The sequence below is a fragment of the Tissierella sp. QWL-11 genome (genome assembly GCF_058683765.1).
In genome coordinates, this window is the sequence record NZ_CM178750.1 from 2245689 (window position 1) to 2303359 (window position 57671).

At 31.7% G+C, this 57671-nt stretch carries 56 protein-coding genes, 1 tRNA gene, 2 riboswitches and 2 other annotated features (2 of these 61 cut by a window edge); of the genes, 4 read left to right on the top strand and 53 right to left on the bottom strand.

Annotated elements, in window-relative coordinates; translation table 11 throughout:
* From rpsL to AC4PG3_RS11345, 25 genes are all read right to left on the bottom strand, one after another.
* Window positions 1-284 carry the 5' portion of a 30S ribosomal protein S12 gene (gene rpsL, locus AC4PG3_RS11225; RefSeq protein WP_492196716.1) on the bottom strand. It extends 130 nt beyond the left edge of the window, so the window shows 284 of its 414 coding nt (coding positions 1-284); its start codon is at window positions 282-284; its stop codon lies off the left edge, out of view.
* Window positions 285-310: 26 nt separating this feature from the next.
* Window positions 311-553 carry a ribosomal L7Ae/L30e/S12e/Gadd45 family protein gene (locus AC4PG3_RS11230; RefSeq protein ID WP_492196717.1) on the bottom strand — a complete coding sequence of 81 codons (243 nt, stop codon included), beginning with the start codon at window positions 551-553 and terminating at the stop codon, window positions 311-313.
* A 107-nt stretch (window positions 554-660) separates the two neighbouring features.
* Window positions 661-4191: a DNA-directed RNA polymerase subunit beta' gene (gene rpoC / locus AC4PG3_RS11235; protein WP_492196718.1), complete on the bottom strand. Its 3531-nt coding sequence runs from the start codon at window positions 4189-4191 to the stop codon at window positions 661-663.
* A gap of 62 nt (window positions 4192-4253) precedes the next feature.
* Complete coding sequence (gene rpoB, locus AC4PG3_RS11240) at window positions 4254-7928, bottom strand: DNA-directed RNA polymerase subunit beta (RefSeq protein WP_492196719.1); 3675 nt, start codon at window positions 7926-7928, stop codon at window positions 4254-4256.
* Between the two features lie 300 nt (window positions 7929-8228).
* The gene (gene rplL, locus AC4PG3_RS11245; protein WP_492196720.1) at window positions 8229-8612 is read right to left on the bottom strand and encodes a 50S ribosomal protein L7/L12; all 384 of its coding nucleotides are present in this window, start codon (window positions 8610-8612) and stop codon (window positions 8229-8231) included.
* Between the two features lie 41 nt (window positions 8613-8653).
* Complete coding sequence (rplJ, locus tag AC4PG3_RS11250; protein ID WP_492196721.1) at window positions 8654-9181, bottom strand: 50S ribosomal protein L10; 528 nt, start codon at window positions 9179-9181, stop codon at window positions 8654-8656.
* A gap of 22 nt (window positions 9182-9203) precedes the next feature.
* Window positions 9204-9333 (bottom strand) — a sequence feature (ribosomal protein L10 leader region).
* Window positions 9334-9379: 46 nt separating this feature from the next.
* Window positions 9380-10084, bottom strand: coding sequence for a 50S ribosomal protein L1 (gene rplA, locus AC4PG3_RS11255; protein WP_492196722.1), 705 nt, complete (start codon window positions 10082-10084; stop codon window positions 9380-9382).
* Window positions 10085-10135: 51 nt separating this feature from the next.
* A complete protein-coding gene (gene rplK, locus AC4PG3_RS11260) occupies window positions 10136-10561 on the bottom strand; it encodes a 50S ribosomal protein L11 (protein WP_492196723.1) in 426 nt (141 codons plus the stop codon).
* 91 nt (window positions 10562-10652) lie between these two features.
* Window positions 10653-11207 carry a transcription termination/antitermination protein NusG gene (gene nusG / locus AC4PG3_RS11265; protein WP_492196724.1) on the bottom strand — a complete coding sequence of 185 codons (555 nt, stop codon included), beginning with the start codon at window positions 11205-11207 and terminating at the stop codon, window positions 10653-10655.
* 34 nt (window positions 11208-11241) lie between these two features.
* A complete protein-coding gene (gene secE / locus AC4PG3_RS11270) occupies window positions 11242-11448 on the bottom strand; it encodes a preprotein translocase subunit SecE (protein ID WP_492196725.1) in 207 nt (68 codons plus the stop codon).
* 24 nt (window positions 11449-11472) lie between these two features.
* The gene (gene rpmG, locus AC4PG3_RS11275; protein WP_492196726.1) at window positions 11473-11622 is read right to left on the bottom strand and encodes a 50S ribosomal protein L33; all 150 of its coding nucleotides are present in this window, start codon (window positions 11620-11622) and stop codon (window positions 11473-11475) included.
* Between the two features lie 184 nt (window positions 11623-11806).
* Window positions 11807-13000, bottom strand: a complete 1194-nt coding sequence (tuf, locus tag AC4PG3_RS11280) for an elongation factor Tu (protein ID WP_492196727.1) — start codon at window positions 12998-13000, stop codon at window positions 11807-11809.
* A gap of 70 nt (window positions 13001-13070) precedes the next feature.
* Window positions 13071-13146: transfer RNA gene (locus AC4PG3_RS11285), tRNA-Thr, on the bottom strand.
* Window positions 13147-13199: 53 nt separating this feature from the next.
* Complete coding sequence (gene sigH / locus AC4PG3_RS11290; protein ID WP_492196728.1) at window positions 13200-13838, bottom strand: RNA polymerase sporulation sigma factor SigH; 639 nt, start codon at window positions 13836-13838, stop codon at window positions 13200-13202.
* 65 nt (window positions 13839-13903) lie between these two features.
* Window positions 13904-14437 (bottom strand): NYN domain-containing protein, encoded by a 534-nt coding sequence (locus AC4PG3_RS11295; protein ID WP_492196729.1) that lies wholly within the window; start codon window positions 14435-14437, stop codon window positions 13904-13906.
* Window positions 14418-15167, bottom strand: a complete 750-nt coding sequence (rlmB, locus tag AC4PG3_RS11300) for a 23S rRNA (guanosine(2251)-2'-O)-methyltransferase RlmB (protein WP_492196730.1) — start codon at window positions 15165-15167, stop codon at window positions 14418-14420. The genes AC4PG3_RS11295 and rlmB overlap by 20 nt, the downstream gene beginning before the upstream one ends.
* Before the next feature lie 14 nt (window positions 15168-15181).
* Window positions 15182-15943: an FAD-dependent thymidylate synthase gene (thyX, locus tag AC4PG3_RS11305; protein ID WP_492196731.1), complete on the bottom strand. Its 762-nt coding sequence runs from the start codon at window positions 15941-15943 to the stop codon at window positions 15182-15184.
* Window positions 15940-16377, bottom strand: coding sequence for a Mini-ribonuclease 3 (locus AC4PG3_RS11310; protein WP_492196732.1), 438 nt, complete (start codon window positions 16375-16377; stop codon window positions 15940-15942). The genes thyX and AC4PG3_RS11310 overlap by 4 nt, the downstream gene beginning before the upstream one ends.
* 2 nt (window positions 16378-16379) lie before the next feature.
* Window positions 16380-17777 (bottom strand): cysteine--tRNA ligase, encoded by a 1398-nt coding sequence (gene cysS / locus AC4PG3_RS11315; RefSeq protein WP_492196733.1) that lies wholly within the window; start codon window positions 17775-17777, stop codon window positions 16380-16382.
* A 49-nt stretch (window positions 17778-17826) separates the two neighbouring features.
* Window positions 17827-18033 (bottom strand) — a binding site (T-box leader).
* 46 nt (window positions 18034-18079) lie between these two features.
* On the bottom strand, window positions 18080-19561 hold the full coding sequence (gene gltX, locus AC4PG3_RS11320; RefSeq protein ID WP_492196734.1) for a glutamate--tRNA ligase: 1482 nt from the start codon (window positions 19559-19561) through the stop codon (window positions 18080-18082).
* A 2-nt stretch (window positions 19562-19563) separates the two neighbouring features.
* A complete protein-coding gene (locus tag AC4PG3_RS11325) occupies window positions 19564-21303 on the bottom strand; it encodes a proline--tRNA ligase (RefSeq protein ID WP_492196735.1) in 1740 nt (579 codons plus the stop codon).
* Window positions 21304-21340: 37 nt separating this feature from the next.
* Window positions 21341-21814, bottom strand: coding sequence for a 2-C-methyl-D-erythritol 2,4-cyclodiphosphate synthase (gene ispF, locus AC4PG3_RS11330; protein WP_492196736.1), 474 nt, complete (start codon window positions 21812-21814; stop codon window positions 21341-21343).
* Window positions 21815-21818: 4 nt separating this feature from the next.
* Complete coding sequence (gene ispD / locus AC4PG3_RS11335; RefSeq protein ID WP_492196737.1) at window positions 21819-22556, bottom strand: 2-C-methyl-D-erythritol 4-phosphate cytidylyltransferase; 738 nt, start codon at window positions 22554-22556, stop codon at window positions 21819-21821.
* A gap of 97 nt (window positions 22557-22653) precedes the next feature.
* Window positions 22654-23757 carry a PIN/TRAM domain-containing protein gene (locus AC4PG3_RS11340; protein WP_492196738.1) on the bottom strand — a complete coding sequence of 368 codons (1104 nt, stop codon included), beginning with the start codon at window positions 23755-23757 and terminating at the stop codon, window positions 22654-22656.
* Between the two features lie 111 nt (window positions 23758-23868).
* Entirely contained in the window at window positions 23869-24381 is a 513-nt protein-coding gene (locus tag AC4PG3_RS11345; protein ID WP_492196739.1) for a CarD family transcriptional regulator, read from the bottom strand.
* A gap of 194 nt (window positions 24382-24575) precedes the next feature.
* Here AC4PG3_RS11345 and AC4PG3_RS11350 point away from each other — a divergent pair, with 194 nt between their 5' ends.
* A complete protein-coding gene (locus tag AC4PG3_RS11350) occupies window positions 24576-24992 on the top strand; it encodes a nucleoside triphosphate pyrophosphohydrolase family protein (protein ID WP_492196740.1) in 417 nt (138 codons plus the stop codon).
* Between the two features lie 47 nt (window positions 24993-25039).
* Here the strand turns inward: AC4PG3_RS11350 and radA are convergent, their stop codons facing one another.
* From radA to AC4PG3_RS11470, 24 genes are all read right to left on the bottom strand, one after another.
* Window positions 25040-26413, bottom strand: coding sequence for a DNA repair protein RadA (gene radA, locus AC4PG3_RS11355; RefSeq protein ID WP_492196741.1), 1374 nt, complete (start codon window positions 26411-26413; stop codon window positions 25040-25042).
* 70 nt (window positions 26414-26483) lie between these two features.
* On the bottom strand, window positions 26484-28919 hold the full coding sequence (locus AC4PG3_RS11360) for an ATP-dependent Clp protease ATP-binding subunit (RefSeq protein WP_492196742.1): 2436 nt from the start codon (window positions 28917-28919) through the stop codon (window positions 26484-26486).
* A gap of 1 nt (window position 28920) precedes the next feature.
* Window positions 28921-29949, bottom strand: coding sequence for a protein arginine kinase (locus AC4PG3_RS11365; RefSeq protein ID WP_492196743.1), 1029 nt, complete (start codon window positions 29947-29949; stop codon window positions 28921-28923).
* A 4-nt stretch (window positions 29950-29953) separates the two neighbouring features.
* Entirely contained in the window at window positions 29954-30460 is a 507-nt protein-coding gene (locus tag AC4PG3_RS11370) for a UvrB/UvrC motif-containing protein (protein WP_492196744.1), read from the bottom strand.
* A 15-nt stretch (window positions 30461-30475) separates the two neighbouring features.
* Window positions 30476-30934, bottom strand: coding sequence for a CtsR family transcriptional regulator (locus tag AC4PG3_RS11375; protein WP_492196745.1), 459 nt, complete (start codon window positions 30932-30934; stop codon window positions 30476-30478).
* A gap of 73 nt (window positions 30935-31007) precedes the next feature.
* Entirely contained in the window at window positions 31008-31793 is a 786-nt protein-coding gene (locus tag AC4PG3_RS11380; RefSeq protein WP_492196746.1) for a transglutaminase-like domain-containing protein, read from the bottom strand.
* Between the two features lie 13 nt (window positions 31794-31806).
* A riboswitch (cyclic di-GMP riboswitch) is annotated at window positions 31807-31880 on the bottom strand.
* Between the two features lie 274 nt (window positions 31881-32154).
* Window positions 32155-33852, bottom strand: coding sequence for a [FeFe] hydrogenase, group A (locus tag AC4PG3_RS11385; protein WP_492196747.1), 1698 nt, complete (start codon window positions 33850-33852; stop codon window positions 32155-32157).
* Window positions 33853-33855: 3 nt separating this feature from the next.
* Window positions 33856-35724: an NADH-ubiquinone oxidoreductase-F iron-sulfur binding region domain-containing protein gene (locus AC4PG3_RS11390; RefSeq protein ID WP_492196748.1), complete on the bottom strand. Its 1869-nt coding sequence runs from the start codon at window positions 35722-35724 to the stop codon at window positions 33856-33858.
* Window positions 35714-36196 carry an NADH-quinone oxidoreductase subunit NuoE family protein gene (locus AC4PG3_RS11395; RefSeq protein WP_492196749.1) on the bottom strand — a complete coding sequence of 161 codons (483 nt, stop codon included), beginning with the start codon at window positions 36194-36196 and terminating at the stop codon, window positions 35714-35716. The genes AC4PG3_RS11390 and AC4PG3_RS11395 overlap by 11 nt, the downstream gene beginning before the upstream one ends.
* Before the next feature lie 329 nt (window positions 36197-36525).
* Entirely contained in the window at window positions 36526-37365 is an 840-nt protein-coding gene (locus tag AC4PG3_RS11400; RefSeq protein WP_492196750.1) for an LPXTG cell wall anchor domain-containing protein, read from the bottom strand.
* Window positions 37366-37427: 62 nt separating this feature from the next.
* On the bottom strand, window positions 37428-38009 hold the full coding sequence (locus AC4PG3_RS11405; RefSeq protein WP_492196751.1) for a TasA family protein: 582 nt from the start codon (window positions 38007-38009) through the stop codon (window positions 37428-37430).
* Window positions 38010-38038: 29 nt separating this feature from the next.
* Window positions 38039-38117: riboswitch (cyclic di-GMP riboswitch) on the bottom strand.
* Between the two features lie 4 nt (window positions 38118-38121).
* Entirely contained in the window at window positions 38122-38670 is a 549-nt protein-coding gene (locus tag AC4PG3_RS11410; RefSeq protein ID WP_492196752.1) for a hypothetical protein, read from the bottom strand.
* A gap of 22 nt (window positions 38671-38692) precedes the next feature.
* The gene (locus AC4PG3_RS11415; protein WP_492196753.1) at window positions 38693-39250 is read right to left on the bottom strand and encodes a signal peptidase I; all 558 of its coding nucleotides are present in this window, start codon (window positions 39248-39250) and stop codon (window positions 38693-38695) included.
* Window positions 39240-41996, bottom strand: coding sequence for a VWA domain-containing protein (locus tag AC4PG3_RS11420; RefSeq protein WP_492196754.1), 2757 nt, complete (start codon window positions 41994-41996; stop codon window positions 39240-39242). The genes AC4PG3_RS11415 and AC4PG3_RS11420 overlap by 11 nt, the downstream gene beginning before the upstream one ends.
* 181 nt (window positions 41997-42177) lie before the next feature.
* Window positions 42178-43359, bottom strand: coding sequence for an AfsR/SARP family transcriptional regulator (locus AC4PG3_RS11425; protein ID WP_492196755.1), 1182 nt, complete (start codon window positions 43357-43359; stop codon window positions 42178-42180).
* A gap of 129 nt (window positions 43360-43488) precedes the next feature.
* Window positions 43489-45549 carry an elongation factor G gene (gene fusA / locus AC4PG3_RS11430; RefSeq protein WP_492196756.1) on the bottom strand — a complete coding sequence of 687 codons (2061 nt, stop codon included), beginning with the start codon at window positions 45547-45549 and terminating at the stop codon, window positions 43489-43491.
* A gap of 143 nt (window positions 45550-45692) precedes the next feature.
* On the bottom strand, window positions 45693-46208 hold the full coding sequence (gene cobO, locus AC4PG3_RS11435; RefSeq protein ID WP_492196757.1) for a cob(I)yrinic acid a,c-diamide adenosyltransferase: 516 nt from the start codon (window positions 46206-46208) through the stop codon (window positions 45693-45695).
* A 14-nt stretch (window positions 46209-46222) separates the two neighbouring features.
* On the bottom strand, window positions 46223-47380 hold the full coding sequence (locus AC4PG3_RS11440) for an AI-2E family transporter (protein WP_492196758.1): 1158 nt from the start codon (window positions 47378-47380) through the stop codon (window positions 46223-46225).
* An 83-nt stretch (window positions 47381-47463) separates the two neighbouring features.
* Window positions 47464-49065, bottom strand: a complete 1602-nt coding sequence (locus AC4PG3_RS11445; RefSeq protein WP_492196759.1) for a DUF5643 domain-containing protein — start codon at window positions 49063-49065, stop codon at window positions 47464-47466.
* Window positions 49066-49067: 2 nt separating this feature from the next.
* Entirely contained in the window at window positions 49068-49601 is a 534-nt protein-coding gene (locus tag AC4PG3_RS11450; protein ID WP_492198229.1) for an RNA polymerase sigma factor, read from the bottom strand.
* 69 nt (window positions 49602-49670) lie between these two features.
* Window positions 49671-50222 (bottom strand): hypothetical protein, encoded by a 552-nt coding sequence (locus AC4PG3_RS11455; protein ID WP_492196760.1) that lies wholly within the window; start codon window positions 50220-50222, stop codon window positions 49671-49673.
* A gap of 10 nt (window positions 50223-50232) precedes the next feature.
* Complete coding sequence (locus tag AC4PG3_RS11460) at window positions 50233-50844, bottom strand: DNA-3-methyladenine glycosylase (protein ID WP_492196761.1); 612 nt, start codon at window positions 50842-50844, stop codon at window positions 50233-50235.
* 11 nt (window positions 50845-50855) lie between these two features.
* Entirely contained in the window at window positions 50856-51455 is a 600-nt protein-coding gene (locus AC4PG3_RS11465) for a histidine phosphatase family protein (RefSeq protein WP_492196762.1), read from the bottom strand.
* A gap of 39 nt (window positions 51456-51494) precedes the next feature.
* Window positions 51495-51860: a YbaN family protein gene (locus tag AC4PG3_RS11470; protein ID WP_492196763.1), complete on the bottom strand. Its 366-nt coding sequence runs from the start codon at window positions 51858-51860 to the stop codon at window positions 51495-51497.
* 124 nt (window positions 51861-51984) lie between these two features.
* Here AC4PG3_RS11470 and AC4PG3_RS11475 point away from each other — a divergent pair, with 124 nt between their 5' ends.
* Window positions 51985-52326 carry a 4a-hydroxytetrahydrobiopterin dehydratase gene (locus tag AC4PG3_RS11475; protein ID WP_492196764.1) on the top strand — a complete coding sequence of 114 codons (342 nt, stop codon included), beginning with the start codon at window positions 51985-51987 and terminating at the stop codon, window positions 52324-52326.
* Between the two features lie 47 nt (window positions 52327-52373).
* Here the strand turns inward: AC4PG3_RS11475 and AC4PG3_RS11480 are convergent, their stop codons facing one another.
* The 3 genes from AC4PG3_RS11480 to AC4PG3_RS11490 all read right to left on the bottom strand — a co-directional run bounded on the left by AC4PG3_RS11480 (window position 52374) and on the right by AC4PG3_RS11490 (window position 54455).
* Entirely contained in the window at window positions 52374-52922 is a 549-nt protein-coding gene (locus AC4PG3_RS11480) for a GNAT family N-acetyltransferase (RefSeq protein ID WP_492196765.1), read from the bottom strand.
* Window positions 52923-53000: 78 nt separating this feature from the next.
* Complete coding sequence (locus tag AC4PG3_RS11485) at window positions 53001-53165, bottom strand: hypothetical protein (RefSeq protein WP_492196766.1); 165 nt, start codon at window positions 53163-53165, stop codon at window positions 53001-53003.
* A gap of 51 nt (window positions 53166-53216) precedes the next feature.
* The gene (locus AC4PG3_RS11490) at window positions 53217-54455 is read right to left on the bottom strand and encodes a GTPase family protein (RefSeq protein ID WP_492196767.1); all 1239 of its coding nucleotides are present in this window, start codon (window positions 54453-54455) and stop codon (window positions 53217-53219) included.
* 191 nt (window positions 54456-54646) lie between these two features.
* Between AC4PG3_RS11490 and sfsA the strand changes: the two genes are divergently transcribed.
* Window positions 54647-55342, top strand: a complete 696-nt coding sequence (gene sfsA / locus AC4PG3_RS11495) for a DNA/RNA nuclease SfsA (RefSeq protein ID WP_492196768.1) — start codon at window positions 54647-54649, stop codon at window positions 55340-55342.
* Window positions 55343-55410: 68 nt separating this feature from the next.
* On the opposite strand, the gene AC4PG3_RS11500 is transcribed toward sfsA, so the two are convergent.
* Window positions 55411-57489, bottom strand: coding sequence for a methyl-accepting chemotaxis protein (locus AC4PG3_RS11500; RefSeq protein WP_492196769.1), 2079 nt, complete (start codon window positions 57487-57489; stop codon window positions 55411-55413).
* A 180-nt stretch (window positions 57490-57669) separates the two neighbouring features.
* On the opposite strand from AC4PG3_RS11500, the gene recQ reads away from it, so the two are divergent.
* Window positions 57670-57671, top strand: partial view of a DNA helicase RecQ gene (gene recQ, locus AC4PG3_RS11505; RefSeq protein ID WP_492196770.1) — a 2-nt sliver only. The gene runs 2137 nt beyond the window's last position; just 2 of its 2139 coding nucleotides fall inside the window; its start codon straddles the right edge of the window (only 2 of its three bases are visible, at window positions 57670-57671); its stop codon lies off the right edge, out of view.

Genomic DNA, 57671 nt, shown 5'->3' on the forward strand with positions numbered 1-57671 from the left:
ATTAGCACAACACTATGTTCTTGTAGATTGTGTCCAATTCCAGGAATATATGCTGCAACTTCCATTCCATTAGTAAGTCTTACCCTTGCAACCTTTCTCAAAGCTGAGTTTGGTTTTTTAGGAGTAACAGTTCTAACAGATACACATACGCCTCTTTTTTGTGGTGAATTAACAGTTGTCTCCTTCTTTTTTATTGTATTTAAGTTTACATTTAAAGCTGGAGTTTTAGATTTAGTTTCAACTGATTTCCTTCCTTTTCTAATTAATTGATTAATAGTTGGCATCAAGGCACCTCCTTTTATATTGGTATTTATTTTAATAATGCAGCAACTGCCGCATTAATATCAATTCCACAAGCCTTTCCCAACTCATTCATATTGTCTACATGAACAATTTGGATTTGCTTGTCTTCACACAGTTTTGATACATCTGATGTAATCCCTTCATCTGCATCTGCTGCAATAAAAACTGTATGTGTTTCAGATTTATTTATAGCTCTTTTTACTTGTTTTACACCTACGACTTTATTGTGGCTTTTCAATCTATTAGTCATAAGATCTCTCCCTTTGCTACATTTAAAAGATTATGTGAGCCTAAACCCACATAATCTTTAAATTATCTAGAGTTCATAACTAGTTTACACACCATAACATTTTATCATCAGATAATTTCACTGTCAACATCATTTTCTTCTAAAAGTTCAATATTTTCTTCTAAAACTACTTCTACATCCCTGTATCTTCTCATACCAGTACCTGCAGGAATTAATTTTCCTATAATTACATTTTCCTTTAATCCTAAAAGGTGATCTTCTTTTCCTTTTATAGCTGCTTCTGTTAAAACTCTTGTAGTCTCTTGGAAAGAAGCCGCTGATAGGAATGAGTCTGTTGCAAGAGAGGCCTTAGTTATACCAAGTAAAGTTCTCTTACCAGTTGCAGGCTCTAAACCTTCTTCTATTGCATTTTGATTTTCTTCTTCAAAATCACTTAATGTAACTAAGCTACCTGGTAACATATCAGTATCTCCTGCTTCTTCTATTTTAATTTTAGAAAGCATTTGTTTTACTATTATTTCGATATGCTTATCGCTTATGTCAACACCTTGAAGTCTATATACCCTTTGTACTTCCTTAATCAAGTAATTTTGAACTCCTTGAATTCCTAATATCTGCAATATGTCATGAGGATTCACAGATCCATCAGTTAATTCATCTCCAGCTTCAATCTGATCTCCATTTCTAACCTTCATTCTAGATCCATAGACTATATTATAACTAGCACTTTCTCCATTAGAACCTGTTACTATTACTTCTTTCTTTTTCTTGGTTTCATTTATGCTAACTGTACCTGCAATTTCAGATATAATAGCAAGTCCCTTTGGTTTTCTAGCTTCAAATAACTCTTCTACCCTAGGAAGACCTTGAGTGATATCGGCTGCTGCTGCAACTCCTCCTGTATGGAAAGTTCTCATTGTAAGCTGTGTTCCCGGCTCTCCTATTGACTGAGCAGCTATTATACCTACTGACTCTCCTATACCTACTGACTCTCCTGTAGCTAGGTTCCTACCGTAACAATGAGCACATACTCCAAACTTCGTCTTACATCCTAATACTGATCTTATTTTGACTTCTTTTATGCCAACATTTTGAATTAATTCAGCATCTATATCTGAAATCATTTCATTTTCTTTTACTATAATTTCTCCAGTTTCTGGATTCACTATATCTTCGAAGGCATATCTTCCTTCTAATCTATCTTTTAGTTCCTCTATAACTTCTCTTCCATCTTTAAAAGCTTTTACTAAAAGATATTGATCTGTATTACAATCCCATTCTCTAACTATTACATCTTGACTGACATCTACAAGTCTTCTAGTTAAATAACCCGAATCCGCTGTTCTAAGGGCTGTATCTGCAAGTCCCTTTCTTGAACCATGTGTAGAAATAAAGAATTCTAGTACATCAAGGCCTTCTCTAAAGTTACTCTTTATAGGAACCTCTATAGTTCTACCAGATGCACTGGCCATAAGACCCCTCATTCCACCTAATTGTCTTATCTGGTTTTTACTACCTCTTGCTCCAGATAAAGCCATTATATACATATTGTTTAGTGGGTCCAAGCTATCCATTAGAGCATCTGTTACTTCATCTGTAGTCCTATTCCAAATCTCTATTACTTTTTCATATCTCTCATCATCAGATATTAATCCTCTACGATAAGAGCGTTCAAATTTATCTACTTCTTTTTCAGCTGCTTCTATTAAAGCTTGCTTTTCATCTGGCACAATTACATCATGCATTGATACAGACACTGCACCTATAGTCGAATAGTGATATCCCATTTCTTTTATATCATCTAGTAATTTTGCAGTTACAGCATTCCCATATTTTCTATAACACTTATCTACTATAACTCCTAAGAATTTCTTATCTACAACACGATCTACTTCAAGAGAATAAGGATCTTTTTCTCTATCTACAAAACCTAAACTTTGAGGTATTTTTTCATTGAATATAAATCTACCCACTGTACTTTCAACTAGTTTTCCAGGATCATCTTCATTTAATTTAAGTCTGACTTTTACATTTGCATGAATTCCTACAAATCCATTGTAATGAGCTAAAATCATTTCATCAAAGTTTTTGAAAATTTTCCCTTCTCCTATTTCTCCAGCTTTTTCCATACTTAGGTAATAACTACCTAGTACCATATCTTGAGTAGGAGTTGAAATCGGCTTTCCATCTTTTGGTGCTAGTATATTGTTAGTGGAAAGCATCAAAAGTCTAGCCTCTGCTTGAGCTTCCGTTGATAGAGGAACATGGACTGCCATTTGGTCTCCATCAAAGTCTGCATTATAAGCTGTACATACTAGAGGATGTAATTTTATAGCTTTCCCTTCAACTAAAACAGGCTCAAAAGCTTGTATCCCAAGTCTATGCAAAGTAGGAGCTCTATTTAGTAATACAGGGTGATCTTTAATAACTAAGTCTAATACATCCCAAACTTGAGGCTTTGATCTTTCTACCATTCTCTTAGCAGATTTAATATTATGAGCATGATCTTCTTCAACTAACTTTTTCATGACAAAGGGTTTAAATAGTTCTAAGGCCATTTTCTTAGGTAATCCACATTGATATAATTTAAGTTCTGGACCTACTACTATTACAGATCTACCTGAATAGTCTACCCTTTTTCCAAGTAAGTTCTGTCTAAATCTACCTTGTTTACCCTTTAACATATCTGAAAGAGATTTAAGTGGTCTATTTCCAGGTCCTGTTACAGGTCTACCTCTTCTTCCATTGTCGATTAAAGCATCTACAGCTTCTTGAAGCATTCTCTTTTCATTTCTAACAATGATTTCTGGAGCTCCTAAGTCTAATAATCTCTTTAATCTATTATTTCTATTTATAACTCTTCTATATAAATCATTTAAATCAGACGTAGCGAATCTACCACCATCTAGCTGTACCATCGGTCTTAAATCAGGTGGTATTACTGGTATAGCATCTAAGATAATCCACTCTGGTCTATTACCAGAGTTTCTAAACGCCTCTACCACTTCTAGCCTTCTAGTAATCCTAATCTTCTTTTGTCCTTTGGCATCCTTTAGCTCTTTTCTTAATTCGCTAGATTCTTTTTCTAAATCTATATTAGAAAGTATAATCTTTATTGCCTCTGCACCCATCATAGCTTTAAACTTATTTGGATATTTCTCTAAGTTATCTCTGTATTCACTCTCAGTTAATAGTTGTTTTTCATATAAAGGAGTGTCTCCTCCATCAATAACTATATAAGAAGCAAAATATAATACTTTCTCTAAAGCTCTAGGGCTCATGTCTAAAATAAGTCCCATTCTACTTGGTATACCTTTGAAATACCATATATGAGAAACTGGAGCAGCTAATTCAATATGTCCCATTCTTTCTCTTCTAACTTTAGATTTTGTTACCTCAACACCACATCTATCACATACTACACCTTTATATCTTACTCTCTTATATTTACCACAATGACATTCCCAGTCCTTTGTAGGTCCAAAAATCTTTTCACAGAATAGACCTTCTTTTTCTGGTTTTAAAGTTCTATAGTTTATTGTCTCAGGTTTTTTTACCTCTCCTTTAGACCATTGCCTAATCTTTTCGGGAGAAGCTAATCCAATCTTAATTGAATCAAAAGTATTTAACTCAAACAAGGAGCAATCTCTCCTTTCCATAATAAATTAATAAAGAAATTATATTTAAATCTAAAATATATTTACTCTTCCTCATTTATATCTTCGTCTTCTAAGATAAAACCTTTTGGAAGTTCTTCTCCTACTTTTTTAACCCCTGATAAAGAGTCATCCTTATCTAGAGTGTCATCACTTGAATACTCTTCACTTATTGACTCTAAGTCTGTCAAATCATCATCTGTTGATTCTTTTATTTCTACTTCATCTTTTTCTTCACTTAGTACTTTCATATCAAGAGCTAAACTCTGTAACTCTTTTATAAGCACTTTGAAGGATTCTGGAATTCCCGGTTCTGGAATGTTTTCTCCCTTCACTATCGCTTCATAAGTTTTCACCCTACCTACAATGTCATCAGATTTTACAGTTAAGATTTCCTGTAAAGTATGAGATGCACCATATGCCTCAAGGGCCCAAACTTCCATCTCTCCAAATCTTTGCCCTCCAAACTGAGCTTTACCTCCTAGAGGTTGCTGAGTAACTAGAGAATAAGGACCTGTTGATCTGGCATGGATTTTATCATCTACAAGATGGTGAAGTTTTAGCATATACATATATCCTACTGTTACAGGACTATTGAAATACTCTCCCGATCTACCATCTCTAAGTTTGATCTTACCATTAGCTGGATATCCAGCTTCTTCTAGAGCTTTAAAGATATCTGCCTCATTGGCACCATCAAATACAGGAGTTGCAATATGCCAACCTAGTTTTTTAGCAGCTAATCCCAAGTGTACTTCTAGTACTTGACCTAAGTTCATACGAGAAGGTACTCCTAGTGGGTTTAGAACTATTTGTACTGGTGTACCATCTGGTAAGTAAGGCATATCTTCTTCTGGAAGTATCCTAGATATTACCCCTTTATTACCATGACGACCACACATCTTATCTCCTACATTTATCTTTCTCTTAGTAGCTACATATACTCTGACCATTTGATTTACTCCAGGTGAAAGTTCATCTCCATTTTCCCTTGAATAGACTTTTACATCTACTATGATTCCAGTTTCTCCATGGGGAACTCTTAGGGATGTATCCCTTACTTCCCTAGCTTTTTCTCCAAATATGGCCCTCAATAGCCTCTCTTCTGCTGATAATTCCGTCTCACCCTTTGGAGTTACCTTACCTACTAGTAAGTCTCCAGATTTAACCTCTGCACCTATTCTTATAATACCCCTGTCATCAAGATCTTTTAACATATCTTCACCAACATTTGGGATATCTCTGGTTATTTCTTCTGGTCCAAGCTTTGTATCTCTAGCCTCAGATTCATATTCTTCAATATGCACCGAAGTAAGGGTGTCTTCTTTTAATAGTTTTTCGCTTATTAATATTGCATCCTCATAATTATAACCTTCCCATGTCATGAAAGCTATAAGTAAGTTTTTACCTAAAGCAATTTCTCCTAGTTCAGTACTAGGTCCATCGGCTATTACAGTATCCGCTTTTACTCTTTCTCCTAAAGATACAATAGGTCTTTGATTTATAGTGGTCCCCTGATTGGAGCGCTTGAATTTTAATAATTTATATTTATCCAATTCGCCATCTGAGTCTCTTCTAACTATTATTTCTGAAGAACTCACCTTTTCTACTACACCATCATTTTTAGCAACCACTACTACTCCAGAGTCTTTTGCAGCTTTATATTCTATACCTGTACCGATTATAGGAGCTTCCGCTTTTAATAACGGAACTGCTTGACGCTGCATGTTCGCTCCCATTAGAGCTCTATTGGCATCATCATTTTCCAAGAATGGTATCATCGATGTTCCTACTGATACTAATTGTTTAGGCGAAACATCCATGTAGTCAATTTCAGTACTTGGGAATATATCTACTACCCCATTTTTACCTCTGGCTACAACTTTGCTTTCTACAAACTCATGATTTTCATTTAACTTTGCATTGGCTTGGGCAATATTAAACTCATCTTCCACATCTGCAGTTAAATAATCTATTTCCCCAGTTATAAGGCCTTTTCCTCTTTCAACTTTTCTATAAGGGGCTTCTATGAATCCATATTCATTTATCCTACCATAGCTTGCTAAAGATGTAATAAGTCCTATATTAGGGCCTTCAGGAGTTTCTATCGGACACATTCTACCATAGTGAGAGTGATGCACATCCCTTACTGCAAATCCAGCTCTCTCTCTACTAAGTCCACCAGGTCCCAATGCAGACATTCTTCTTTTATGAGTTAATTCTGCCAAAGGATTGGTCTGGTCCATAAATTGAGACAACTGACTGCTTCCAAAGAATTCTTTAATAGAGGCAACTACTGGTCTAATATTTATAAGAGCTTGAGGAGTTGCTACATCAACATCTTGAATAGTCATTCTCTCTCTAACTACTCTTTCCATCCTTGATAGTCCAATCCTAAATTGATTTTGTAAAAGTTCACCAACAGATCTTATTCTTCTATTACCTAAGTGATCAATGTCATCTGTATATCCAATTCCATTGAAAAGATTAAACTCATAGTTTAAACTAGCAACTATATCATCTAGTATAATATGTTTAGGTGAAATTTCTTTTATCCTCTCTTCAATCTCGCTTTTTAACTCTTCAGGATCTTCATAAGTTTCTATTAACTCTTTCATTACAGGATAATAAACTTTTTCTTTTAAGCCTAGATCACTTAGAGAAAACGGAAGATCAAAAGCATTTGGACTAACAAATTTATTGCCTAAAACTCTAACTATTTTATCATCTTGTCCTAATACATCTACTACATAGATCCCGCTGTTTTCAATTTCTATAGCAAGGTCTCTAGATATAATTTCTCCCTTTTCAACAAATAATTCTCCTGTTTCAGGATTTATAATATCTTCAGCAGCCTTTCTTCCGTATATCCTATTATATAAAGCTAGTTTCTTATTGAATTTATATCTTCCAACCTTAGCTAGATCATATCTTCTATAATCAAAAAACATATTATTTATCATAGAACTAGCACTATCCACAGTTGGAGGTTCTCCTGGTCGAAGCCTTTTATATATTTCTAAAAGAGCTTCTTCTTGAGTTGTAGTGCTATCTTTTTCAAGAGTATTTAAAACTTGTTCAGTTTCTCCAAGTACAGATATGATTTCTGTATCACTTACTATTCCTAAAGCCTTCAATAGAACCGTTGCAGGTACCTTTCTAGTTCTGTCTACTCTTACATAGACTATATCATTGGAGTCTGCTTCATATTCTAACCAAGCACCTCTATTAGGAATTACTGTTGAAGAGTATAATCTCTTTCCAGTTTTATCTATACTTTCTACAAAGTATACACCCGGAGATCTAACTAGCTGACTTACTACTACCCTTTCAGCTCCATTGATAATAAAAGTTCCCTTTTCTGTCATCAATGGCATGTCTCCCATAAAGACCTCTTGCTCTTTTACTTCTCCTGTTTCTTTGTTAATTAATCTAACCTTTACCTTTAAAGGTGCAGAATAATTAGCATCTCTTTCTCTTGCTTCATCTTCATCATACTTTAAAGAATCTCCTATATTGTAGTTTACAAACTCTAAAATAAGATTACCCGTGTAATCTTGAATTGGAGAAATGTCTTCAAAAACTTCCTTTAAACCTTCTTCTTGAAACCACTCAAAAGATGATTTTTGCACCTCAATCAAATCAGGTAGATCTAATACTTCTTCAATACGAGAATAACTCATCCTGACTCGTTTGCCATATGTTACAGGATGTACCATAAAAAATTCACCCCTTATTAAACTAAAATATCCAAAAGCACTAAATACTTTTGGTAATACATTCCAAATATATATATAATATTGCCATATAGACAATTAATTATACAAAAAAACATAATTATCTCTATTATCGCAGTATTTTATACTATCATACATAGGATAATATGTCAATAATCTAAGCAATAAAAAATTTAAATCTATGTACGAAAAGCCTATATTAGATAAAATAGTAAAGTAACAACTTTCCTATAGATTAATAAAAAAGGCTTTCTTAAGAAAGCCTTTTTTATTTGTGTTTTACTATTTTACTTCTACAACTGCTCCTGCTTCTTCTAATTTAGTTTTCATTTCTTCAGCCTCTTCTTTAGAAGCTCCTTCTTTTATTGGTTTTGGAGCATTGTCTACTAATTCTTTAGCATCTTTAAGTCCTAATCCAGTGATTTCTCTAACAGCTTTTATTACTTTGATTTTTTGTCCACCTGCTTCTGCAAGTACTACATCAAATTCAGTTTTTTCAGCTGCTGCAGGAGCTGCGCCTCCAGCTGCTGGTGCTGCTGCTACAGCTGCAGGAGCTGCTGCACTTACACCAAATTCTTCTTCTAAAGCTTTTACTAAATCAGCTAATTCTAATACAGTTAAATTCTTTACTTCTTCTATTAAGTTTGTTACTTTTTCGCTTGCCATTTTTATAAATACCTCCATTTAATATTCATTTTATTTTATTTTTATGCTTCTTTTGTTTCAGCTACAGCATTTAATACTATAGCTAAGGATCTTATTGTACCTTGAAGTACATTTGCAAATCCTTGAATTGGTGCGTTTAATCCACCTAGAGCTTGAGCAATAAGTACTTCTTTTGATGGTAAATCAGCTAGATCTTTTACTTGATCTACATTGATTATTTTCCCATCTACTATACCAGCTTTTATCTCTAATTTTTCATTGTCTTTAGCAAATTCAGATGTTATCTTTGCAGCTTGAACTGGATCACCATATCCAAAAGCTACTGCAGATGGACCTTTTAAAAACTCATTAAATCCTTCAAATCCTGAATCTTTAAAAGCAAATCTCATCATAGTGTTTTTGTAAACTTTATATTCAACTCCAGCTTTTCTATATTGTTCTCTTAACTCTGTTAATTGTTCAACATCTAAGCCTCTATAGTCTACTAATATTATGGATTCCGCATCTTTAATTTTCCCTTTTATTTCTTCTACATTTTGAGTTTTAGCTTGAAGGGTTTGTTCCTTCACTGACGTCACCTCCCATAATTCATCTAAATAAATAAAAGTCCCTTACGTAGACACGAAGAGACTCTAATTTCAAATTAGTATAATCTTCACCTCGGTAGGTAATTTAAACTCTTAAGAGTTCCTACTGTCTACGGTAAGCTATTTAATTAACATAAATATAATATCAACAAAGTTTGTACTTGTCAACAATTTATTTATTTATTTATTTTCTGAAAGTTTTTGTGGGTTTATTTTAACACCAGGACCCATAGTGCTTGATAAGGTAACAGTTTTTAAATATCTACCCTTAGCAGCTGAAGGTTTTGCTTTCAATAAAGCATCCATCATTGTTTCAAAGTTTTCTTTTAACTTTTCTTCTCCAAAGGAAACTTTTCCTATTGGAACATGTACTATACTTGCTTTATCTACTCTGTATTCAACTTTTCCTGCTTTTATTTCCTTAACTGCTTTCTCTATATCAAAAGTTACAGTTCCTGATTTTGGGTTTGGCATAAGCCCTTTAGGTCCAAGCAATCTACCTACTCTACCTACTACACCCATCATATCCGGAGTTGAAACTACTACATCAAAATCTAACCAGTTCTCTGATTGGATTTTTTGCACCATTTCTTCTCCACCTACAAAATCAGCACCTGCAGCTTCTGCTTCTTTTTGTTTTTCACCTTTAGCTATAACTAATACTTTTCTACTTCTTCCTGTTCCATTAGGTAATACTATAGCCCCTCTTACTTGTTGATCTGCGTGTTTAGGGTCTACTCCCAATCTAACAGCTAAATCTACTGTTTCATCAAAACTAGCTTTTGCAGTTTTAAGTACTAAGTCCATAGCTTCGTCAACATCATATAAATTAGTTCTGTCTATAAGCTTAAAACTCTCTTGATATTTCTTTCCTTTTTTTGCCATTTATATTCATTCCTCCTTGTGGTATACGGAATTAACCTCCCACTAATCTATTTAAGCTTCTACTTCCACACCCATACTTCTAGCTGTTCCTGCTATCATATTCATAGCAGCTTCAATAGAACCTGCATTTAAATCCGGCATTTTTATTTCAGCTATTTCTTTTAATTGAGCCTTGCTTAGTTTTGCAACTTTGTTTTTGTTTGGTTCAGATGAAGCTGTTTCAATCCCCAAAGTCTTTTTAATTAATACTGCAACTGGTGGAGTCTTAGTTATGAAACTAAATGATCTATCTTGATAAACTGTAAGAACTACTGGAATAATCATTCCTGCTTGATCTGCTGTTTTAGCATTGAACTCTTTAGTAAATTGCATTATATTAACACCATGTGGTCCAAGAGCTGTTCCAACTGGTGGCGCTGGAGTTGCTTTCCCTGCAGGTATTTGTAATTTTACAACGGCTATAACTTTTTTTGCCATTTGACTTACACCTCCTCATATACTTGTGGTTTAACGGGATATCCCTTCCACTTTTTTGAAGCTATTTAAAAAGCATAATTGCTTTAAAAAACTAATTTTTTTCTATTTGGTCAAACTCTAACTCTACTAAGGTCTCTCTTCCAAACATAGAAACATAGACCTTTACTTTTTCCTTGTCCATATTTATACTTTCAATGTTTCCAACGAAATTTCCAAAGGGACCAGATGTGATTTTTACTGCATCTTTAACTTTAAAGTCAATATTAGGAGCTACAACCTCTTGAACTCCCAATGCTTTTACCTCTTCTTTGGACAAAGGAATAGGCTTAGATGCAGGTCCTACAAAGCCTGTTACACCTCTGGTATTTCTAACTAAATACCAGGATTCATCATTAACTATCATCTTAACTAAAACATATCCAGGAAATAATTTTCTTTCTTTCAATTTCCCCTTTGTACTGCCCGCTTTAGTTTCAACATATTCCTCAGTTGGGACCGCTACTTCAAATATGTCATCTTTCATACCTCTATTTTCTACCATCTTTTCAAGATTAGCTTTAACCTTATTTTCATGACCAGAATAAGTATGAACTACATACCAATTAGCATCTTTGGCCCTTTCTTCTCTACTTTTGAATTCTACCATCTATAGGGACCTCCGGGTCCTTCCCTCCCTCTTACTACTGAATAATTAAACCTAAAGCACCATGCATTAGTAAATCAAGTATATATACAATTAAAGAAATAACTCCACTTAATAGTATAACTACTCCAGTATAATTTATTAATTTATTTTTATCTGGCCAAATTACCTTTTTAAATTCAGACTTAACTCCTCTAAAATATCTACTCAATTTAGACTTACTGCTTCCAGCTTGAGTTGCCATGAGTTTCACATCCTTAATTAATAATTATTTTGTTTCTTTATGCACAGTATGCTTCTTGCAGAATTTACAATATTTATTAAGCTCTACTCTTTCTGTAGTATTCTTTTTATTTTTTTTAGATACGTAATTTCTTTGTTTACATTCAGTACATGCTAATATAATTCTATCTCTCATATAAAACACCTCCTAGTGTACAATATCTATATGAAAATATTCTTATTTACGGTACTTATATAAATTATCATAAATAAAATTGTATGTCAATAAATATATCTATTGTATTGTTACTAATTACTGTTTCCATCTTTTTTCATTTTAATCATAAAACAAGGGAGGGCTTAGCCTCCCATATTTAAAATTATCCAATAATCTTAGTTACAACTCCTGAACCTACTGTTCTTCCACCTTCACGTATTGAAAATCTTAGTCCTTCTTCTATTGCTATTGGTGTTATAAGTTCTATAGTGAATTTGGAGTTATCTCCTGGCATTACCATTTCTACTCCTTCTTCTAACTGAATGTCTCCTGTTACATCTGTTGTTCTGAAGTAGAATTGTGGTCTATATCCGTTGAAGAATGGTGTATGTCTTCCACCTTCATCTTTTGATAGTACATATACTTCTGATTCGAATTTTGTAAAAGGTTGTATTGATTTCGGCTTTGCTAATACTTGACCTCTTTCAATTTCTTCTCTTTGTACTCCTCTTAGTAATGCTCCTATATTATCTCCTGCTTGTGCTTCATCTAGTAGTTTTCTAAACATTTCTACTCCTGTTACTACTACTGTTCTTGGAGCTTCTGCTAATCCTACTATCTCTACATTGTCTCCTGTTTTTACTACTCCTCTTTCTACTCTTCCTGTTGCTACTGTTCCTCTTCCTGTTATTGAGAATACGTCTTCTACTGGCATTAGGAATGGTTTGTCTGTATCTCTTTCTGGTGCTGGAATGTACTCATCTACTGTCTTCATTAATGCTACTATTTTATCTCCCCATTCACTGTCTGGAGCTTCAATTGCTTTTAAAGCTGATCCTACTGTGATTGGTGTTCCATCTCCATCAAAGTCATATTCAGATAGTAATTCTCTTACTTCCATTTCTACTAATTCGATTAGTTCTTCGTCATCTACCATATCTTCTTTGTTTAAGAATACTACTATTTTAGGCACTCCTACGTTTCTTGATAGTAAGATATGCTCTCTTGTTTGTGGCATTGGACCATCTGCTGCTGATACTACTAGGATTGCTCCATCCATTTGTGCTGCTCCTGTGATCATGTTCTTTACGTAGTCAGCATGGCCTGGGCAGTCTACGTGTGCATAGTGACGAGCATCTGTTTCGTATTCTACGTGAGATGTTGAGATTGTAATTCCTCTTTCTCTTTCTTCTGGAGCTTTATCTATATTGTCATAGCTTACTCCTTCTCCTGAACCAAATCTGTTGTTTAATACTATTGTGATTGCTGCTGTTAGTGTTGTTTTACCGTGGTCTACGTGTCCTATTGTTCCTATGTTTACGTGGGGTTTATTTCTTTCAAATTTTGCCTTACCCATTTTCTACTCCTCCTCAATAATTAAAATCTTTAAGAAAACTCTGCCGTGTGTTTCATTTCTATATTCTTAATGGAGCCCACGACCGGATTTGAACCGGTGACCTCTTGCTTACCATGCAAGTGCTCTACCTACTGAGCTACGTGGGCCAGTTGCTACATAGTTTACTACTTTCTTGACTACTTGTCAATATAATTTTCCCTTAAGAATAATTTAAACATTTCTCAAGCTTTTTCTTTACCCTTTGAAGTGCATTATCTACACTCTTCGGATCCCTATCTAGTTCTTTTGCTATATCTTGATAAGAACCTCCCTTTACATATGACTCTAAGACTTCATATTCTAATTCACTAAGAGAATTTAAAATATCAGTTTCCATATTGTTTACATTCTCATTGCCTATGCATACCTCCATGGGATCAGTAATAGCAAAGCCCTCTATCATATCTAATAAAGTTCTATCAGATCCTTCTTCATAGACAGGTTTATTTAAAGATATATACGAATTTAGCGGTATGTGCTTTTGCCTAGTTGCAGTTTTGATTGCTGTAATAATTTGTCTAGTAATACATATTTCAGCAAAAGACTTAAAAGAAGCAAGCTTGTCCTTATTATAGTCTCTTATGGCCTTAAAAAGGCCTATCATACCCTCCTGTATAATATCATCCCTGTCTGCACCTATTAAAAAATACATACATGCCTTCCCACTGACATAGTTTTTGTATTTGTTTAATAGATAGTCCAATGCTAAATGATCTCCATCTCTTGCGATACTTACAATTTCTTCATCCCTCATATCCTCATAAAAAGAATCTAACTTCTTCTGCAAAGAATGTCCCAAATTGAGTCCCCCTCTATCCCAAGCAATCACTATAATTATAAATAAATTTATAATTATAGTCAAGACTAATCCTTTGTTTTTCCCCAATTATTTAATTTTTCTATTATTTCTTTATCTAATCCATTAAGATGTAAATTTTCTTTTTGTTTTTTAGAAATGATTCTCTTCTCAATTATCCTTTTTTTATTTAATATTTCTATTTCTAACTCCCTAGCAGATATCCGTGTCCCTCCCCTGGATAGAATCATCTGTTGCTCTAGCCAATCCGAAGTTGCTACTCGGATTTTTTTAATTCTCCCAAGGGAATCTAAGGTCTTTTCAATATAGTGATCTGCTGTATGATTTTCTTTAGTAAATACTACCTTTATTCCCTTATAGTATTCTTCTTTTCCATTGTTAGATTTCACTAAATGAGCGTCAAATACTACAATGATTTCAATACCTGAAATGTGATGGTACTCTGCTAATATTTCTAAGAGTTCAATCCTTGCCTCCTCTAAATTTATATCAGATATTTTTCTCAAACTATCCCATGCATTTATAATATTATAAGCATCTACAAATAAATATTCTTTTTGCTTATTTTTCTTTTTTCTCATGCCTTACCTTTACTACTTCATATATTAAAATAGCTGCAGAGGCTGAAGCATTCAAAGAAGATACTTTTCCCATCATTGGAATTTTAATAAGCACATCACATTTTTCCTTTACTATTCTAGAGATGCCTTTCCCTTCATTACCTATTACAAGTGCTATTGATCCCTCCAAGTTTTCATTATAGTAAAATTTTTCACCATCTATATCTGCACCATATACCCATACTCCATCTTTTTTCAATTTTTCTATGGTGTTGGCAATATTTGTGACATTTGCAACTAAAATATGCTCTACAGCTCCAGCAGAGGCTTTATACACAGTTTGATTTACCATAGCAGATCTTCTCTTTGGTATAATAACTCCATGGGCTCCTGCTGATTCTGCAGTCCTAATTATAGCCCCTAGATTATGAGTATCTTCAATATTATCTAAAACTATAATAAATGGATCCTCTCCCAAAGCCTTGGCCTTATTCAAAATATCATCTACACTGGCATATTCATATCCTGTAACCAACGCAGCTACTCCTTGATGTGCATTTCCATCTGCCATAGAGTCAAGCTTTTTCTTATCTACTTCTTGAATTATTATATTCTTACTATTTGCTATCCCAATTATCTTTTTTATAGAACCTTTAAGATCTCCCTTTAGAATATATAATTTATCTATACTTCTATTTGTCTTTAATAGTTCTAATACAGGATTTCTCCCTACAATATACTGTTCATCCATAGTTACACCTCTTTTCATATTTGGTTAAAATAATCTCTTACCTTTTCTATTTTTCCACATGTCATTTTACCTTCTGGGCAAGGTCCCTTTATGCATCCAGGACCTACATTTTTAAATAATACAGGGTATACAGCCTTTACTTCTTTTAACATTTCAATAGCTAATTCTCTTATTTCCCATTGAGCTCTATTGCAAGTTCTAAGCTTAAAAAAGTTTATTAAACTTCTAGCGTTCATAGTAAATACTAGTTTTGTCTCACAGGCATTAGGAAATACATATCTTGCATCTTCTATAGCTTTTTTACTTGCCTGTTTTTCAGCTTGACTTTGACTTTTACCCTCTTCTAAATAAGTTTTAAGATGCTTTTCAAATAGTATATCACTTATCTCATCATAATATTTTTGATCTTCTTCCATTGCCTTTAAAAATAAAGCCTTAGCCTTCTCATCTTCTTCTATACTAGGAGGTACTATATATTCAAATTGCTCTAACTTAACATATCGCTGGGATTGCTGAGAATAACTTCCTATTCTGTGTCTTACAAGTTGATGAGATAGTGTCCTTGATACTCCTTCTACTCCAAAAGTAAAACTTATGTGTTCAATTGGACTTTCATGATTTAATTTCATTAACATATTTAAAAAAGCATCTATATTTTCTTCTTGAAGGTCTTTTTCAATTTCATCTATCCCCACAGGTGAATAGCAAAGCTTCGCTGCAGAAGCAATCATCTTTTCTCCATCTTGTGTATATCTTAAAAGTTTCACTTTTTTCATCTTTCCAACTCCTGGTCTCTATCTAAATTTATAATATTATTAAATATACAGTTTATCCTTTCATACTCTCTCTTAAGATATAAAAATCCTATTAAAGCTTCAAAGCCTGTTGCATATTTATAATCTATGAGATCTGCATTTTTAGAGCTAGTATGAGATTTAGCATTTCTACCTTTTTTAACTATATTTCTTTCCTTTTCTGTAAGGATATCTTTAATAGAATTTATTATATCTGATTGAGCTTTAGCTCTTACATATTTAGTCGCTAGCTTATGAAGCTTGTTTACAGAAATATCCCTACTAAGCAAATATGTTCTAACTAAAAGCTCATATACTGCATCCCCTATATATGCAAGTTGAAGAGGAGATAACATAAGTATATCCTCTTCATTTAAATTGCTGTTTATTTCTCTAAAAATATTTCTTTCTTCCATAATCACACTCTTTTCCACTTTACTCCATCTGAGGTATCCTCTAACACTATACCTTTTTCCTTTAATTCATCTCTTATTTTATCTGCAAGCTGAAAATCTTTATCCTTTCTAGCTTGAGTTCTATCTGCTATTAATTGCTTTATTTCATCTTCTAATATTTCTTCTTTTCTCTTCAAAATACCTAGGACATCTGTAAGCTCAAGCAATATACTATATGCTTTTTCTATTAGAGTTTTATTTGTATCTTTGTTTAAATTTGAATTAGAGTATTTTATTAGTTCAAATATTGATGAAACTGCATCTGCTGTATTTAGATCATCTTCCATAGCCTTTATAAAATGTTCTTTGAATTTTTCTATATCATTTAATATTTCTTCATCCTGTTTATTCAATGGAGATTCTTTTGATATCTCTAATAGATATTCTAAATTCTTTTTACCATTATATATTCTTTCAAGTCCATTTTCAATATGATTCATAACTTCTCTACTAAAGTTTATTGGAGATCTATAATGAGAAGACAAAAGGAAAAATCTCAAAACTTCTAAATCATACTCTTCTTTTACATCTTTTATGGTAAAGAAATTCCCTTCAGATTTTGACATTTTTTTATTATCTACAGTTATCATCCCATTATGCAACCAGTAATTTGCAAATGGTTTTTCTGTTAGAGTTTCTGATTGAGCTATCTCATTTTCATGATGAGGAAACTGTAAATCTTCTCCTCCCGAATGAATATCTATTGTCTCTCCAAGAATAGATTTTGCCATGACTGAACATTCTATATGCCATCCCGGTCTACCTTCTCCCCAAGGACTTGCCCACGAAGGTTCATTTTCCTTAGCCTTTTTCCATAAAGCAAAATCCATAGGATTTTCTTTTTCTTCATTTATCTCTATTCTTGCTCCACTTCTTAATTCATCTATATTTTTTTTAGAAAGTTTCCCGTAATCCTTTGCCTTTTCTATATTAAAATATACATTACCATCTACTTCATAAGCTGCATTTTTATCTATTAGACCTTGAATAAATTCAATCATCTTTGATATATACTCTGTAGCCCTTGGATGTATAGTCTTATATCCATAAAAATTAAGTTCTGTAGCTACTTCCTTAAAAGCATCTATATATTCCTCAGCTATTGCCTTTGCAGTAGTATCCTCTTCATTTGCCCTATTAATTATTTTGTCATCTATGTCAGTAAAGTTTACTACAAATTTCACATCATAACCCTTATAGATAAAAAACCTTCTCAGTGTATCAAATACAACTAAAGGCCTAGCATTTCCTACATGAATGTGATTATATACTGTAGGTCCACAATTATACATACTCACCTGACCTTCTCTAACAGGTTTAAATTCTTCTTTTTTCCTAGTCAAACTGTTGTATAGTTTCATACTTATACCCTCCTTAATTTTTTATATTAAAAAATCGTCTCTATATAAATATAGAGACGATTAAAACCGCGGTTCCACTCTAATAGACTCAAAGTCCACTTATTAGCAAATAACGATGCTAGCCGATATGTCCTAATAATTCAGACAATAGTTCAAAGGTGCACTTGGGCTTTATAATTACTTAGGACTCTTTTCAGCCGGTGGGAGTCCCTCTCTAAAAGATTATAAAACTTACTCTCCTTATCAAAACTTTTATATAGTTCTATTCTACAGGATAAGTGACATAATTACAACTATTATCCCTACAAGTATTTCTCTTCTATATAATCTATTCTATTTAATATATTTTCTTTTCCTAATAGATATATGATTTTAGCAAATTCTGGTCCATGTAAACTACCAGTAAGAGCAACCCTAGTAGGCATAAAAAGATTTTTCCCCTTAATTCCTGTCTTCTTTTGAATAGTTTTCATAAATTTATTTGCATATTCTTCATCTATTTCATCGATACTTCCAAGTTCTTCTTTTATTGCCTCTAGAAGACTTGGAGTAGTCTCAACTTTTAACATCTCTAAAGCCTTTTCATCTTCTACTTTAACTTGGTTTTCAAACATAAACTCTACATGCTCTGTTATTTCTGAGATATATGATAATCCCTCTCTAACTGAATCTACTAAAATCTCTAACCATTGTCTATTTTCTTTAGAGAACTCCTCATCTATAAGGTTCGCCTCTATTAAATAAGGTATAGATAAATCTGTAATTCTCTCTAAAGAACTAGATCTAATATAATGTCCATTTACCCAGTCTAGTTTGTCTTTATCAAAAATTCCTCCTGTATTTGATACTCTTTCAAAGGAAAATTTCTCTATCATATCTTCTAAAGTCAATATTTCTTCATTATCTTCTGGACTCCAACCTACTAAAGCAAGGTAATTAACTAAACCTTCAGGAAGATATCCCTTGTTTTTAAAATCATCTACAGAAACATCCCCTTGTCTCTTACTTAGTTTTTTTCTATCTTTATTTAACACAGTTGGAAGATGAACATATATAGGTTTTTCCCATCCAAATACCTCATACATATATACATGTTTTGGAGTAGATGATAGCCATTCTTCCCCTCTAACTATATGTGTAATCTTCATCAAGTGATCATCAATTACAACTGCTAGATGATAGGTAGGAAATCCATCTGATTTCAAAAGAACTTGGTCATCTATATCAGATGTATTTATACTTATATCTCCCCTTACAAGATCGTGAAACTTTATATCTTTATTGTGAGGAAGTTTCAATCTTACTACATAATCTTCACCATTTTCAATTCTCTTTTTAGCCTCTTCTAAGGAAACGCTTTTGCATAGTCCATCATATTTTGGAACTAAACCCTTTATCTTTTGTTCTTCTCTTAAATTGTCAAGTCTTTCTTTAGAACAAAAGCAATAATAGGCATGCCCCTTTTCTATCAATTCATCTACATACTTTCTATAGATATCTAGTCTTTCACTTTGAATATATGGTCCATATTCTCCTTTTTGAACTATCTGGTGATCCTTGACAAACACACCTTCATCATATTCTATTCCTGACCAATGCAAACTGTCAATTAAATTTTCAATAGCTCCTTCTACAAATCTAGTTTGATCTGTATCTTCTATCCTAAGTATAAACTTCCCATTATTAGCCTTTGCAAATAAATAATTATATAAAGCTGTTCTAAGTCCTCCTATATGAAGATATCCTGTAGGACTTGGAGCAAATCTTAATCTTACTTCACCCATATTTACACCTCCAAATTTATTTCATCATAGAACTTGTCTATTTCTTTTTTCACCATATCATAAACTTCTTCTTCATTTATTTCTTGTTTTTCTCCATCTTTTCTAAGAGAGTATTCAACTTTGTTCTCAATTGCCATTTTGCCTACAGTTATCTGTATAGGTATACCTATTAAATCTCTATCCTTAAATTTAACTCCTGCTCTTTCTTTTCTATCATCTATTAAAACTTCAATTCCTTTATTTTTAAGATCTTGATAAATTTTTTCTGATAAGTTCATTTGAGTTTCATCTTTGATATTTATAACAGTTATTATAACTTCATAAGGAGCAGTATTTATAGGCCAGATGATACCCTTTTCATCATGATATTCTTCTATAATAGCTGAAACAGATCTTGTTATCCCAATTCCATAAGAACCCATTACAAAGGGTTTTTCTTTGCCATTTTCATCTAGAAATTTAGCTCCTATCCCTTCAGAGTACTTAGTTCCAAGTTGGAATATGTTTCCTACTTCAATTCCTCTATCCATTAAAAGACTATCTCCGCATTTGGGGCATATATCATCTTCTCTAACCATTAGTAGGTCATCTACTATTTCACCATCAAAATCTCTTTTATAATTGGCATTTTTAAAGTGATAATCTGTTTGATTCCCTCCAACTATTAGATTTTTCATCTCTTTTATTCTAGAGTCGATTATTAGCCTTGTCCCCTTCTTCAATCCTATAGGGCCTGTGAAGCCTTTGTTTGCTCCACTTATTTCTAATATATCACTTTCTTCTGCCATATCTACTTCATGAGATGAAACTTTTAAGTAATTAAATAATTTTGTTTCATTTAATTCTCTATCTCCAGGAATTATAACTACTACATTTTCCTCATTATTAACTTTATATATTATAGCTTTTGCAAATCTATCCTTGTCTATGCCAAAAAACTCTACTAAATCGTCTATAGTCTTAGCTCCAGGAGTATGAACTTTCTCTAATTCTAACTCTTGAGCATCTTTATTATCTACTCTATAAACTACCTTCGCCTTCTCATCTGTAGCAGCATAGTCACAAGTCTTACAATGGGCAATTAATCCTTCTCCCACATCTGACATAGCCATAAACTCATGGGAAACTCTACCTCCCATTGCTCCAGTATCTCCTTGTACAACTTTATAATTTAATCTAAGCCTAGTAAAGACATTGTCATAAGCTTTCCACATTATATTATAAGCTTTTTCCATAGACTTTTCATCTACATCAAAGCTATATGCATCTTTCATTATGAACTCTCTACCTCTCATCAGCCCAAATCTAGGACGCTTTTCATCCCTATATTTTGTCTGAATTTGATATAGATTAAGAGGTAATTGCTTATAGGAGTTCACTTCATTTTTAATAAGATTTGTAAAGTACTCTTCATGAGTAGGCCCTAGGCAAAACTCTCTATCATTTCTATCCTTTAATTTCCACATCTCCGGACCAAAATTTTCCCATCTACCTGTAGCTTCCCATAACTCTCTAGGTTGAATTGCAGACATAAGTAATTCTTGAGAGCCTGCTTTATCCATTTCTTGTCTAGCTATTTCCTCAACCTTTCTTACAACTCTATATCCAAGGGGTAAATATGAATAAACTCCACTAACTAATCTTCTAATCATACCCGCTCTTAATAATAGCTGATGACTTGGTATTTCTGCTTCAGAAGGATTTTCCTTCAATGTAGGCATGTATAAATTTGACATTCTCATATAATCACTCCACTCTATCTATTTACAAAAGAAAAGACTACATTTGTTTTAAAAGACAAACACTATAGGAGGAAATACCTTCCTTTCTTCCTTCAAAACCTAGTTCTTCTGTTGTTGTAGCCTTTATATTTATATTTTTAATATCTGTATTTAGTATTTTAGCTATATTCCCTCTCATCTCTTCAATATAAGGGGCTAATTTCGGAGATTGAGCTGCTATTGTAGCATCTATATTCCCTATTTCATATGAAGATGTTTCCATGATTTCTTTTACTCTTCCAAGTAATAGTGTACTATCTATATCCTTATATTCCTCTTCAGTATCTGGAAAGTGTTTGCCAATATCTCCTAGAGCTAAAGCCCCTAAAATGCTATCCATAATTGAATGAATTAATACATCAGCATCACTATGCCCTAATAGTCCTCTGCCATAGGAGATTTTCACACCTCCCAGTATCAGATCTCGTCCTTTTACCAGCTTATGCACATCATATCCAAATCCAATTCTCATATTATCACCTACTTTCAAATATAAAGCTCTTTTTATAAATATAGTCCCTATCCTTAAAAAGAGATTCAGCTATGATTAAATCTTCTGGAGTTGTAATTTTAATATTATCATAACTTCCCATTATCATCTTTACATCATGACCTATCTTCTCCACCAAGGAACTATCGTCTGTGCCAACTATAGACTCATTTATAGCATGCTCGTATCCTTTTTTTATCAAATTCTTCCAAAAACACTGGGGAGTTTGAGCTGACCATAACAAACTTCTTTTAGGTGTATGGTGTACTTTGTCCTCATCTTCTACTACCTTTATAGTATCTTTAACAGGAACTCCTATTACGCAGGCACCATATTTCACTACACCTCTTATGCCCTTTTCTATATCTTCTACCTTTATAAAAGGCCTTGCTCCATCATGGGTTAATACTATATCAGTACTTTCATTTAAGGCGAGAAGTCCATTGTATATAGAACGCTGTCTTTCTTTGCCACCTCTAACTATATTGTTTACTTTTTTAAATTTATATTTTTTTACTATCTCTTTTCTGCAATATTCTATTTCTTCTTCTTTAGAAACCAATATTATTTCATCTACAAATTTACATTTTTCAAATTTTTCTATAGTATGAACTAATATGGGTTTGTTATCTATGGCTATAAATTGTTTATTGATTTTACTTCCCATTCTATTACTCATTCCTGCTGCAGCAATAATCACAGAAACATAGTGATTTTTATACATCAGTTTCACCTCTCATTTTATTATTATAGCATAATGTATGAATAATAAAACAACAACTTTAAAAATCCTTTAAAAACAAATAAGACCCCTAGGGGTCTTATACTGCTTTATCCATCATAGATTTAGGCTTCGCAAATATCATTCTTCCAGCTGAAGTTTGTAATACACTAGTCACAATCACATGTATTGTCTGACCTATAAATTTCTTTCCTGATTCTACAACTATCATAGTTCCATCATCTAAATAAGCCAATCCTTGACCAGATTCTTTACCATCTTTTACAACTTCCACTACCATCTCTTCTCCTGGTAGCACTACAGGTTTCACAGCATTTGCCAATTCATTTATGTTTAATACAGGAATCGCTTGGACTGCAGCGACTTTATTTAAATTATAATCATTTGTAATTATCTTTCCATTTAAAAGCTGAGTTAATTTTAAAAGCTTTGCATCTACTTCAGGTATATCCTCAAATTTTTTATCGTGAATAATTATTTCAATATCTAATTCTTTTTGAATTATACTAAGTATATCAAGGCCTCTTCTACCTCTATTTCTCTTCAAACCATCAGAAGAATCTGCTATATGTTGTAATTCTCCTAGTACAAACTCAGGTATTACCAACGGCCCCTCTATAAATCCAGTTTTACAGATATCAGCTATTCTGCCATCTATTATCACACTTGTATCTAGTATCTTTGGACAGGATTTATATACTATATCCTTCTTTTCTTTAAAATTCTTTTTACTATTACCTATGCTCGATATGGCCTTTGTAATATCTTCTCTTTTAGTAGTTGAAACTCTTATTCCTAAATAGCCAAATATCCCAAATAATCCAACCGACATAATCGTTCCTAAATATGGTATATCAAGGTTATAAACAGGCTGACTTATAAGATATGCTATTAAAAGCCCAACTATGAGCCCTATAGATCCTAAAACCATATCATAAGTTGGAATTTTTTGTAATTCATTTTCCATAAGTCCTACTACATTTCTGCCCTTCGCCATAATTTTAGGAGATAGTAAAAAGAAAATAATTCCAAATATTAAAGAAAAACCTAAACGAATGGCTAAAGGAATCCAGCCCACACTTGAAATATCAATTATCTCTAAAGATTCAAATAAAGCAACTAAACCAAAGCCCACAAGTCCACCAAGTAATCCTATAACTGTTCTCATTATTTTATCTATCAATATCTCACCTCCTATATATATTTATTACCATATATATAAAATATATAACAAGGTGTATAAATAATCAAAAATTATTTTTGATTGTTTAATATCCTCTTTAAGTTCTTAATCTTATTTTATCTCTTCATCTGTTTCTTCTTCTATAATTGTATTTACAGCCTTCTCTACTGCTTCTTCTGCCTCCTCAACAGTATAATCACAAACTAATACTATTTCTGATATAAGCATTTGTTTGGCATCATTTAACATCTTTCTTTCCCCAGTAGATAGACCTTTTTCTATATCTAGTAGCATAAGATTTCTAACTACAGCAGCTATCTCATATATATCTCCAGATTTTATTTTATCCATATTTATTCTGTATCTTCTATTCCAGTTCTTAGGCATTTTAGATTTATTGCCTTCAAGTATATGGATAATTTCATTCATTTCATCTACACTAATGATTTCCCTAACTCCAACATCTTCTAAGTTTCCTACAGGTACCATCACTTTCATATCGCCTATAGGCATTCTCATTATAAAATATTTTCTCTTTTCGCCTAATATTTCTTTTTCTTCAATATTATCAATTGTTCCTGCACCATGCATAGGATATACGATTTTATCTCCAATATTAAACATTTTACAACCTCCTTATAAAAGTGTCCCATATTATTATACACCAATACATAGCTGTTGTAAAGCTTACATTTTATCACAGGTTATTTAGCAATGTCAACTCTTTTTTTTATTTAAATAATTTTAAACCATTTGACAACTCCTTGTCCATAAAAGTATAATGAAATCATAAGAAAAACTTTGACAGGGAGGAAGTTATGGACAAAATAAATGAAACCTATACAGAGACGAATATGTGCAGAGATTTCCAGGACCAAGTATCTAAATTTTTAGTTAGACATAAAAGCATATTAGATATAATGACAAAGACTGAAGAATACAACTCTAGGATAAATAGAGCCTTAGCAAAATCTATTACTACTTGTGGATGCGTATCTATAAATGGTAAAAAACAAGATTTTAATGCAGAATCTTATGATCAGATAATAAACAAAGTAAGCACCCACTTAGAGGGTAAGATATGTGACAGCTGTAAAGATGTCTTGGAGGAGGAAATTGGAAATTACCTATTCTATCTTACTGCATTTTGTAATACTCTAGACTTAGATCTTCATGATATTTTAGAAAAAGAATACAAAAGAAACGAAACTCTAGGGATATTTAGCTTAAAATAAAAAAAGCCTAACTCAGGAACTAAACTTTTAGTCCATGAGTTAGGCTTTTAATAAAAGCAATGATTTATCACATCTTTTAACGTCTTCAATTTAACTATGTTTAGATTTTTAAATTCTATATTTTTTAAACTTCCAGGTGCTATATATGCAGTCTTAAATCCCATCCTATCCACTTCTCTAAGTCTTGATTCTAAGGAAGGCACCCTTTTTAGCTCCCCAGTCAATCCTATATCAGATATGAATACAGTGTCACTTGGTATCCCTTTTTGAAACACCGAAGAAGCAATACTCATTATTGCAGCTAAGTTTGAAGCTTGCTCCTTTAATTTTATCCCACCAGTAGTCTTTATGACTACATTTTTATCAAATAACTTTATTTCTCCCCTTTCTTCCAATATAGATACTAGTGTGTTTAAATGTTCTCTCTTTATACATTCTCCTATTCTTGATGGATATGGAGTAAAGGAATGAGATACTAGGGATTCAATCTCCAGTATAATAGGTCTTGTCCCTTCTCTTACTACAGTTATTGCACTGCCTGAAACTAGCTCGTCTTCTCTTTGGGTCATAAAATATTCAGATGGATTATCTATGGAAATCATTCCCTCTTCAGTCATATTAAAAAATCCCATTTCTCCTGTTGATCCATAACGATTTTTTGTCGTCAAAAGAGTTCTAAGTTCTTCTCCACTTTCTCCTTCAATTATTAAAACTGTATCAACTAAATGCTCAAGGGCACGCACCCCTGCAAGTTCATCATCTTTTGTCATTTGCCCTACTACAAACACTGCTCTAGGTCTGCCTGGATTTTTTGCAGCTTTTACAAGTTCATGGGCACATTCCATAGTCTGAGTTGGAGATCCTGCTCGTGAGTTAGCAAATTCTTCTAGGGTAAAAGTTTGAATACTATCAATTATTATAACATCTGGATCTATTTCTTCTATAAACTCTAATACATTATCCAAGCTATTATCAGAAATCACCCATAGATTTGAATCTATATTCTTTATAATTCTGTCTGCCCTTGATTTTATCTGAGATTCTGACTCTTCTCCCGATGCATATAATACTTTATAACTATTAGCTGCAAGTTCATTTGCAACTTGTAGTAAAAGAGTAGATTTACCTGCACCTGGTTTTGCAGATAAAATTGTAACACTATCTCTTACTATTCCCCCACCCATAACTCTATTAAATTCTTTCAATTCGGTTACTATTCTATTACTATTTTGAGACTTAACCTCTTTAAGCCTTAATATATTCTTTTTTTTCACCTTTGTAGAATGAGATTTAGATCCTTTCTTATTAGATATAACTGTCTCAACTAATGTATTCCAAGAATCACATTCTGGACATTTTCCCATATAACCTACAGATTCATAATTGCAATTACTACAAATATAGACAGTCTTTTTCTTCATATGTTTCTCCTTTATGTAAGGCCATTAAAAGATAAAACTTCTCTTTAAATCTCTTTTAATGGCCCTTTTCTTATTCTTTATTAAATACTAATTTCTCATCTTCATAGTCTATAACTATTTTATCTTCTTTAGACAAATTTCCCCTTAGAATTTCTTCTGCCAATTGATCTTCTATCATCTTTCTTATGGCTCTTTCTAAAGGCCTTGCTCCATACACAGCATCAAAACCCTGTTTACTGATATGTTCTTTGGTCTTCTCAGTAACATGAATATTTATATCTAGTTTTTCCATTCTCTTTTCTAAATCTATTATCATTATATCTACTATTTCTTTTATTTGTTCTTCTTTTAAAGAATGGAATACTATTACATCATCTAGCCTATTTAGAAACTCTGGTCTGAAAGTTTTCTTTAAATCTTCAGTAATAGTCTCTTTCATTTTATCATATTCAGATTTGTTTACATCATCTTTAGAGGCTGAAAAACCTAATACATTTTGTTTTCTAATGGAGGTTGCACCAACATTTGAAGTCATTATGATAACAGTATTTTTAAAGTTTACTGTTCTTCCTTTAGAATCTGTAAGCCTTCCATCATCTAAAATTTGTAATAACATATTAAATACATCTGGATGAGCCTTTTCAATTTCGTCAAATAAAATTACAGAGTAAGGCTTTCTTCTAACTGCTTCAGTTAATTGTCCACCTTCATCATACCCCACATATCCTGGAGGAGAACCTACTAATCTAGATACAGAGTGCTTTTCCATATATTCACTCATATCTATTCTAATCATAGAGTCTTCATCACCAAAAAGTGAACTTGATAAAGCTTTAGCTAGATGGGTCTTACCTACTCCTGTAGGCCCTACAAATATAAAACTACCTATAGGCTTGTTTGGATCTTTTAGTCCTACTCTAGCCCTTCTCACAGAGTTAGAAACAGCATCTACTGCTTGTTCTTGTCCTACTACCTTTTTATGAAGTTCATCTTCCAAAGATAATAATCTTTGTGATTCTTCAGTAGTCATACGACTTACAGGAACTCCCGTCCAGTCTGAGACTATCTTTGCAATTTCTTCATATCCTACTACCATATTAGTTGTCTGTTTTCTTTTTTGCCATTGTATCTTATTATCAGATAGTTCTTTTTTTATTTTCCCCTCTTCATCTCTTATACTTGCTGCCTTTTCATAGTTTTGACTATTAATTGCTTCCTCTTTTTCATGTTGAAGCTCTTCTAATCTTTCTTCCAATGTCTTTAATTCATTAGGAGCTACATATGCATTTACTCTAATCATAGAAGCAGCTTCATCTATTAAATCAATAGCCTTATCTGGTAAAAATCTATCTGTTATATATCTGTGGGATAACTCTGCTGCTGCCCTTATAGATTCATCCGTAATCTTTACCCTATGATGAGCTTCATATTTATCTCTTAAACCTTCTAATATCTTTATGGTATCTTCTACATTTGGTTCTTCTACTACAATAGGCTGTAATCTTCTCTCAAAGGCAGAATCTTTTTCTATATTTTTTCTATATTCTTCTATAGTGGTTGCCCCAATCATTCGAAGTTCTCCGCGAGCTAATACAGGTTTTAATATGTTCGAAGCATCTATGGCTCCTTCAGCTGCTCCAGCTCCTATAATAGTATGAATTTCATCAATGAACAAAATAATATCTCCAGCTTCTTTTAATTCATTCATAGTAGATTTAAGTCTTTCTTCAAATTCGCCTCTGTACTTAGCTCCTGCTATCATCCCAGGAAGGTCTAATGTAACTATTTTCTTATCTTTTATAATTTCAGGAATATCTCCCTCTATTATCCTTTGAGCAAGACCTTCAGCTATTGCTGTTTTCCCTACCCCTGGTTCTCCAATTAAAACTGGATTATTTTTAGTCCTTCTACTTAAAACTTGAATTACCCTTTCAATTTCTTTCTTTCTTCCTATTACAGGATCTATTTTTCCTTCTTCTGCAAGTTTATTTAAATTCACACTATATTTTTCTAGATTTTTAGTACCTGGATTTTTCTTGACTTCTCCGCTCTGAGAATTTTTATTAGTATTATCAGTAATCTTTTCTACTATTTTCTTAGCCAATTGATTTAGATCAACCCCAAGTTGTTCTAATATGACAATTGCCACTCCCTCACCTTCTGCCAATAATCCTAGAAGCAAATGCTCTGTACTCACATAATTATGACCTAATTCCCTAGCTTGCATGAAGCTAAGTTCAAATATCCTTTTAGTCCTAGGAGTAAATCCTAATATATCAGAAGCACTCTCACCTTCACCTATGACTTTTAAAACTTGATTTTCAGTTTTTTCTAAACTTACTCCCATTTCTTTTAAACTTTTAGCTCCAACACCTGTATCCTCTGCTATTATTCCCAAAAGAAGATGCTCTGTACCTACATAATTGTGTTTTAGTTTTTTTGCCTTTTCTTGAGCTAATACAATGGCTCTTTGGGCTTTCTCTGTAAACCTTCCAAACATAGCCATATTATCCCTCCATATCTAAAATAAATTCTCTAATTATATTCGCACGAACTATATCTCTTTCTTTTTCAGTTAAAGTCTTGTCAATTCCTTGTTGAATATTTGCTGGTTGAATATCTATCATAACCTTTATTATGTCTTTATATCCTTGGTTTTCCAAGATTCCTAATTCCCAACCTAGTCTAATATTGGAAAGATGTCTCATGGATTCTTTTGAATTTAAAATTCTACTATACTTTAAAATTCCAAAAGATCTATATATCTTATCTTGTAGTTCTATGCTCATATTTTCTCTTAAATAATTTCTAATACTTCTTTCTTTAGAAATTATTTGTCTAATAACTTTATCTAATTTATCCATTACTTCTTCTTCTGATTCTCCTAATGTGGTTTGATTTGATATTTGATATAGATTTCCTAAAGCCCTGGAGCCTTCTCCATATATACCTCTCACTGTTATACCCAGTTCTCTCAAACCCTCAACCACACTATTTATATTTCCAGTCATTGTAATACAAGGAAGATGTACCATAACAGAAGCACGAAGTCCTGTACCTACATTTGTAGGACAAGAAGTTAGATATCCAAGTTTTTCATCATATGCATACTCTAAACTCCTATCCAATTCATCATCTATCTTAGAGCACAGCTCCCAAGCTTTTTTTAAGTTCAATCCCGAAAATAGGGTTTGAATTCTTATATGGTCCTCTTCATTTATCATAATAGTAGCCCTTTCATCTTTTCGAAGTAAAAAGCTACTTCTATCCTTTTTCTTTACCATATTAGGACTTATCAAATGGTCTTCCACATAGCTTTGTTGTTCTGTCTTAGACAAGTCTAGGGTTCTCATATATTTGTACTCGTTGTCCATTATATCCTTTGCACTATTTAATATATCTGATACTAGAGCATCATTATCTTCTATAGACATATTGGATGGAAACTTATATTTAGAAAGATTTCTAGCTACTCTAACCCTAGTACTTATTGCCACATCATCATCAACTGAAAGACCTTCTAGCCATAGAGCCATAGTATCACCCCTCATAATCTTTTAGTTTTACTTTTATATCCTTTAATCTATCTCTAATAACAGCTGCTCTTTCAAATTCTTCCTTTTTAATAGAATATTCCAATTCTAGTTTTAAATCTTTTTCTTCTCTTCTTAAGAAAATTTTTTCATCAGAACTTTTTGGAATCTTACCTCTGTGAACATTGTGTCCATGTAAGCTTCTTATTAAAGGCTCTACTTTATCTTTAAAACTTACATAACATCTACTACACCCAAACTCTCCTCTTTCCTTAAACTCTGAATAGGTAAGTCCGCAATCTTCACATTTTAAATCTGTTATGTCTTCCTTCGACTCTTGCTTATTGCCAATTAATCCAGTGAAAAATTTATCCATGGATATAGGTTTATTTAAATCAAAATCATAGTGTGTAAAGGCGCACTCTTTGCATAAATGTTCTTCTTCCATTTTTCCATTGATAATCTTGGTATAGTGAAAATTCGCTTCATTTTTACCACATGAATCACATATCATATTTTAACCTCCCATTTATTCAATTAAAATTAGAAGAATATTTTTTAAAATATTTGCCCTAATTGTATTTATGTCTATAAAATCATTTTTTAAAACTCTTTCACTGATAGCTGCCTTTATAATGTTTTTCTCTCTTTCAGAAATAATACCTTCCTGGTAGAGACCTTCCAAAATATCATATGCCTTATTTTTAGTTATAGAATTCCCAATGGTGTTTATTATTAAATCACTCATATTTTTATCTTCATTTATTTTAACCTTTATTATCTTTATATACCCACCACCGCCTCTTTTACTCTCTATATAATATCCTTTATAGGGAGTAAACCTAGTAGAAAGTACATAATTTATCTGGGAAGGAGCACATTCAAACTTCTGTGCCATTTCATTTCTTTGGATTTCTATTACTCCATTATTAGCATCTTTAATCATATCTATAATAAACTTTTCAATAATATTACTTAAACCTGCCATATAGTCCTCCTTGACTTTGACTTTCTTTGTCCTTAATCTCCAAATTTCACCCTAACAATAGTTAGGGTGAAATTTAATACTCTCTTGTCTTTTCATATTCATTAGCTTGTTTTATCATTTTAACATCTATATTCCCACTTCGTAAAGCTGCATCATAAGTTGTGTCTATGATATGCCATTCTCCATCTATAAGCACTTCATTCCATGCATGATATGAGTCTAAATCATTCTTATATCCCTTAACTAATTTAGTAGGAATATTTAAAGATCTAAGCATTCCTGCAAAAACTGCAGAATAATCATAGCATATACCCTTTTTAGTTTCTAAAGTTTCATCTATATTAGGAACATAATTATCCTTTAAATCATCTATTTTATAATCATCATATTCTATATTTTCTAAAACATAACTGTATACTTTTTTTATCTTTTCAATATCAGTTTGTGCATCTTTAGTAATTTCACTTGCTAAATCTGAAATCTTTGATGACTTATCCCAATAAACTGGTTGAGCAGATGCTAAAAAAGCTGTATTTTTGTTGAACTCTTTTAAAATAATTTCTTCTTTTGAAACTACTTTGTATCTCTTACCTTGAATATTTTCTAGTACTTTTACTGTATAATTACCATTCCCAAGTTGTAGTGGAATAGATTCAAGATTACTACTTAAACTGTAATAATATTTTTCCTTATCCTTCTCTACTAATAACCTCATATTATCTCCATAGTTTGAGGTACCTATATCTAAATGTCCTTTGCTGTGTACTCCATAAGAATACATAGCTTGTCCATAGACTTCACTTATAGGCGAAATTAATAGTAAAAATACTAATAATAAATAAATTCTCCCTTTAAACAAAGCGAACTCCCCTTTCGGTAACTGGCTGCCCTTTAAGGCCCTATAGTTTTGCGTCCTTAGATTTCTCTAAGTTTGCCATTATCGTTTGAAAGTTTTCAAACTTTTTTTAAATAATATTAACTTTTTTAAAATACTACATTCTTATTATACAATATATTTGCCCAATTTGGAATAGAATAATCAAAATAAAATTCTACTCTAAATAAAAACACATTAATTTCTTAATTTGTTATGGATATTTAACTTTTATTCCTCTTTTATTTACTCTTTCTAAAATCCCTGTCAAATACGCTATTAATACTCTGTATTTAGAGATGGATTTTCTGCCACTTTGCAGTAAAACCATCCCTAAAATAATATATTATTCTTTATCTATTTCCTTTGGAACATGAATCAAGTCTTTTCTGTGTTTTAATAATCCATCAAATAAGGATGTTACTAGGGGATTATGCTCTGAGCTTTTAATAAATGATGTTCTATCTATTTTGTAAAGTCCCTTGGCTCTATTTTTTCTCATATTAGTATCAATAGGTGCTGGCTGTCCTCCACCTGAAACACATCCGCCTGGACAAGCCATAACTTCAATAAAATCATACTCCTTTTCTCCTGATTTTATTTTTTTAACTAATTCATCTGCATTTTTTAACCCATGAACTATTGCTATCCTAATATCTCTACCATTGAATTCAAAAACTGCCTCTTTAATATTTTCTAAACCTCTAACATCTTTAAATATTATATCTTTAGCTAAATGATCTGGTTTGTCAGTTAGCAATCTTGTGACAACAGCTTCTGTAACTCCACCAGTAGCTCCAAAGATTATTCCTGAACCACTTGCTAGACCAAAAGGCATATCAAAGGATTCATCTTCTAAATTGTCAAAGATAATTCCAGCTTCTTTGATCATTCTAGCTAATTCTTGAGTAGTGATAACTATATCTACATCTCTAACTCCATTAATTTCAAATTCTTTTCTAGCTGCTTCAGCTTTTTTAGCTGTGCAAGGCATCACAGAAACCATTACAGTTTCCTTATTCTCTTCTTTATCTTTTGCCTTATAATATTCCTTTATTACTGCTCCAAACATTTGCTGTGGAGATTTACAAGAAGAAATATTGTCTTTTAACTCTGGATACTTGTGTTCTGCAAATTTAACCCATCCTGGACAACAGGAAGTAAATAAAGGTAGATCTTCTTCACTAGTAAGTCTTTCTAAGAACTCATTACTCTCTTCTATAACAGTCATATCTGCAGCAAAAGCTGTGTCATAAACTTCATCTACACCCATCATTCTCAATGATGCTACTATTCTTCCTATAGTTACTTCACCAGAGGACAAACCAAATCTTTCTCCTAGAGCTACTCTAACAGCTGGTGCAACTTGTACTACTACTCTTTTACTACTATCAGATACAACATCCCAAAACTTTTCTCTATCGTCTTTTACAGTAATTGCTCCAGTAGGACAAACTGTTCTACACTGACCGCAATCTACGCAATTTACTTCTCCAATATTTTTATTAAAAGCAGGAGATATTCTCATATTAGATCCTCTATGAGTAAAGCTTAGGGCTGCAACTCCCTGGACTTCTTCACAAACCCTTACACAGTCTCCACAATATATACATTTATTAGGATTTCTTACTATTCCACAGCTCGAATCATCTATTGGTAAATTTTTATCTGTTTCATCAAATCTAATATTTTCTATACCGAAACGATGGGATAGTTTTCTTAAATCACATCTTCCTGTAATATTACAAGCTGTACAATCTCTATCATGATTTGAAAGTAAAAGCTCCAATATTGTCTTTCTATATCTTCTCAATCTAGATGTATTCGTAAATATCTTCATTCCATCTTTAGGAATAGTAGAACATGATGTAAATATCTTCCCTCTTTCATCTTCTACAATGCACATTCTACAAGCTCCATAGATACTTAACTCTGAATGATAGCAAAAGGTAGGTAAGTCTATTCCAGCTTTTCTTACAACTTCTAAAACATTCTTCTCAGCATCAAACTCTATTTTCCTATTGTCAATAATCATAGTCTTCATTTTTTATGCCTCCTTTATTGCCCCAAACGAGCAAGATTCTATACAAGCACCGCATTTTATACATTTACCTTGATCTATTACATAAGTTTCTTTTATTTTTCCTTTTATTGCATCTACAGGACATATTCTTGCACATTTGCTACATCCTTTGCATAAAGCTTCATCAATTTTAATTACTTTTAAACTAGCACAATTTTTAGTTGGACATCTTTTATCTACTACATGACTTAAATACTCATCTCTAAAATATTTTAAAGAACTAACAACTGGATTTGCTGCTGTCTTGCCTAAACCACAAAGAGAAGTATGAGTTATGATATCAGCTAACTCTTCAAGTAGCTCTAAATCTTCTAAACTACCTTTACCTTCAACTATTGCATCTAGTATTTGCAGCATTCTCTTAGTACCTTCTCTACATGGTACACATTTTCCACAGGATTCATTTTGAGTAAAGTTCATAAAGAATCTTGCTACCTCTACAATACAAGTATCTTCATCCATAACAACCATTCCACCAGAGCCTATCATTGCACCTACTTGACTTAAAGAATCAAAATCTAAAGGTAAGTCTAGATGTTCTTCCGTTAAACATCCTCCTGAAGGTCCTCCTATTTGAACAGCCTTAAATTTCTTTCCATCTCTAATACCTCCACCTATATCAAAGATAACTTTACGCAATGTGGCACCCATTGGAACTTCTATTAATCCTGTATTATTTACATTACCAGTAAGGGCAAAGGCTTTAGTTCCTGGACTGTTTTTAGTACCAAAAGACTTAAACCAATCAGAGCCATTTGTAATTATATATCTAATATTTGCAAAGGTCTCTACATTGTTTAACACTGTTGGTTTTTTCCATAGCCCTTCTTCCACTGTCCTCTTTGCTCTAACCCTAGGCATACCTCTTTCCCCTTCTATTGACGCTATTAAAGCACTTCCTTCACCACAAACAAAAGCACCTGCACCTTTGCTTATATGTATGTCAAAAGAAAGATCTGTACCTAATATATTCTCACCCAATAATCCTAATTTTCTTGATTGTTCTATTGCAATATTTAATCTCTCAATTGCTAAAGGATACTCAGCTCTTACATATATATGTCCTTCCGTTGCTCCTGTTGCATATGCAGCTATGGTCATTCCTTCTATTAGAGAATGAGGATCTCCTTCCATGATGCTTCTATCCATAAAAGCACCTGGATCTCCTTCATCTCCATTACAAATTATATATTTTTTATCACTTGAATAGCTAAGGACTTGAGCCCACTTCCTTCCAGCTGGAAATCCACCGCCACCTCTACCTCTTAAATTTGCATCTTCAACTTCATTACATACTTCCTCAGGAGACATTTTATTTAACACTTTTGTTAAGGCCTGATAACCTCCAAATACAATATATTCCTTTATAGACTCTGCATCTATATGCCCACAATGTTCTAATACTAATCTAGTTTGGCCTTTATAAAAAGGTATAGATTCTTGAGTATGGTATATATCTCCATCTAGTTTATACATTAGTCTTTCAACCGGCTTATTTTCAACAAGAGTTTTATTGACTATATCCTCACAATCTTCTACTTTTACCTTTAAGTATAAAAATTTTTCCGGCTCTATTCTAACTAGTGGCCCTGCTTCACAAAAACCATGACATCCACTTTTACTTACATTTATACCTTCTTCTTTTTCTAATTCAATATCTACTAGTAATCCCTTTTCCCTTATCAATCTTTTTAACTCTTCATAAACCTCTATAGATCCACCTGCTACACATCCAGTACCACCACAAACTATAACTCTTTTATATTGCTTATTTAGGTTAGCTTTGAATTTTTCTTTATATTTATTAAATTCTTCAATAGAATTAATCTTCATTTTTACACTCCTCCCTTAATTTATTTAAAACTTCTACAGTTTTTTCAGGAGTCATACTTCCATATACTTTTTCATTGATAGTTATAACAGGAGCTAAACCACATGCACCTAAGCATGATACGGTCTCTACTGTAAATAACAAATCATCTGTAGTATGCTTTTTATTTGTGAGAGATAATTCTTTTCTTAAAGCTTCTAAAATTGGTATTGATTTTCTAACATGACAAGCAGTTCCATCGCAGATTTTTATTATGTATTTCCCTTTAGGTTCCAAGGAAAAATATTCATAGAAAGTTGCAATTCCATATATTTTAGCTGAACTTATTTCCATTTTTTCAGATAAATATTCTAATACTTCCTCTGGCAAATATCTATTTTTTTCTTGTATTTCTTGAAGTATACTAATAAGAGAAGATTGATCTTTACCATGTTTACAAATTATTGAATCTACAGTTTCTTTCATTTCTAACATTAAGTAAATACCTCCTAGATTGATTTTTGTTAATATATTCACATTGTTGGGTATAGATACACTACATAAATTTTTTTAATGCCCTCATTGAATTTTAGATAAGATTAATTTCATTAATTTTAAAATTGTTAATATATTCACATAAATAATAATATCATATCTTTCTACATTGTCAATAGAAAAACCAAAGTCGAATTCTTAAAAATATTCACTTTTTTGATGCTTTCATCTCGAAATTTGTCATATTTTAGTTGCTATAATAATAAGATATAAAATAAAAATACTCCCCTTTTGACAAGGGGAGCATATTAATATTTAATTTTTAGAGTTTATTTTTTATCTTTTTTTCTTGAACCTATACCTAATCCTAAGAATAAGCTTCCTGCTATATAATATATACTTGCTGGTATTTCTCCAGTTTTTGGCATAATTGGTTGTGATTCTGGTATTTCTTCTTCTATACTTTCTTCTAGTTCACCAGGTTCTTCTGGTTTATCCTCTGGGATCTCTTCATCTATTACCTCTTCTGTTTCCACTTCGGGGTCTTCTGGTTCATCCGGAATATCCCCTGGTACTTCTTCCTCGTCATCTGGCTCATCTGGATATATAGGAGTTATGATTACAGGAGGTCTTATAGGTTTTGATGGCTCTTCTGGCTCTCCTTGAGCTATAAATATCCACTTCACTTCTACTGACTTTCCTTGAAATTCATTTCCTGTTTCAGGACCAGGTAGGTGAACTACAGCTCTTAATTCCTTTTCTTCATTTTTATTAAAATCCCCTAAGCTTATATTTGTTGTTGCATAATCTTTCATAGGGCCTTTATAGATTTGATTTCCATCTATATAAATAGTCAAAATTAATTGTTCAAATAAATCCGCTTCTCCCTCTTTTGGCTGAGGACTAGTTCTTTCAGCTCTCATGAACACTTCAAATAGTTCAGTATAATTATTTTTTATATCTATCTTAGCTTCCTTAATGTCTCCAGGGTTTAAATTAGCCAAGTTAAATAATTTTGTATCCCTAGGACTTACTTCAAGTCCTAATTCACTTCCTATTATTTCAAGATCTTCTGCATAGGAAGGATTTACTCCAAATGAAGTGAATGCCCCCATAATCAGAGATAATGCTCCTAAAAATATCATTAATTTGGAAAATAATTTCTTCATTTCTCCTACCCTCCTTTTTTAGGGGATTAGGGGACTTAGCCCCCTAAATATATTTTATTGTTTTATACTTCTGGAGGTGCTATTGGTGCTAAATCAAGTGGATCTACACCCCACTCATTTAATGCTGCTCCATTAGTTGTCTGAATAGCTTCTGCTTTTACAGTTATATTAAGTTTTGCACCTTGGTATTCGTTGCCCATTTCTAATCCTTTGAAACAAATATTATTTCCTTCTTCATTGTCTTCAAATAGTAGTGTAGTTTGATCAATTGTCTCTCCATCTTTTGCAGCTAATTCTCTAGTGAAGTAGAAATATCCATTATCCTCTACCCATCCTTCTCCTAGTTCATACATTACTACTCCAAGATCTAATTGTTCATTATCAAATACTATATTTTTTGCAATTCTTACAAAAGCTGTCTTAGTTCCTAAATTTTCAACATATACATTTTTATCATAACAATCTCCTGGATTTACATTTAAAGCTCCTTCAAATTCATCAACTAAATTAATTTCTAGTGTACCTGCTGTAAAAGTATTTACTACTGGCTTTGTTTCTGCTGTAAACCAGGCAAAGGTTCCACCTGCTACTAATAATACTACTAATAGAATTGCTGATCCTAACATCAAGTTTCTCTTTTTCATCGTTCCTCCTCCTTTATATTTTTTATAATTTTTGCAGCTAGGCTGCCACCTAAAGAAGGCCCTATAGCTTTGCGTCCTTAGATTTCTCTAAGTTTGCCAAATAAAATCTATTTTATGGAGTCCATGGTATATCCGGAGTAAATGGTAAGGTGCTTAATCCCCATACATCTTCCCAGGCATTGTGGGTTATTTGAACTCCTTCTGCTACAACTTTAAGGGTAAAAATTTCCCCTTCATATTCTGATGGTAAACTTGTAAAAGTTACACTTCCTAATAATTTACTAGTTATTTCATTTTGTTCTAGATAGTATTTAAAGTAATAGTATCCATCTGTATGAAGTATCCAATCGCTATTTGATGCTAAATTAAGGTTTACATTTGATACTGATAAACTAGGATCACTCCATTCTGGAACTAATCTAACTCTTACATAAGTTCTTTTTGTACCTAAACTTTGAACTTGCACATTTTTATTATAAGTTGTGGCTATTACATTTTCTAAGTCTTCAAAACCTTCTTCTACTACTTTTACCTTTACGGTTCCAATTTTGAATTCATTTACGGCTTTACTAGGACTGGATGTCAACCAAGCCATGGAACCGCCGGCTATCATTATAGATATTAATAAAATGGTGGATAGTATAATCATTCTTTTTTTCATATTCATCCATCCCTTCTTCCCATTAAGCTTTTTCCATCAATTTTTTTGAAATTCTAGGAATAATTATTGATAATATTCCCATTGCTAATATAAACACTATGCCTGGAGTACTACTTAAAAATCTAAATATATATCCTATATATGGTATAGAATATAGTACCTTTCCTATTACTTTTTCTACTTCTACAGGATTTGGGTCATCTGCATTATTTGCATCTCCTCTGGTTATAAAATATTCTCCAGTATTTCCTATATCTACTACTCTATGGGTTATTCTAGTTCTCCCCTCTTTACCATAGTAGGTTATAATATCTCCAACTTCTATTTCTTCAGTTGGTTTTTCTCTAACTATTATAAGAGAGTTTATTTCTAATGCTGGTATCATACTCCCACTATCTACGATATAGAGTCTATTTCCAAATAGTGAAGGTTCCATTCCTGTGAATCTTGATTGTGCTACTATGATAATTAAGAATATCATTATGAGCATAAATATGGCAAAAGCTATATTGCTTAGTATTTTAAGAATTCTATTTTTAGTGTTTTCAACCATATCTATGCCTCCAATTTTAATTAGCATCTTCTAAGTCCTCTTCTGGATTATTTGGTATTACCGCTTCTGTTTTTATTTCTATATTAACTTCTGATTCTTCTACTGGCGGTAAATCATTTTCAGTTGTCACGCCTACTTTAAAATTATTTTTGCGTTCATCATCATCATGGAACCAACCATCATTATCCCTCTTATTTCTAACTGTTGTTGAATCTTCTAAATTGTCTACTGTAAGTGTTATCCTTTGATTTGATATCTCTACTAACTCATAATTCATTGGAACTATTTCACTAATTGTATAAATTCCTAAATCTAAGTTTTTTATGGTTTTAGATTCTCCATTTTGAAGAGTTACCACATACTCTTTTCCATTAGGCCCATTTACAAATATGTCAAATTCCTGATTTGGATCCTTTGGATTTTGCACTACTTTTTTTATAGTAATTGCTCCCTTAGGATCTTCTACTACTACAGTCATAGTAGCTACTGCTTTGCATCCATTAGAATCTATTACTGTAAGCTCATACTGTATATCTTCTTGAGGACTTACTGTAGGATTTTTATCATTTGAGATAATATTGCTATCTCCTATTATTCTCCATTCATAGGTGTAAGTTCCATTTCCATCTCCACCTGTTACAGGACTCATATAGTTTTCATCATTTTCATCTATTCCAGTACCTAGGTCTATAGAATTTCCTATTATTATAGTTGCATCCGAAAGACTTACACTAAGTGGTGTAGGAACATCTACTTCTGGAATTGGGAATTCTTTATTTACTCCTGTTTTTCCATTAACATCTGTATAAGTCAAGTTTGCATATTCATTTGTATTTGCAAGTCCCCCTGGGAAACTAGCTTTTGCTCTTATTTGATATTTAATTTGTGCATTATCTACTATAGTTCCTGGTGTCCAAGTGATCTCACCAGTGCTTGAGTTATAACTTGCTCCTGCTGGTAGACTTCCAGCTACTAATTCAAAGTTATTTCCTATTTTATCTACTACTCTAGCGTTAGTAGCTGAATATCCAAGTTGAGTTGAAATATCATTGAAGATATCGTCTAAAGCTTCTGCTGATGGTGCATCATAGAACCCCTTATTTTGTGATAATGTCAATGTATCTGTAGCCAAATTTTTAACTGAGCCAGTAAGACTTTGCAATAAACCTATAGTGAATACATCTGCTATTCCATTCTCCCATATTTCCTGTCCAGCAGTATATGCTGCTATGGTGTGATTATTATGAGATGTAGGACTATTTGGCCCTGCTCCACTTACATCACTTCCTGTAGGCATTCCATCTGTAAACATTATTACTACTTTATTTGAGTTTGGTCTATCTGAGTTTACAATTACATATTCACCTTTTCGAAAACCAGCTTGAGTGTTAGTTCCTCCATTGGCAGATATATTATTTATTTTACTTTCCACTACTTCTAAATTCTCTGTTAGTCCTGTATCTACAGTCGCATCATTGTCAGAGCCTATAACTCCAGATGATGAAGGACCATTAAAGCTCACAATAGATATTCTACTTCCAGGTATGCCATTTTGCCCTAATACTTCATTTGCAAAGTTTACAGCTGCCTGCTTAGCATAATAAAGTCTAGATCTTCCAAACCTTTCATAAAATGGTTTTCCTACAGGTGAGTCTGAGTCGTGGCTTCCTGGACCATTATCATCTCCACTAGGATCCCAGCTTACATGTCTACGATTCCCTATCGGTCCATAGACCCAACCTTGATACCACCAATTATAGGAAACTTGTTTATATTCTCCATCTATCTTCACATAATAACCACTATCAGTATCAGGATTGCTAGTTATAGAAACATACTCATCTACGTCACCATCTCTCATACTACCTGATCTATCTATTACCAACACAACATCTACTGGAGCTTCTTGTGGAGTTCCAGTGATATCTAGAGTAACTTCGTAAGTTCTACATTCACCATAGATTCTTGTAGCTTTCTTATAAACTTCTATAGTATCTGTCAATACAGGTGGATTAGGAGACATACTATTTAATAGTCTTCTAGAAAATAATGAAGGAAATATAATCTCCGGTTCTCCCATCATAGGTGGGATATTTTCTAGAAGCTCACCTTCTTCTTCCATTTGAACCGGCACTACAAATCTATTTTTCCAAGTTAAATACTCTTCATTAAACTCTACTGATACTTCTATTTCGTTTTCTATCTCTTCTAAATTATTATCAATGCTTATTTCATATTGTTTTGTTATGCTCTTTTCTTCACCTACTTTTAAACTGCCTAGAGAAAAAGCTCCATTTAAATCATCTGATATGGTTATATTTTCTAAATCTACTTCTCCATCATTTATAAGATTTATGTTGTAAATTAAAATATCTCCATTTTCATATAGTTCTTTTTCTGTAGTTACATCTACATATATAGAAGGTTCTCCTATTTGAGGAGATAGTAATTCTTCTTCATATACATCTTCAACAACTGTATCTTCTTCACTTTCTATGATATCTTCTGGCAATTCTTCTTCTGGTTCTTGTGTTTCTGCATTTTCTTTATCAGATAATTCTTCATCTGAGTTATCTTGTTCTTCCTTGTCTTTATCTTCTAGGGGTATTTCTCCTACTGTTGAATCATCAACATCTACCTGAGAGTTTTCATTTTCATATACATGTTCTTGGGAAGTTAATTTTCCGATTTGACTATATGAACTTACTCCTAAAGTAAATATCATTATAAAAGACAATAAAAAAGCCATTGATATTTTGAACCTTTTCTTCATACATTTCACCTCCATTGTTTTAAACCTTAAATAATTTGTAGTTTTTATTTATCTATTTTATACCTATTTGAATTACTAATAGCTTTCATAAGAATTACCTATGAATTACATAGTTAATTTTTCCCATAAAAATATTCCCAGTATATTGAAATACTGGGAATTAAATAAATCTTATATTTTTTTAAATTTTTTTATATTTTATGTTTAATATAATTTTTTTATTGTTTACTGTATCCTTAAATTTATTATTAAACCTGTCTATTATACTTTCCATATCTTTTTCTTCTAAATTATAGAATAAAACAAGGATTTGATTTTGATTCCATTGAGTGAGTACATCACCTTTTCTAAGATTATGATAGAAAATATCCAAGAGGGTATCCATGAATTCTTTTATATCATTTTCAGATAATTGTCTATAACCTATTTGTTCTATAGTTATTATCCCTAGGAAAGTGTCTTTTTCTTTTCTATCATTGTTTCTAAGCTCTAAATTATACAGAAGTTTAAAATAATAATTATCACATAATAATGCTCCTTTTAATTCGGAATCATTTTTAAATTCCTTATCAATTGTATTTAAACTTATGGTAGATGAGTTCTTGTCTTCTTCAAATTTGATTTTTCTATATAAAGCCTTCATCCTATTACTAGGAGCTTCGCTAAGTTCACTATAAATCTTGCTTGTGTAGTATCTATAATGATTTAGAGCATAAATATTTTGTCTAAGGTTTATTAGAGATTCAATAAAATAAATATGGATTATTTCCTCATAGGGTTTATATTTCATAGCATCTTCACATACTGAAATGATATTATTATCCATGGATTTTTCTTTTAATATTTGTAAATATTGTGATAAGCTTTTAATATACAATCTATCAAGTCTGCTTCTAATTGGGATCAACCGATTCTCATCTCCTAATTCTCCTAAATATTCTCCCCTATACAATTTTGTGCCTTGTTTGCACATTTCTAACATCTTATCCCTATCTTTTAATTTATTATATTCATCTATACAAGACTCTAGATCTATGAAATCTACTGTACAATCTTTTGTCAATTTAAATAAATAATATCCATTTACATATTGGATATAAAAAAAGGATTCTATGTTGAGCTTTTCAAATTCTATTATTTTCCTAAGTCTAGATATTTGGGTTCGGAGTACATTCATAGGGTTTTTAAATCTTTCACTTCCCCATATATCTTCTATTATGTTTTCTGGAAGTAATTTTTTATCATGGAATGTTAAGAAATATTTAAATAATTTCATAAGTTTAGGATGATTTCCTATTGAATCCAAGACAGATATATTATCTATCTTAATATCAAAATCTCCTAAAGTAGATATTTTAATCATACTATCATTCCTTCCGATTCTTTTTAAATATATACCCTATTAAATTTTTATGTAATCAATATGTAAATCATTTGTCTTTAGCATATAAAAAGACCCTCCAGATTTGAAAGGGTCTTTTAAACTTTTATTTTATTTTTCTGATTTGGATTCTTCTATTATTTTCTCTGCTATATTTGATGGCACTTCATCATATCTTGCAAATTCCATTGTGAAGCTTCCACGAGCTTGAGTCATAGATCTTAAATCTATCGCATATTCAAACATTTCTCCATGTGGAGCTTCTCCTATTACTACCTGTGATCCATCCTCTTGTTGTTCCATACCTAAAACTCTGCCTCTACGTTTATTCATATCTCCCATTACATCTCCCATGTATTCTTCAGGGATATTTACCTCAACTTTTACTACTGGCTCTAATAATACTGGCTTGGCAGATTCCATTCCCTTTTTAAAGGCCTGAATAGCAGCAATTTTAAATGCCATTTCATTTGAATCTACTGGATGATATGATCCATCATGTAATACTGCCTTTACATTTACAACTTTACATCCTGCTAATATACCATTATTTAATGACTCTCTAAGCCCTTTCTCAACTGCTGGGAAATAGTTTCTAGGTACAGCACCTCCAAAAACTTCCTCTTCAAATATAAATTCATCTTCACATGGCTCAAATCTAATATGGACATCTCCATATTGGCCTGCTCCACCTGATTGTTTTTTGTGTTTCCCTTGAACATCTGACTTTCCTTTTATAGTTTCTCTATATGCTATCTTAGGATTTCTAAGTAATACTTCTACTCCAAAATTATTTTTAAGTTTATTTGTAATCACTGTCAATTGAACATTTCCCTGACCGCCTATTAATAACTCCTTGGTCTCTTTATTTCTCTCTAGACTAAATGTAGGATCTTCTTCTGTAAGTTTTTGTAAAGAAGAATTTATTTTTTCTTCATCCCCTTTAGATTTTGGCTCTATAGCCATAAATAATGTGGGCTGTGGATAAGAAAGAGGTTTATATTGTATGCAATCATCCTTATCACACAAACTATCTCCAGTTTGAGTATATTGTAGTTTGGAAGTCGCCCCTATATCCCCAGCTACTATTTCTTTTGCTTCTATCTGTTCTTTTCCACGAAGGGTAAACAATCCTCCTAATTTTTGTGTTTCTTCTTTATTTGGATTATAGACCTCTGTATCCTTATCTAATTTTCCAGATAAAACTTTAAATAGAGAAAGTTTCCCTACAAATGGGTCTATTATTGTTTTAAATACTATTGCAGAGAAGGGTCCATCTACATCTATTTTCCTATCTACTTCTTCTTCATCTTTATATCCTTTTACACTTTCAACATCTTCAGGAGAAGGAATATATCTCATTATTACATCTAAAAGATAGTCCATACCTATTGCTTTTTGAGCAGAGCCTACAAATACTGGAACTGAATCTCCATTCGCAACAGATTTTCTAAATCCTTCAGAAATCTCTTCCATGGTAAATGCTTCACCATCAAAATATTTTTGCATAAGGACATCATCAGTTTCCGCAACCTTTTCCATGAGACTTTCTCTAATTTCTACTATGGATTCTTTTTCATTTTCATATAGTGGAATTTCACTTCTTTCTAGTCCATCATATCTATAAGCTACTTCATCTCTAACATTTACAAATCCTTTAAACTTTTCCGCCTCTCCTATAGGAAGGGCAAAGGGAAATATTTTATCTCCAAATTTATCTTTTAACTCTTGAATTATTTTATCAAAGTCAATATTTTCTTTATCCATTTTATTTAAAAATATAAATCTAGGTCTTTTATGCTTTTCTAGAAGTTTCCAAGCTTTTTCAGCCCCTACCTCTATGCCTGCTGAAGCATCTATAACTAATATAGCTCCTTCACTAGCTCTTAAAGCTCCATATGTTTCTCCTACAAAATCAAAATAACCTGGAGTATCTATAATGTTAATCTTTGTATCTTTCCATTCAATTGGGATAGTTGATGCTCCTATAGAAGTTTGGCGAGATATCTCTTCTTTATCAAAGTCTGATACCGTATTCCCGTCTTCTACTCTACCTTGTCTTTTAGTAATTCCCACTGCATATAATATTGCTTCTGTTAAACTTGTCTTTCCGCTACCACTGTGTCCAAGCAAAGCTACGTTTCTGATTTTATCCTTATGATAAGTTTTCATTTATACATTGCCCCCTTAACCAGTAATTTATTTCCAAGATTCTAAAAATCTTTTCTCACACAGACAAATATTTAATTTTCTGAAGATTATTACATAAGTAAATTATAACATGAAACATCTAAATATCCTAGTATTTTTTAAAATTAACACTCAATTCCGACTCTTGCTTCAATTCCCTTAGTATAGTAATGCTTTATTTCTTTCATCTCTGTAACTAAATCGGCTAATTCAATCAACTCTTCTGGAGCATATCTTCCTGTTATAATTACTTCTACATGAGGAGCTCTACTATTTAAAATATCTATTACCTCTTCTACTTTAAAAAGCTTATAGTAGAGAGCTATATTTAATTCATCTAATACAACTACATCATACTTTCCTTCTTCCAATACTGTTTTGACTTCTTCTAAGCCTTTTTTTGCTCGATTTATATCCTCTTCTGTAGGATCATTGTAAATAAAACAATCCTTGCCAAATTGTTTTATTTGAATTCCTTCTAAATACTCTACACATTTAGTCTCACTATACTTCATACCTTTTACAAACTGACCAAAAAAAACTTTTTTGCCTGCACACACTGCCCTTATTGACAATCCCAATGCTGCTGTGGTCTTTCCTTTTCCATTTCCAGTATAAATTTGTATATATCCTTTTTCCACTTATATCACTCCATTTATATATAATCTTTTGTATCTGTAGGCAATCCTCTCTTTGCTAGTCTATACTCTACTATATCTTTTATAATAGAGTAAATAAATACAAACAGAGGTACTCCTATTATAAGTCCTACAAATCCTAAAAGTTTTCCTGCAACAAGTAAAGAAAATAAAATCCAAAATGCAGATATACCCAAAGAATCTCCAAGTATCTTAGGTCCTATTATATTTCCATCAATTTGCTGTATAATTAAGATTATAAGCAAAAACCATAGAGCTTTAACTGGAGATACAAATAATATTATAAAAAATGATGGGACTGCTCCTATAAACGGACCAAAAAATGGAATTATATTGGTAACACCAATTATAAATGATACCAAAGTTTCGTAAGGCATATTTGTTATTTTAAGTGTGATAAATGTAAGTAAGCCTATAATAAGTGAGTCAAGTATTTTCCCAATTAAAAACTTACCAAATATATTATCGCTTCTTCTAACCAATTCTATCATTCTATCTGCATTTTGAGAGGAAAAGATAGATACGGTAATTTTTTTGCTTAGAGCTTTAAATCTTTCTTTATCTGCTAGTAAATATATGGATATTATTACTCCAAGGACTATATTCCATATACTAGCTAAAATAGTCTTTGTTAAGTTTCCAAGCTTTGGTATTAAATTTGTAGCAAAGTTTATTATATAATCTACAAATTCATTCCATTTTCCCATAACAAATTTATTGTACTCTCCCGGGATATCTAATTGTGATACAAGTCCATTTATTATTTTACTTGTATTTACAAAATAATCAGGTATATCTTCTACTAAGCCCATTAAAGAAGATACTAATTGAGGGAATATAAAATTCAAAAACAAATATAAAAATAGAAATACTACTGTATAAGTCAGGGCAATTCCAACTATCCTTATCCCTTTTTCCATCTTTGGAAAAATATAACTCAATATATATACTTCAAAAAACTCTAAAATAAAGTTAAATAAATAGGCCATTACAAATCCTATTATAAAAGGTTGAAATGTACTAAGATATTTGCCTACTTGTATTCTAAACAAATTCACCTCTGAAGCTATTAAAAAAAATACTATGCTCAAAGCTAATACTATAAAGGAATATGCTGCTATTGTGTTGTATTTATTATTCCAGTTTACTTTCATCTATCGTCCTCTTTCCCATTTGGTATGTGAATTATCTAAATCTTCTTGTATACTATAATAACAAAAAAAGTAGTGCTTAACCACTACTTTAATTGTATATTTATACTTTTGTCAGGATATTTTATATATTTCTGTCCCTTTATAATTAATTTATCTGGTTTCAATAATTCTTCGTAATATATTTCATCAAAATCTAATCTTTTAAAATCCTCCGTACTCAAGATAAGCTTTTGTTCTAGTACAAAATTATACATCTTATCTGTCCAAAACATTCCTGTAGTGTCTTCAATTTTTCCATTTTCATCATAAGTCTCCCATTTTTCGTGGCTTACATAGAAGGGATAGTCTCTATTGAATTTTATAGTCTCTCCATTGTCCTCAAATTCTACTGGAACTCCCTTTTCTAAATATATCTCAGAACTAATATATTCTCTATCTTTACTAGTATCTTCAATTATAGTAATTTCTGTATTGTCTTCATTGTACTTTATATCTTGAACTATTAGTTCATTACCTTGATATTCTATGGTCTGTGGAAGATTATCCCAATTTATATCATATTCCTTCGATACTCTAGATATATATCTTGCAGTATCCAAAATCAATTCAATTTCTTTTGGATCTTCTAAATACAAGCTTTGCATATGTGCCTCTTCATATTGATACCCAAAGTTTTGCATTGAATTACCATCACTATAGCTTAATTCTGATCTTCCGTAAGTCTTTCCTTTGTGTTTAAGTGAAAAGGATAGATCTCGTAGAAATTTAACTTCTTCTTTATTATATACATCAAATTTATAGTTTATACTAGTAGTTGTAGGAGCTATTACTATTTCATTTATAACTAATTCATTTCCATCTAAATCTATCTTTTTATCTACTTTATATCTCTCTGATTTTATCTTTTTAGCAGATATGTTTAAATCCCAATTTCCATCCACATCAACTCTAGACTCTTCATTTTCATTTATCATGCTAGAGAATTTATTTATATTTATATTTATGTCACCTTCTTCTTTATCCATAGGCTCAGTCTTTAGAATTAGATCTACAGTACCTTCCTCTTCTCTATATATATTAGAAGAATTTACAAGTGGTGGCATTCCCTCATATTTTCCTTTTATATCTCCTCCAACAGTAATTCGTTCAAAGGGACCAATATCTCTAAAAGATGGAATAAATCTTATCTCTCCATTTAAATCCTTTACTTCTAAGAGAATAATTGTATTTAAATCATCTGCAATTACTCCCTTAGCTGTTACTTTTATATTCTTATCTGTAGTGGAAACATCCAACTTTTGCCCTACTCCATTGTCTATCAACTTTTCCCAAGCAGAAGTCTGTTTTTCACTTGCCCTTTTCCACCAATCCATAAATCCAAACATCTCTGTAGCAAAGGCAGTTACAACTAATATTAGTGAGACAGCTATTGCAATTCCTCCAGTTCTTGTAAAGTTTTTAAAGTATTTCTTTTTTCTTGTATTTGATTTTAAGTTTAAAGTTTTATCTCTTCCTACATCTTTAGTTTTATCTTCTATATAGATAATTGTAGATTTTAATTCTTCATATTCTTTTCTGCACTTTTCACAAGTTTCTAAGTGTTTTTCCATTTTATCTTCTTCTTGAGAATTCAAATTTTTATCAATATAATCTATTAAATTTTCTTTTATTTTATCACAATCCATATTTACACCTCCTTGATTTTGCTTTTAAATTGCTTGAGTCCTCTGTATATCCTGGATTTAACAGTTCCTACTGGGATATCTAAAATCTCTCCTATCTCCTTTTGGCTATAGCCTGATATATATTTTAATATTATAGCTTCTTTAAATATTTCATCTAGTGAATCTAAACTATCAAAAAAATCATATTCACATTCATGATATTCTTCATATTGTATATTTTCTTTTAAAACTTCTCTTTTCCTACTCCTTAGTTTTTGCCTACATTCATTTATTAGGATACTAATATACCATGTTTCAAAGTAATCTTCATTTTTAAGAGTGTGGATATTTTCATATACTTTGATTAAGCAATCTTGAAATACATCTTCTATATCTTGATGATTATATAAATAAGACCAGGCGATTTTATATAGTTTATCTTTTCTTATCTGTATCCAATCTACCAGGACTTCTAAATTCCCTTTTTTTATATCCTTTATAAATTGTCTATTTTTAAAACTTATAATGTGAATCCCTCCTCCCCTACTCTCTTCTATTAATTAGATGAACTTAGAACCTTAAAAGTTCCCTAAAAAAGAAAAAAAGAGCAAAATTGCTCTTTTAAACTAAAATTCCACTCTACATTTTTTCATAAGCTTCATTATCTGAATCAATATTATTACACTAGCCACCACTATACCTATTAACATCACTAAGGCTACAGGAGGTATGAACACTAAAAATATGGCAATCAATGTGGCTATTAATAATGATTTATAGTTATTCCAGCTTTTTTGTGCTTCATCTCCAATTTCATGTAATTCTCTAGCAACGGCCATATCATTTATTCCCATAAATAAATGATATACTATCTTTAAATCAATTATAATACTTATTATCCCAATTATAATAGTAAAGAACCATATCCAAAATTCCATGAGTCTGTGTTCTAACAAACCTTGGAAGTCATATATTGAAAATATTGATAAAACTATCATAGGAATAGCAAATTTCTTCGCCTGCTTAAAATTCTCTGACTGTTCTTCTAGTAGTGTTAATCCCTGATAAATAAGTATATACCCTATTATATTAGGAATTATATCAAATCCTTGTATTTTAAAACTCAACATTATAAAGAAAAATCCCCAATAAAACTTATTAAAAGCTGCATTATACATAGTATCCCCCTTATTTTTTTGATACAAATGGATTATCTTTTATATAAAATCTCAAGAGATAATCCTTAGACTGTGCATAGTCTATATTTATTCTCGGAGTCTTTATTATATCCTCTCTTTTAAGTTTTTCTCTATCTTCTACCCAAATTCTCTTATCCTTTGTTAAGTCTGCCCCATAAAATTTATCCTTTGTAATACCATATGCCATTACAAACTTTGCTGGACCATTTGTAAGATTTATTATTTCTCGTCTTTTAGGATTATTGTATTCTCTTTTATATCTATTTTCATACATGTATTCTATTCCCTCTATAGGCTCAATCCCCCTTATGAGAGCTCCACCTAGTACTCCCTGTTTTTCAGCTACTATATTGAAACATTGATACATTCCATATATATTATAGATATAAATATGTCCTCCTATTTCTCCTATTACCCTAGTTCTATCTGTTAAACCTTTATTAAAATGAGCTGCATCGTCATTAGTCTCTATATAGGCTTCAGTTTCTACTATTTTGCCCTTATAAATCTTCTCCCCATTTTTTAAAACTAAAATTTTCCCTAATAGCTCCCTAGCCACTAGGATAGTATTTCTAGCAAAAAATTCTCTTTTTAATCTCATGTTTGCCCTTTCTAAAGTATATGTGATTCATCTCCCTCTAATATAGAGTTTATCTTATCATCATCTATTTCAAATACAGTTAGTGATGTCCCAGTGTATACTTTCATCTTCACAAAATCTTCGATTTTCATATCTTTTAATAAGGCTATTATAGCCTTTATAGTTACTCCATGGGAAACTATAAGTACATTTTCATCCTTTTGTTCTAGTATATGTTCCAATGCACTTTTTACCCTTAAAAATAATTCATCATAAGTTTCTCCACCTAATGGTTTATATAGATGTGGTTTATTAAAATATAAATAATATTCTTCTGGATACTCTTTTTCCACTTCAGGCAATCTCATACCTTCCCATTTTCCAAGTCCCAATTCCTTTAATTCATCTAGAGTTACTATCTCTATATCCTTATAGTTTAAAATCTTAGCAGTGTCTAAAGCTCTCTTTTGAGGACTAGAATATATCTTATCGAAGTCGATAGACTTTAATCTTTTAGCCAATTTTTCTGCCCTTTTTATACCTTCTTCTGTCAAAGGTGAATCCTTCCAACCCTGAAGTTTTTTTATTGTATTCCACTGTGTCTGTCCATGTCTAGTTATATATAATTTCAAATAATCTCCTCCATAATCATATACATTAAAATCTTTTATTTAATTATCTGCATTTTGTCTAGTCCAAATATATAAACTTACTACTATTGCAATTAGTAAAAGCATTAATCTAAGTGCAATTTTATCTATAATAAATATAACTGAAAAGCTTATGGTGATCCATATTAATGATATTGCTTTTTTTTTAGCTTCTATTGGAATCCCATTTCCATTTATATAATCTTTCACATAGCGACTAAGGTACCTATTGTTTAATATAAATCTATATAATTTATCACTACTTTTTACAAAACAAGCTAAAGATAATAGTAAAAAAGGTGTAGTTGGTAGAATCGGCAATATTACGCCTAAGCTTCCAGCTATTAAACTCACGCTTCCTATTATAAGAAGTAATATTTTTCTCAAAGTGATCATCCTTTTTTATTTTTCATCTTATTATACTATAAACTTTAATTTATTTCATCCCAAGCTAAATCTATAATTTATAAAAATCTGGGTATAAAAAAAGTAAATATATGGAGGTGGAAAAATGAGTGATTTACTAGAAAAAAAATGTATTCCCTGTAGTATAAGCACAGATCCACTAAAAGAAGAGGAAATAAATGATTATATAAAGGATTTAGAAGATGGTTGGGATGTAATTGAAAATAAAAAAATAAGCAAAATATATAATTTTAAAGACTTTAAAGAAGCTCTAGATTTTACAAACAAAATTGGTGAATTAGCTGAAGAGCAGGGCCATCATCCTATAATCATTCTATCCTATGGTAGAGTCAAAATAAAACTATACACCCATAAGATAAACGGGCTACATGAAAATGATTTTATAATGGCTGCAAAAATTGATAAGCTTTATATTCCTAATCTATAGTTGAAAATGTGTCTACTTTCATATGAAGTAGACACATTTTATCTGTTTTAAAGATTATCTAAATCTTTTGTATTAGATTTATTGGATTTGTCAAAACCTTGTGCCATCTTTTTAAATGTATCTTCTTCAGCCCTATAAATTGTCCATTTGTCCATAGGTATAGCTCCTATGCTCTTATAAAACTCTATAGAAGGAGTATTCCAATCTAGGCAAACCCATTCCATTCTGCCACAATTTCTTTCTTTAGCTAGATTTGCAAGATAGGAAAATATAGTCTTTCCAAAGCCTTTTCCCCTTGCCTCTGGTCTTATAAATATATCTTCAAGATATAAGCCTGGTCTTCCTACAAATGTAGAAAAATTATGGAAAAACAGAGCAAATCCTACAGCTTCACCCTTATATTCTCCAAATACTACTTCTGCTGCTTTTTTTTCAAACAAAGATTCCTCTAGAGTTTGCTCTGTTGCAATTACTTCATCTAACATTTTTTCATATACTGCTAACTCCTTTATAAATTTGAGCACTAATGGTATATCTTCTCTTGTAGCTGGTCTAATTTTAAAGTCTTTTATATTAGTATCTACTATACTCTTCATATGTAAGCCTCCTGGAAAATTATTTATCTATTATTATATATGTTTTTGGAGAAAATTTCTAATATTTTATCTCCCTATCTATTTTTCTAAATAAGTTACTATTCCCATGTATATATTTCCCTCTTGATTGTATTCTATATCTACGATTTCATCTATGATATGACTGTTTTCTTGTATCCATTTTTCCACTTCCTCCTTTATGCTAGAACCATCCATATATTGTGCGATATATGCGTGCTTCATATTTCCACCTCCTAGTTTTTATACCATTATATACATAGAAGGTAAATAGGTTTACTTAAATTCTTCTGGCTTTTTAATTTCCCCTAAAAAGAAATAGGCTTCTGCTGATTTTCCTATGGCATAAGTTCCACTGGCTGCTATGGCTCCAGATCCTGCCCATCCTATTACAGGTACAAGCTTTAAAAGTTGATGTGCTGCTGTTCTAAATCCAAAGGCCACACCTACATTTATGCCTGCTGCAGCTAAAAATTCATAGGCTGTTTCCTTTTTGAATTCTCTACATGATAATCCTCCTATTATTGATATCATAAGTAATTGGAGAGGAGTTAAAACCACTATATCTGAAATTGGTACTGGAGATGCACCTATAGTTCCTGCTATAGTTGAAAAACGATTTATTATTGAATTTGAAAGTCTTTTAAGCTGTTTCTTTCTCTTCTGTGCTTGATAATAATCTATAATAGCTTCATCTGGAAGTTGTTCACCTATGAAATCAGAAAGAGTCTCTATATTCCATAGATCTCCCTCCAAACTAGAAACTGGAATTACTCCTAAGTATTCGCTATCATATATCTTATAGCCCTTTATACCAATATTTAAATCTATATTTTTAAACTCCAGTGAATTTAATATGTCCTTTGTCATATAATCTAGAGATTCTTTTATAAGGGCAGATTTTTTACCACTTTCTTCTGGAGGCCAATCTCTAGGATTACCTAGGGTATCTATCTTGTTCATCGCAATTATTGTAGGAGTTTCTATGCCTGTTTCTCTCTTCAATTTATTTTTTATATCCTTTAATACTTTTAAATCATTTGATAGATTTCTAGCTTCTGTGGCATTTATAACATGTATTATAATATCTGGTTTATACTTTAAAATATCCCTTTCTAAAACTTCACTTGCATCCTCATCTAGGGCTCCATCTGGCCTAGTAGTCTCAAATATACCCCTCGTATCTATTACTGACCAGGTGGCATATCTATCGGTGAAAAATATCTCATATGGTACAGATTCAGGCGTAGTAGGTTTAATGTCTCCAACTTCTGCAACCCTTTTATTTGCCAAGGCATTTAAAAGAGAGGACTTACCATGTCCTGACCTTCCAACTAGAAATAGTACTGGAGGTCTACTTTCTTCTATTAATTTTCTAACTTCACTAAATACTTCACCCATTATCTTTTCTTTTATAAAGGTCTTTGCCTCTGCAGGTAGTGGCTTTGAAACCATCTCAAATAGTTCATCTATATCATTTATAAGCTGGGTAGTCTTATTTTTATCTATTGCCATTTTGCTCAACCTCTCTTTATGCAAATATTTTGTCACAGTGGATTTGTAAACTGAACTTCATCCCCCTTTTACTTTCTATCTCAATTATACCCATTTACTGTTATAATAGTAAATTTTTTATTTTGTTTAATAAGTTTTAATTGATATAATTGATAATGAAAGGTACTAAACTATAATCGTAAGGAGTAAATATGAAATATAAAAAGGTAGTAGAAGGAATATTTTTAAAAAGACCTAATAGATTTATTGCACAAGTTATAATAAATGGAATAGAGGAGACTGTCCATGTGAAAAATACTGGAAGATGTAAGGAACTTTTATTACCTGGAAGTAAAATATTATTAGAAGACTGTTCCCATAATCCTAATAGGAAAACTAAATACTCTATTATAGCAGTTTGGAAGGATAATATATTGGTAAATATGGATTCTCAAGTTCCAAACGAAGTTGTATTCGATGGAATTCAGAATGGCCACGTCTCAGAGCTTAAAGATATAAGCTATTTAAAACGAGAAGTTACCTTTGGAAGTTCTAGATTTGATATGTATTTTGAATCTTCGTGTAAAAAAGGATTTATTGAGGTCAAAGGGGCAACATTGGAGGTAGATGGTATTTCCATGTTTCCAGATGCTCCTACAAGTAGAGGAACTAAACATGTATTGGAAATGATAGAGGCTGTAAATCAAGGATATATAGGTATAATATTTTTCTTGATACAAATGAAGGGACCTAATTTATTTAAACTAAATTGGAATATGGACCATGAATTTTCTCAAGCTGTAAAATTGGCAAGTGAAAATGGAGTTAAAGTTTTAGCCTATGATTCCATAGTTAAGGAAAATAGTATAAAGCTAGGCAATCCAATAAAAATTGATCTTATAAATTAAAAGACAAAAGATATTTAAAATTATTTTAAATATCTTTTATCTTAGTCTGGTATAAAGCCTTATTATTTCTATATTTTAAACCTATTAACTAATTCTTCCAATACATGAATTATTTTATCCAAATCATCTGTATTAGTTGATATAACTTCCATAGTTGCAGATTGTTCTTCCATTGAAGCTGACAATTCTTCTGTAGATGCAGCAGCTTCTTCTGATATTGCTGACATGTTTTGAATAGACAATATTGCTTCTTCCTTATTTTTCTCTACCATATTTAATTTTTCTTCCAAATTATCTATAGCCTTTATAGAGGTTGACATTGAAGAATATATTTCTTCAAAGGATTCCTTAGATAGGCTTAAAGACTGATTGGCTTCCTTTAAAGCATCTTCAGATGAATCCATATTCTCTTTTGTAATTTCTACTTCAGATCTAATATCTTTTAGTATTTCTTCTATACTTTGAGTAGCGTGTCCAGTTTGCTCAGATAATTTTCTTATTTCTTCAGCTACTACAGCAAATCCTTTACCTGCTTCCCCAGCTCTAGCTGCTTCTATAGCTGCATTTAAAGCTAGTAAATTTGTTTGATCTGAAATATTAATTATTATATTTAATATTTCTCCAATAGAGTTAGATTTTATTAGTAAAGACTTAATATTTTCACCTAAAATATCAGAAGTTCCATTAACAATTTTAAATTTTTCAACCATGCTATTTATAGCTGTTAAACCTTCTTCATTTATTTTTTGAGCCCCAATAGAACTTTTGGCTACCATATTTCCATTTTCTACTGCTGCCTTTATCTCATCAGATAATTTATTTAGCTTATTAGAACCATTTTCTATATCTAAAGCTTGTTCCATAGCAGCTTGGGCAAGACCTTCTACAGTCTTTGATACATCACCTATAGATTCATTAGTCTCATGTGTTGCTATGGTTAAGTTATCAGTATTTTCTACAATGCTTTTTGTAGTCTCATCTATAGATTGTATTATAGTTCTAATTTCTTTTCTTAAAAGTAATGTAGCATTATAAATAATACCCACTTCATCTTTCCTATTAGCCAAGTTTTTTGTCTCTTTAGTATCTTCTAATTCCCTTAAATTTAATGTAGATGTTGTCTCTAATATTTCTGTTACAGCTACAATTGGATTAGAAATTCTTTTCCCAAAAATTAAGGATACAAATATAGCTAATACTGAAGATACTAAAATAACTCCTAATATAATATATAGAGTAGTATACATTTCTTCTAATATTTCTGCTTTAGGAACAGTTAACATGATTATTTTGTCATCATATAGCTTTGAAAAAGCCATAATTTTCTTTTCACCTTGAAATTCTGTTTCCATAACATTATAGTCATTTTTTTCTATTTCATCTACAATACTACTATATGCTCCATTTTCTATAGTATTTAAATTGCTATTTCTGTCTAAAGTAGGATGGATCACATATTCATAATCTTCATTGAGCATAAAGGCATATCCTGTATCATATACGCTAATATCTTCAACATGATTTATTAACTCCTCTACACTTAAATCTACTCCAATTACCCCTATTGTATCATTATCTACAACTATAGGCATAGAATATGTCATTACATTTATATTATTATCATTTATGTAAGGATTTCCCCATAATCCCTTTCCTTCTTTTATAGGATTGTAGTAAAAAGCTACTGAGGGATCATTTTCGCTTTTTCCTGCAATATCTTTAGGTAATGAAGACATTACATTCCCACCTTCATCTAGAACAGCCCAAAGTCCTTCTGTTTTTCCAGTATATTTAGGATCGATAACTACATACACTCCTGTACAGTGTTCTACTTCTTTAGCTATTTTTTTTAATGCATGAGCCAAATTAGTATCAATGTACTCATTTAAATATCCTTTTTCCTCTATTTTATCCATATTAATAGTTCCTTCTAGGATATAGTGTAAATTTTTACCTATATTTTCATATAGTATTAAATCCTTGTTAAAATCTCCAGTATAAATTTGTACTTCACCTAATAGATTCTCCTTAGCTTCTCTTTCTATTACATCTTTACTTCTTAACATACTTGTTATACCTACTATTAAGGACATACTTATACTACAAATTATAACTGCTAATACAATTCTAGTGCTGATTTTTTTCATTATTCCTTACCTTCTTTCTACTATTTTATTATATAATTGCACAATTATATAATCGACACTATCCGACAAATAGTTAATGCTATTTTAAAAGTTATTTTATACTATTTTTATTACATGTTTTCTATAATGAAATTAAATAAAAAGTCTTGTATAATAGTTTTAAAGAAGGAAGTGATTGATAT

Bases quoted from the DNA above. Each gene is read 5' to 3' on its own strand.
- AC4PG3_RS11230 (WP_492196717.1), bottom strand. From the start codon at position 553: ATGACTAATAGATTGAAAAGCCACAATAAAGTCGTAGGTGTAAAACAA.
- rpoB (WP_492196719.1), bottom strand. From the start codon at position 7,928: ATGGTACATCCTGTAACATATGGCAAACGAGTCAGGATGAGTTATTCT.
- rplL (WP_492196720.1), bottom strand. From the start codon at position 8,612: ATGGCAAGCGAAAAAGTAACAAACTTAATAGAAGAAGTAAAGAATTTA.
- rplA (WP_492196722.1), bottom strand. From the start codon at position 10,084: ATGGCAAAAAAAGGAAAGAAATATCAAGAGAGTTTTAAGCTTATAGAC.
- rplK (WP_492196723.1), bottom strand. From the start codon at position 10,561: ATGGCAAAAAAAGTTATAGCCGTTGTAAAATTACAAATACCTGCAGGG.
- nusG (WP_492196724.1), bottom strand. From the start codon at position 11,207: ATGGTAGAATTCAAAAGTAGAGAAGAAAGGGCCAAAGATGCTAATTGG.
- secE (WP_492196725.1), bottom strand. From the start codon at position 11,448: ATGGCAACTCAAGCTGGAAGCAGTAAGTCTAAATTGAGTAGATATTTT.
- rpmG (WP_492196726.1), bottom strand. From the start codon at position 11,622: ATGAGAGATAGAATTATATTAGCATGTACTGAATGTAAACAAAGAAAT.
- tuf (WP_492196727.1), bottom strand. From the start codon at position 13,000: ATGGGTAAGGCAAAATTTGAAAGAAATAAACCCCACGTAAACATAGGA.
- AC4PG3_RS11295 (WP_492196729.1), bottom strand. From the start codon at position 14,437: ATGAGAAAAAAGAAAAATAAGCAAAAAGAATATTTATTTGTAGATGCT.
- rlmB (WP_492196730.1), bottom strand. From the start codon at position 15,167: ATGGATGAACAGTATATTGTAGGGAGAAATCCTGTATTAGAACTATTA.
- thyX (WP_492196731.1), bottom strand. From the start codon at position 15,943: ATGAAAAAAGTGAAACTTTTAAGATATACACAAGATGGAGAAAAGATG.
- AC4PG3_RS11310 (WP_492196732.1), bottom strand. From the start codon at position 16,377: ATGGAAGAAAGAAATATTTTTAGAGAAATAAACAGCAATTTAAATGAA.
- cysS (WP_492196733.1), bottom strand. From the start codon at position 17,777: ATGAAACTATACAACAGTTTGACTAGGAAAAAAGAAGAATTTAAACCT.
- gltX (WP_492196734.1), bottom strand. From the start codon at position 19,561: ATGGGTGAAGTAAGATTAAGATTTGCTCCAAGTCCTACAGGATATCTT.
- AC4PG3_RS11325 (WP_492196735.1), bottom strand. From the start codon at position 21,303: ATGAGAATGTCAAATTTATACATGCCTACATTGAAGGAAAATCCTTCT.
- ispF (WP_492196736.1), bottom strand. From the start codon at position 21,814: ATGAGAATTGGATTTGGATATGATGTGCATAAGCTGGTAAAAGGACGA.
- ispD (WP_492196737.1), bottom strand. From the start codon at position 22,556: ATGTATAAAAATCACTATGTTTCTGTGATTATTGCTGCAGCAGGAATG.
- AC4PG3_RS11345 (WP_492196739.1), bottom strand. From the start codon at position 24,381: ATGTTTAATATTGGAGATAAAATCGTATATCCTATGCATGGTGCAGGA.
- AC4PG3_RS11350 (WP_492196740.1), top strand. From the start codon at position 24,576: ATGGACAAAATAAATGAAACCTATACAGAGACGAATATGTGCAGAGAT.
- radA (WP_492196741.1), bottom strand. From the start codon at position 26,413: ATGAAGAAAAAGACTGTCTATATTTGTAGTAATTGCAATTATGAATCT.
- AC4PG3_RS11360 (WP_492196742.1), bottom strand. From the start codon at position 28,919: ATGGCTATGTTTGGAAGGTTTACAGAGAAAGCCCAAAGAGCCATTGTA.
- AC4PG3_RS11365 (WP_492196743.1), bottom strand. From the start codon at position 29,949: ATGGCTCTATGGCTAGAAGGTCTTTCAGTTGATGATGATGTGGCAATA.
- AC4PG3_RS11370 (WP_492196744.1), bottom strand. From the start codon at position 30,460: ATGATATGTGATTCATGTGGTAAAAATGAAGCGAATTTTCACTATACC.
- AC4PG3_RS11375 (WP_492196745.1), bottom strand. From the start codon at position 30,934: ATGGCAGGTTTAAGTAATATTATTGAAAAGTTTATTATAGATATGATT.
- AC4PG3_RS11385 (WP_492196747.1), bottom strand. From the start codon at position 33,852: ATGAAGACTATGATTATTGACAATAGGAAAATAGAGTTTGATGCTGAG.
- AC4PG3_RS11390 (WP_492196748.1), bottom strand. From the start codon at position 35,724: ATGAAGATTAATTCTATTGAAGAATTTAATAAATATAAAGAAAAATTC.
- AC4PG3_RS11395 (WP_492196749.1), bottom strand. From the start codon at position 36,196: ATGTTAGAAATGAAAGAAACTGTAGATTCAATAATTTGTAAACATGGT.
- AC4PG3_RS11400 (WP_492196750.1), bottom strand. From the start codon at position 37,365: ATGAAGAAATTATTTTCCAAATTAATGATATTTTTAGGAGCATTATCT.
- AC4PG3_RS11405 (WP_492196751.1), bottom strand. From the start codon at position 38,009: ATGAAAAAGAGAAACTTGATGTTAGGATCAGCAATTCTATTAGTAGTA.
- AC4PG3_RS11410 (WP_492196752.1), bottom strand. From the start codon at position 38,670: ATGAAAAAAAGAATGATTATACTATCCACCATTTTATTAATATCTATA.
- AC4PG3_RS11415 (WP_492196753.1), bottom strand. From the start codon at position 39,250: ATGCTAATTAAAATTGGAGGCATAGATATGGTTGAAAACACTAAAAAT.
- AC4PG3_RS11420 (WP_492196754.1), bottom strand. From the start codon at position 41,996: ATGAAGAAAAGGTTCAAAATATCAATGGCTTTTTTATTGTCTTTTATA.
- AC4PG3_RS11425 (WP_492196755.1), bottom strand. From the start codon at position 43,359: ATGATTAAAATATCTACTTTAGGAGATTTTGATATTAAGATAGATAAT.
- fusA (WP_492196756.1), bottom strand. From the start codon at position 45,549: ATGAAAACTTATCATAAGGATAAAATCAGAAACGTAGCTTTGCTTGGA.
- AC4PG3_RS11440 (WP_492196758.1), bottom strand. From the start codon at position 47,380: ATGAAAGTAAACTGGAATAATAAATACAACACAATAGCAGCATATTCC.
- AC4PG3_RS11445 (WP_492196759.1), bottom strand. From the start codon at position 49,065: ATGGATTGTGATAAAATAAAAGAAAATTTAATAGATTATATTGATAAA.
- AC4PG3_RS11455 (WP_492196760.1), bottom strand. From the start codon at position 50,222: ATGTATAATGCAGCTTTTAATAAGTTTTATTGGGGATTTTTCTTTATA.
- AC4PG3_RS11460 (WP_492196761.1), bottom strand. From the start codon at position 50,844: ATGAGATTAAAAAGAGAATTTTTTGCTAGAAATACTATCCTAGTGGCT.
- AC4PG3_RS11475 (WP_492196764.1), top strand. From the start codon at position 51,985: ATGAGTGATTTACTAGAAAAAAAATGTATTCCCTGTAGTATAAGCACA.
- AC4PG3_RS11480 (WP_492196765.1), bottom strand. From the start codon at position 52,922: ATGAAGAGTATAGTAGATACTAATATAAAAGACTTTAAAATTAGACCA.
- AC4PG3_RS11485 (WP_492196766.1), bottom strand. From the start codon at position 53,165: ATGAAGCACGCATATATCGCACAATATATGGATGGTTCTAGCATAAAG.
- AC4PG3_RS11490 (WP_492196767.1), bottom strand. From the start codon at position 54,455: ATGGCAATAGATAAAAATAAGACTACCCAGCTTATAAATGATATAGAT.
- sfsA (WP_492196768.1), top strand. From the start codon at position 54,647: ATGAAATATAAAAAGGTAGTAGAAGGAATATTTTTAAAAAGACCTAAT.
- AC4PG3_RS11500 (WP_492196769.1), bottom strand. From the start codon at position 57,489: ATGAAAAAAATCAGCACTAGAATTGTATTAGCAGTTATAATTTGTAGT.